Annotated in this window: 50 protein-coding genes and 1 riboswitch (2 of these 51 running past the window's edge); of the genes, 26 read left to right on the plus strand and 24 right to left on the minus strand. The window is 58.2% G+C overall.

All coding sequences use genetic code 11. The features are described 5' to 3' along the window. The 3 genes from mreD to ACOZ42_RS14400 form a co-directional block, all read right to left on the minus strand. On the minus strand, positions 1-179 hold the start of the coding sequence (mreD, locus tag ACOZ42_RS14390) for a rod shape-determining protein MreD (protein ID WP_131070921.1). 403 nt of this gene lie to the left of the window's left edge; 179 of the gene's 582 nt are visible here — the first part of the coding sequence; its start codon is at positions 177-179; its stop codon lies off the left edge, out of view. Beyond that, positions 163-1,044, minus strand: coding sequence for a rod shape-determining protein MreC (gene mreC, locus ACOZ42_RS14395; protein WP_131070922.1), 882 nt, complete (start codon positions 1,042-1,044; stop codon positions 163-165). Before mreC ends, mreD begins: the two co-directional genes overlap by 17 nt. A gap of 62 nt (positions 1,045-1,106) precedes the next feature. Beyond that, a complete protein-coding gene (locus ACOZ42_RS14400; protein ID WP_003801946.1) occupies positions 1,107-2,150 on the minus strand; it encodes a rod shape-determining protein in 1,044 nt (347 codons plus the stop codon). A 272-nt stretch (positions 2,151-2,422) separates the two neighbouring features. Between ACOZ42_RS14400 and gatC the strand changes: the two genes are divergently transcribed. The 3 genes from gatC to gatB are packed head-to-tail and all read left to right on the plus strand — an operon-like array spanning position 2,423 to position 5,718. After that, positions 2,423-2,731 (plus strand): Asp-tRNA(Asn)/Glu-tRNA(Gln) amidotransferase subunit GatC, encoded by a 309-nt coding sequence (gene gatC / locus ACOZ42_RS14405; protein WP_003801948.1) that lies wholly within the window; start codon positions 2,423-2,425, stop codon positions 2,729-2,731. 9 nt (positions 2,732-2,740) lie between these two features. Beyond that, the gene (gatA, locus tag ACOZ42_RS14410; RefSeq protein ID WP_426345294.1) at positions 2,741-4,261 is read left to right on the plus strand and encodes an Asp-tRNA(Asn)/Glu-tRNA(Gln) amidotransferase subunit GatA; all 1,521 of its coding nucleotides are present in this window, start codon (positions 2,741-2,743) and stop codon (positions 4,259-4,261) included. Next, a complete protein-coding gene (gene gatB, locus ACOZ42_RS14415) occupies positions 4,261-5,718 on the plus strand; it encodes an Asp-tRNA(Asn)/Glu-tRNA(Gln) amidotransferase subunit GatB (protein WP_003801953.1) in 1,458 nt (485 codons plus the stop codon). The genes gatA and gatB overlap by 1 nt, the downstream gene beginning before the upstream one ends. Positions 5,719-5,809: 91 nt before the next feature. Here gatB and pyrE read toward each other — a convergent pair whose 3' ends face one another. Together pyrE and ACOZ42_RS14425 are read right to left on the minus strand one after the other, a co-directional pair. After that, positions 5,810-6,484 (minus strand): orotate phosphoribosyltransferase, encoded by a 675-nt coding sequence (pyrE, locus tag ACOZ42_RS14420; protein ID WP_426345295.1) that lies wholly within the window; start codon positions 6,482-6,484, stop codon positions 5,810-5,812. A 52-nt stretch (positions 6,485-6,536) separates the two neighbouring features. Beyond that, the gene (locus ACOZ42_RS14425; protein ID WP_131070923.1) at positions 6,537-7,427 is read right to left on the minus strand and encodes a LysR family transcriptional regulator; all 891 of its coding nucleotides are present in this window, start codon (positions 7,425-7,427) and stop codon (positions 6,537-6,539) included. Positions 7,428-7,629: 202 nt separating this feature from the next. Here ACOZ42_RS14425 and ACOZ42_RS14430 point away from each other — a divergent pair, with 202 nt between their 5' ends. The 3 genes from ACOZ42_RS14430 (at position 7,630) to ACOZ42_RS14440 (ending at position 9,767) form a co-directional block, all read left to right on the plus strand. Then, positions 7,630-8,031: a DoxX family protein gene (locus tag ACOZ42_RS14430; RefSeq protein WP_003801958.1), complete on the plus strand. Its 402-nt coding sequence runs from the start codon at positions 7,630-7,632 to the stop codon at positions 8,029-8,031. Between the two features lie 59 nt (positions 8,032-8,090). Then, positions 8,091-8,891 (plus strand): DODA-type extradiol aromatic ring-opening family dioxygenase, encoded by an 801-nt coding sequence (locus ACOZ42_RS14435; protein WP_219235133.1) that lies wholly within the window; start codon positions 8,091-8,093, stop codon positions 8,889-8,891. Between the two features lie 81 nt (positions 8,892-8,972). Continuing rightward, complete coding sequence (locus ACOZ42_RS14440) at positions 8,973-9,767, plus strand: exodeoxyribonuclease III (protein ID WP_003801962.1); 795 nt, start codon at positions 8,973-8,975, stop codon at positions 9,765-9,767. A gap of 23 nt (positions 9,768-9,790) precedes the next feature. Here the strand turns inward: ACOZ42_RS14440 and ACOZ42_RS14445 are convergent, their stop codons facing one another. The 3 genes from ACOZ42_RS14445 to ACOZ42_RS14455 all read right to left on the minus strand — a co-directional run bounded on the left by ACOZ42_RS14445 (position 9,791) and on the right by ACOZ42_RS14455 (position 13,953). Next, complete coding sequence (locus ACOZ42_RS14445) at positions 9,791-10,120, minus strand: c-type cytochrome (protein ID WP_003801964.1); 330 nt, start codon at positions 10,118-10,120, stop codon at positions 9,791-9,793. A 198-nt stretch (positions 10,121-10,318) separates the two neighbouring features. Then, positions 10,319-11,464, minus strand: coding sequence for a copper-containing nitrite reductase (gene nirK / locus ACOZ42_RS14450; RefSeq protein ID WP_003801966.1), 1,146 nt, complete (start codon positions 11,462-11,464; stop codon positions 10,319-10,321). A gap of 206 nt (positions 11,465-11,670) precedes the next feature. Beyond that, positions 11,671-13,953: a nitric-oxide reductase large subunit gene (locus tag ACOZ42_RS14455; protein ID WP_003801969.1), complete on the minus strand. Its 2,283-nt coding sequence runs from the start codon at positions 13,951-13,953 to the stop codon at positions 11,671-11,673. Between the two features lie 531 nt (positions 13,954-14,484). Between ACOZ42_RS14455 and norR the strand changes: the two genes are divergently transcribed. Both norR and ACOZ42_RS14465 read left to right on the plus strand, forming a co-directional pair. Then, the gene (gene norR / locus ACOZ42_RS14460; RefSeq protein WP_426345296.1) at positions 14,485-16,026 is read left to right on the plus strand and encodes a nitric oxide reductase transcriptional regulator NorR; all 1,542 of its coding nucleotides are present in this window, start codon (positions 14,485-14,487) and stop codon (positions 16,024-16,026) included. Continuing rightward, positions 16,019-16,717 carry a Crp/Fnr family transcriptional regulator gene (locus ACOZ42_RS14465; protein WP_003801973.1) on the plus strand — a complete coding sequence of 233 codons (699 nt, stop codon included), beginning with the start codon at positions 16,019-16,021 and terminating at the stop codon, positions 16,715-16,717. The genes norR and ACOZ42_RS14465 overlap by 8 nt, the downstream gene beginning before the upstream one ends. 6 nt (positions 16,718-16,723) lie before the next feature. Here the strand turns inward: ACOZ42_RS14465 and ACOZ42_RS14470 are convergent, their stop codons facing one another. Then, the gene (locus ACOZ42_RS14470; RefSeq protein ID WP_426345297.1) at positions 16,724-17,527 is read right to left on the minus strand and encodes a formylglycine-generating enzyme family protein; all 804 of its coding nucleotides are present in this window, start codon (positions 17,525-17,527) and stop codon (positions 16,724-16,726) included. A 174-nt stretch (positions 17,528-17,701) separates the two neighbouring features. Here ACOZ42_RS14470 and ACOZ42_RS14475 point away from each other — a divergent pair, with 174 nt between their 5' ends. Next, on the plus strand, positions 17,702-18,172 hold the full coding sequence (locus ACOZ42_RS14475; RefSeq protein WP_131070925.1) for a nuclear transport factor 2 family protein: 471 nt from the start codon (positions 17,702-17,704) through the stop codon (positions 18,170-18,172). 141 nt (positions 18,173-18,313) lie between these two features. Here ACOZ42_RS14475 and ACOZ42_RS14480 read toward each other — a convergent pair whose 3' ends face one another. Beyond that, complete coding sequence (locus tag ACOZ42_RS14480; RefSeq protein ID WP_039943394.1) at positions 18,314-18,970, minus strand: TetR/AcrR family transcriptional regulator; 657 nt, start codon at positions 18,968-18,970, stop codon at positions 18,314-18,316. A gap of 143 nt (positions 18,971-19,113) precedes the next feature. Here ACOZ42_RS14480 and ACOZ42_RS14485 point away from each other — a divergent pair, with 143 nt between their 5' ends. The 10 genes from ACOZ42_RS14485 to ACOZ42_RS14530 are packed head-to-tail and all read left to right on the plus strand — an operon-like array spanning position 19,114 to position 28,938. Next, the gene (locus ACOZ42_RS14485) at positions 19,114-20,463 is read left to right on the plus strand and encodes an NAD(P)/FAD-dependent oxidoreductase (protein ID WP_415301940.1); all 1,350 of its coding nucleotides are present in this window, start codon (positions 19,114-19,116) and stop codon (positions 20,461-20,463) included. Continuing rightward, positions 20,460-21,212, plus strand: a complete 753-nt coding sequence (locus ACOZ42_RS14490) for a DUF1365 domain-containing protein (protein WP_131070927.1) — start codon at positions 20,460-20,462, stop codon at positions 21,210-21,212. Before ACOZ42_RS14485 ends, ACOZ42_RS14490 begins: the two co-directional genes overlap by 4 nt. Continuing rightward, positions 21,209-22,480, plus strand: a complete 1,272-nt coding sequence (locus ACOZ42_RS14495) for an SAM-dependent methyltransferase (protein ID WP_131070928.1) — start codon at positions 21,209-21,211, stop codon at positions 22,478-22,480. Before ACOZ42_RS14490 ends, ACOZ42_RS14495 begins: the two co-directional genes overlap by 4 nt. Continuing rightward, entirely contained in the window at positions 22,473-23,042 is a 570-nt protein-coding gene (locus tag ACOZ42_RS14500; RefSeq protein ID WP_003801988.1) for a chalcone isomerase family protein, read from the plus strand. The genes ACOZ42_RS14495 and ACOZ42_RS14500 overlap by 8 nt, the downstream gene beginning before the upstream one ends. A gap of 13 nt (positions 23,043-23,055) precedes the next feature. Beyond that, entirely contained in the window at positions 23,056-24,351 is a 1,296-nt protein-coding gene (locus ACOZ42_RS14505) for an MFS transporter (protein WP_003801990.1), read from the plus strand. Next, on the plus strand, positions 24,348-24,908 hold the full coding sequence (locus ACOZ42_RS14510; protein WP_219235139.1) for a DUF3833 domain-containing protein: 561 nt from the start codon (positions 24,348-24,350) through the stop codon (positions 24,906-24,908). Before ACOZ42_RS14505 ends, ACOZ42_RS14510 begins: the two co-directional genes overlap by 4 nt. A gap of 5 nt (positions 24,909-24,913) precedes the next feature. Continuing rightward, positions 24,914-25,705: an SDR family NAD(P)-dependent oxidoreductase gene (locus ACOZ42_RS14515; RefSeq protein WP_131070930.1), complete on the plus strand. Its 792-nt coding sequence runs from the start codon at positions 24,914-24,916 to the stop codon at positions 25,703-25,705. 12 nt (positions 25,706-25,717) lie between these two features. Further along, the gene (locus ACOZ42_RS14520) at positions 25,718-27,277 is read left to right on the plus strand and encodes a cryptochrome/photolyase family protein (protein WP_426345298.1); all 1,560 of its coding nucleotides are present in this window, start codon (positions 25,718-25,720) and stop codon (positions 27,275-27,277) included. 26 nt (positions 27,278-27,303) lie between these two features. Beyond that, positions 27,304-28,002 (plus strand): SDR family NAD(P)-dependent oxidoreductase, encoded by a 699-nt coding sequence (locus ACOZ42_RS14525; protein WP_219235144.1) that lies wholly within the window; start codon positions 27,304-27,306, stop codon positions 28,000-28,002. Positions 28,003-28,035: 33 nt separating this feature from the next. Next, complete coding sequence (locus tag ACOZ42_RS14530; RefSeq protein ID WP_059318230.1) at positions 28,036-28,938, plus strand: TIGR01777 family oxidoreductase; 903 nt, start codon at positions 28,036-28,038, stop codon at positions 28,936-28,938. A gap of 95 nt (positions 28,939-29,033) precedes the next feature. On the opposite strand, the gene gltS is transcribed toward ACOZ42_RS14530, so the two are convergent. Further along, positions 29,034-30,263 (minus strand): sodium/glutamate symporter, encoded by a 1,230-nt coding sequence (gltS, locus tag ACOZ42_RS14535; RefSeq protein ID WP_301606005.1) that lies wholly within the window; start codon positions 30,261-30,263, stop codon positions 29,034-29,036. Positions 30,264-30,516: 253 nt separating this feature from the next. Further along, a complete protein-coding gene (gene ispB / locus ACOZ42_RS14540; RefSeq protein WP_426345299.1) occupies positions 30,517-31,482 on the minus strand; it encodes an octaprenyl diphosphate synthase in 966 nt (321 codons plus the stop codon). A 173-nt stretch (positions 31,483-31,655) separates the two neighbouring features. Here ispB and ACOZ42_RS14545 point away from each other — a divergent pair, with 173 nt between their 5' ends. The 3 genes from ACOZ42_RS14545 to ACOZ42_RS14555 are packed head-to-tail and all read left to right on the plus strand — an operon-like array spanning position 31,656 to position 34,238. Beyond that, entirely contained in the window at positions 31,656-32,522 is an 867-nt protein-coding gene (locus ACOZ42_RS14545) for an ATP-binding protein (protein ID WP_003802018.1), read from the plus strand. After that, positions 32,515-33,516 carry a Nudix family hydrolase gene (locus ACOZ42_RS14550; protein WP_059318229.1) on the plus strand — a complete coding sequence of 334 codons (1,002 nt, stop codon included), beginning with the start codon at positions 32,515-32,517 and terminating at the stop codon, positions 33,514-33,516. Before ACOZ42_RS14545 ends, ACOZ42_RS14550 begins: the two co-directional genes overlap by 8 nt. Beyond that, entirely contained in the window at positions 33,513-34,238 is a 726-nt protein-coding gene (locus ACOZ42_RS14555) for a hypothetical protein (RefSeq protein WP_003802022.1), read from the plus strand. The genes ACOZ42_RS14550 and ACOZ42_RS14555 overlap by 4 nt, the downstream gene beginning before the upstream one ends. 81 nt (positions 34,239-34,319) lie before the next feature. Here the strand turns inward: ACOZ42_RS14555 and ACOZ42_RS14560 are convergent, their stop codons facing one another. From ACOZ42_RS14560 to coaE, 6 genes are all read right to left on the minus strand, one after another. Continuing rightward, on the minus strand, positions 34,320-35,828 hold the full coding sequence (locus tag ACOZ42_RS14560) for an efflux transporter outer membrane subunit (protein ID WP_426345300.1): 1,509 nt from the start codon (positions 35,826-35,828) through the stop codon (positions 34,320-34,322). Positions 35,829-35,834: 6 nt separating this feature from the next. Continuing rightward, positions 35,835-38,939 carry an efflux RND transporter permease subunit gene (locus ACOZ42_RS14565; RefSeq protein ID WP_003802025.1) on the minus strand — a complete coding sequence of 1,035 codons (3,105 nt, stop codon included), beginning with the start codon at positions 38,937-38,939 and terminating at the stop codon, positions 35,835-35,837. Next, positions 38,936-42,022: a multidrug efflux RND transporter permease subunit gene (locus ACOZ42_RS14570; protein ID WP_039943396.1), complete on the minus strand. Its 3,087-nt coding sequence runs from the start codon at positions 42,020-42,022 to the stop codon at positions 38,936-38,938. Before ACOZ42_RS14570 ends, ACOZ42_RS14565 begins: the two co-directional genes overlap by 4 nt. A 3-nt stretch (positions 42,023-42,025) precedes the next feature. Then, complete coding sequence (locus tag ACOZ42_RS14575; protein ID WP_003802031.1) at positions 42,026-43,294, minus strand: efflux RND transporter periplasmic adaptor subunit; 1,269 nt, start codon at positions 43,292-43,294, stop codon at positions 42,026-42,028. Between the two features lie 201 nt (positions 43,295-43,495). After that, a complete protein-coding gene (gene zapD / locus ACOZ42_RS14580; RefSeq protein ID WP_039943397.1) occupies positions 43,496-44,251 on the minus strand; it encodes a cell division protein ZapD in 756 nt (251 codons plus the stop codon). Positions 44,252-44,300: 49 nt separating this feature from the next. Further along, positions 44,301-44,903 (minus strand): dephospho-CoA kinase, encoded by a 603-nt coding sequence (gene coaE / locus ACOZ42_RS14585; RefSeq protein ID WP_003802037.1) that lies wholly within the window; start codon positions 44,901-44,903, stop codon positions 44,301-44,303. Positions 44,904-45,036: 133 nt separating this feature from the next. Between coaE and ACOZ42_RS14590 the strand changes: the two genes are divergently transcribed. After that, the gene (locus tag ACOZ42_RS14590) at positions 45,037-45,678 is read left to right on the plus strand and encodes a hypothetical protein (protein WP_426345301.1); all 642 of its coding nucleotides are present in this window, start codon (positions 45,037-45,039) and stop codon (positions 45,676-45,678) included. 3 nt (positions 45,679-45,681) lie between these two features. On the opposite strand, the gene ACOZ42_RS14595 is transcribed toward ACOZ42_RS14590, so the two are convergent. The 4 genes from ACOZ42_RS14595 to ACOZ42_RS14610 all read right to left on the minus strand — a co-directional run bounded on the left by ACOZ42_RS14595 (position 45,682) and on the right by ACOZ42_RS14610 (position 48,356). Then, positions 45,682-45,957, minus strand: coding sequence for a response regulator transcription factor (locus tag ACOZ42_RS14595; RefSeq protein WP_003802043.1), 276 nt, complete (start codon positions 45,955-45,957; stop codon positions 45,682-45,684). Positions 45,958-46,416: 459 nt separating this feature from the next. Then, on the minus strand, positions 46,417-47,265 hold the full coding sequence (gene panC, locus ACOZ42_RS14600; protein ID WP_003802045.1) for a pantoate--beta-alanine ligase: 849 nt from the start codon (positions 47,263-47,265) through the stop codon (positions 46,417-46,419). 11 nt (positions 47,266-47,276) lie between these two features. Then, entirely contained in the window at positions 47,277-48,119 is an 843-nt protein-coding gene (locus ACOZ42_RS14605) for a segregation and condensation protein A (RefSeq protein ID WP_003802048.1), read from the minus strand. A 45-nt stretch (positions 48,120-48,164) separates the two neighbouring features. After that, entirely contained in the window at positions 48,165-48,356 is a 192-nt protein-coding gene (locus tag ACOZ42_RS14610; RefSeq protein ID WP_003802050.1) for a DUF3460 family protein, read from the minus strand. A gap of 76 nt (positions 48,357-48,432) precedes the next feature. On the opposite strand from ACOZ42_RS14610, the gene ACOZ42_RS14615 reads away from it, so the two are divergent. Next, positions 48,433-49,896 (plus strand): DHA2 family efflux MFS transporter permease subunit, encoded by a 1,464-nt coding sequence (locus ACOZ42_RS14615; RefSeq protein WP_426345302.1) that lies wholly within the window; start codon positions 48,433-48,435, stop codon positions 49,894-49,896. Positions 49,897-49,975: 79 nt separating this feature from the next. Here the strand turns inward: ACOZ42_RS14615 and ACOZ42_RS14620 are convergent, their stop codons facing one another. Beyond that, complete coding sequence (locus tag ACOZ42_RS14620; protein WP_003802055.1) at positions 49,976-50,818, minus strand: helix-turn-helix transcriptional regulator; 843 nt, start codon at positions 50,816-50,818, stop codon at positions 49,976-49,978. Position 50,819: 1 nt separating this feature from the next. Then, positions 50,820-54,593, minus strand: a complete 3,774-nt coding sequence (gene metH / locus ACOZ42_RS14625) for a methionine synthase (protein ID WP_240209285.1) — start codon at positions 54,591-54,593, stop codon at positions 50,820-50,822. A gap of 142 nt (positions 54,594-54,735) precedes the next feature. Continuing rightward, positions 54,736-54,899, plus strand: a riboswitch (cobalamin riboswitch). 69 nt (positions 54,900-54,968) lie between these two features. On the opposite strand from metH, the gene ACOZ42_RS14630 reads away from it, so the two are divergent. After that, positions 54,969-56,813 carry a TonB-dependent receptor domain-containing protein gene (locus ACOZ42_RS14630; RefSeq protein ID WP_240209286.1) on the plus strand — a complete coding sequence of 615 codons (1,845 nt, stop codon included), beginning with the start codon at positions 54,969-54,971 and terminating at the stop codon, positions 56,811-56,813. A 69-nt stretch (positions 56,814-56,882) separates the two neighbouring features. After that, positions 56,883-57,671 carry the 5' portion of an ABC transporter substrate-binding protein gene (locus ACOZ42_RS14635; RefSeq protein WP_426345303.1) on the plus strand. It continues 252 nt past the right edge of the window, so only the first 789 of its 1,041 coding nucleotides appear in the window; the start codon lies at positions 56,883-56,885; its stop codon lies beyond the right edge, outside the window.

Consider the following 57,671-nt stretch of genomic DNA (forward strand, 5'->3'; position numbering starts at 1 on the left):
AACGGCAACAGTCGCCAAGGCAACATGGAGCCCAGCCACATCAAAAGAATCGATCCCCAGACCAGCCAGGGGCTGGACGCGCGCGAGAAGGGGCTGCTGTCGATGGGCTGCAGGCTGCTCAGGTTGGACGCCCGGCTTGTGCGGTTGGATGTGTCGGGGGACTCAACGCGGCGCGTCATGGGCTTCGTCCTGTTCAAGCGGGCGCTCGCTCTCGGGCACCAGCAAAATCAGAAAATGGCGGTAGCGCTCAGGATGCGACAAAGGCGTGACCAAGGCCAGGGCAAAGCCCGAGGCGTCATCGCGCTCAATGCTGCTGACGATACCCACGGGCAAGCCGGCAGGAAACAAGCCCCCGATCCCGCTGGTAATCAGGGTGTCGTTGGGCTCCAGATCCACATCGCTGGTCAGGTACCGCACTTCCACCTTGCCGCCCGGATTGCCCCCAAAAGCGATCAGACGCAGGCCGTTGCGCAGCACCTGCACCGGTACCGACACCTTGTCGTCGGTAATCAAGGCCGCCTCTGAGGTAAAACGCGTGACACGCACCACCTGGCCCACCACCCCGCCCTCATCAATTACCGGCATGCCCGGGCGAATGCCGCTGGAAGAGCCTTTGTTGAAGATCAGATGGCGGGCATACCCGTTGGGCGGCTCATACAGCACTTCCACGGCTACCGACGGTTGCGTCACGGCATCAGCCACCTGCAGTAGACGGCGCAATTGCTCGTTTTCGGCAGACAGCTGGGCGGCATGGGTGGAGAGCTGAGCCAGCTCGATACGCTGGCGTTGCAAGGCTTCTTTTTCGGAACGGGCAGTTGAGGCCGCATCCGTCCAGCTGCTGAAGTAAGTGACCAGATCACGGGGAGCGAGCATGACACGCTGAAAAGGGTACAGAACAGCAGCGACAGCCTGCCGCACCGGTTCGAGCACCGCAAAACGCGCATCCGTAATCAACAAGCCCACCGCCAGCACCAAAAGAGCGGCCAGACGCAGCTCAGCGGATGAGCCGCGCCTAAATAGCCGGATGGAGCCTTGTTCTCGCATTACTCAAACACTCGATCGCTTGCCTTCCACTGGCAGACCACGCCGTGGAGCCCAAGCAAAGATCAATCGTAAATAAATACGGACTCCAGACGCTCCAGATGTTCCAGAGCCTCGCCGCAACCCCGTACCACGCAGGTCAGAGGATCTTCAGCCACCACCACAGGCAGGCCGGTCTCTTCTTGCAACAGACGATCCAGGTCATGAACCAGGGCACCCCCGCCGGTCAGGACAATACCTTTATCGGTAATGTCCGCACCCAGCTCAGGAGGAGTTTGTTCCAGCGCAGTTTTAACCGCAGAGACAATTTGATTCAGGGGGTCGGTCAACGATTCAAGAATCTCGTTGGACGAAACGGTGAAACTACGTGGCACCCCTTCGGACAAATTGCGACCCTTGACTTCAATTTCACGAATTTCGGTGCCGGGGAAAGCAGAGCCAATCTCTTTTTTGATCAGCTCGGCCGTGGGTTCGCCAATCAGCATTCCGTAATTACGGCGGATGTAGTTGATAATCGCTTCGTCGAACTTGTCGCCACCAACGCGCACCGAACCCTTGTAAACCATACCGCCCAGGGAGATGACGGCCACTTCGGTGGTACCACCACCAATATCGACCACCATGGAACCGCTGGCATCAGAGACCGCCAGGCCCGCACCGATTGCGGCGGCCATGGGCTCTTCAATCAGATAGACCTTGCTGGCACCGGCACCCAATGCGGATTCTTTGATGGCACGGCGCTCCACCTGGGTCGAACCACACGGCACACACACGATAATGCGCGGGCTGGGGGCAAACATGCTGCGTGGGTGAACCATGCGGATGAACTGCTTGAGCATCTGCTCGGTGACGGTAAAGTCCGCAATCACGCCATCTTTCATGGGCCGGATGGCTTCAATATTGCCAGGCACCCGACCCAGCATTTGCTTGGCCTCCTGCCCGACGGCCTGAATGATTTTTTTACCATTAGGTCCGCCCTCATGGCGGATGGCTACAACGGACGGTTCATCCAGTACGATACCCTTGCCGCGTACATAAATAAGGGTATTGGCCGTACCGAGGTCGATTGCCATATCGCTGGAAAAGTAACTGCGTAGGAATCCGAACATGGGCGCGCAAAGTGTAAAGTGTTTGGGGAAAAAAGGCAGGTAAATTCGGCGCGGAACTCAAGCGTAGAACGACAGGCACAAGAACCAGGCAACGAATTCAAAAATACCTGGGAAGGAAACGGTCAATGATAACTTATAATTGCTCTACATTAGGACTGTTTTAATGGTCAGTTAAGTTCTGTAACCCCCGCATTTGCTGTAAAAGTGCCAAACTGTCCTTAACTGACAGATTTCCGCTTTTTTTTATTACTCATTTTCCAGTACCCACCCACATGTCTATCACTGAACAGGATGTTGCCCGTATAGCGCAACTGGCGCGCCTTGATCTTTCTGCTGAACAAGCCTCCCAGGTCGAGCACGATTTGACGCGCATCCTGGGCCTGATCCAGACTTTGCAAACCGTTGATACTCAAGGCGTTGAGCCAATGGCCCACCCCTTGTCCGCCCGCCAGCAGATCAGTCTGCGCCTGCGCGAGGACAAGGCTCTGCCGTCCGGCACGGTCGAAAGCCGCCAGGCCATGATGCGCAACGCCCCCGCCGAGCAGGATGGCCTGTTTCTGGTGCCCACGGTCATCGAATAAAGCAAAACCATGTCTTTTACCCCTGAATTCGCGACGATTGCAGCGCTACGCCACGCTCTGCACAACAAAACCGTCAGTGCCCGCGAGCTGGCCCAGCATGCGCTGGACAATAGCGCCCGCCAAAAAGCGCTTAACGCCTTTGTTCAGCAGGACCCTGACCTGACTCTGGCCCAGGCCGATGCCGCAGACGCACTGATTGCCCAGGGCAAGGCCGGCCCACTGACCGGCATCCCCATCGCACACAAGGATCTGTTTGTCACCAAGGACTGGCAGACCACCGCCTGCAGCAAAATGCTGCAAGGCTACCTCAGCCCCTTTGACGCTACGGTCGTCACCAAGCTGCAGGCAGCCGGCACAGTCTCCCTGGGCAAACTGAATTGTGACGAGTTCGCCATGGGCTCTCGCAATGAAAGCTCGGTATTTGGCCCGGTGCGCAACCCCTGGGATCATTCCATGGTTCCCGGCGGCTCCTCAGGCGGCTCTGCTGCCGCAGTGGCCGCAGGCCTGGTCGCCGGGGCAACCGCCACCGATACGGGCGGCTCCATTCGCCAGCCCGCCGCCCTGTGCGGCGTCAGCGGCATCAAACCCACCTATGGCACGATTTCGCGCTTTGGCATCATCGCGTACGGCTCCAGCCTGGATCAGGCCGGCCCCATCGCCCGCAACGCGCGCGATTTGCTGGATTTGCTGGAAACCATGTGTGGTTTTGACCCGCAAGACGCCACCAGCCTGGAATTTTGCGACGATCAGCCCAATACTGGAGCCCGTATTCGTCAGGAATTTGAACAGCACCAGTCGCAGCAAGACGCGCGAGGCAGCCAGCCCCTGAAAGGCGTGCGCATTGGAGTGCCTGCGCAGTTCTTCGGTCCTGGCCTGGACCCGGCCATCGCCGATGCGATCGAGGCCGCGCTGAAAACCTACGAAAGCCTGGGTGCGGAACGCGTCACGGTGCAACTGCCCTTGACCGAACTGTCGGTTCCCACCTATTACGTCATCAGCCCTGCTGAAGCCTCGACCAACCTGTCGCGCTTTGACGGGGTGCGTTTTGGCCACCGCGCCAGCCAGTACACCGACCTGAACAGCATGATCTCGCGTTCCCGCTCGGAAGGCTTTGGCCCTGAAGTCGTGCGCCGCATTCTGGTCGGCACGTATGTGCTCTCGCACGGCTACTACGACGCTTACTATCTGCAAGCTCAACGCGTGCGCCGCATGATTGTGGACGATTTCCAGAAAGTCTTTGAGCAGTGCGACCTGATTCTGGGCCCTGTCACGCCCGCTCTGGGTCGCAAGCTGGGCGCCACCATCGAGGACCCCACCACCGACTGGCTGGGCGACGTCTATACGCTGGGAGTCAGCCTGGCTGGCCTGCCTGCCATGTCCGTTCCCTGCGGCTTCAGTCAGGGCGAACGCCCCTTACCCATCGGCCTGCAGATCATTGGCAACTACTTCCGTGAAGGCCAGTTGCTGGCCTTTGCCGACCGCTTCCAGCAAGTCACCGACTGGCATCAACGTCAACCAGGACAACAATAATGGAATGGGAAATTGTGATCGGGCTGGAAACCCACACCCAGCTCTCGACCGAATCCAAAATCTTCTCCAGCAGCAGCACCCGTTTTGGTGCGTTGCCCAATACACAAGCCAATGAAGTGGACATGGCGTTGCCCGGCGCCTTGCCCGTCTTTAACCGTGGCGCAGCTGAACGGGCGATTCGCCTGGGCCTGGCCGTGGGCGGACGCATTGCGCGACGCTCCGTATTCGAGCGTAAAAACTATTTCTACCCGGATCTGCCCAAGAACTATCAGATCAGCCAGATGGAAATCCCGGTGGTCAGTGGCGGCACCATCAGCTTCATGCTGGACGGCGAAGAAAAGACCATTAATCTGACTCGCGCCCATCTGGAAGAGGACGCCGGCAAATCCCTGCACGAAAACTTCCGGGGCCCCCACGGCGAATCCAGTACCGGGATCGACCTGAACCGCGCCGGGACCCCGCTGCTGGAAATCGTGTCCGAACCCGAAATGCGCTCGGCCGCCGAAGCGGTGGGCTACGCCCGCGCCTTGCACAGCCTGGTGGTCTGGCTGGGCATTTGCGATGGCAATATGCAAGAAGGCTCGTTCCGCGTGGACGCCAACGTGTCAGTCCGTCCCAAAGGCCAGAAAGAATTTGGCACCCGTTGTGAGCTGAAGAACATCAACTCCTTCCGTTTTCTGGAGCGTGCCATTCAATACGAAGCACGCCGCCAGATCGAACTGATCGAGGACGGTGGCAAGGTCATCCAGGAAACCCGCCTGTACGACTCCGACCGCGACGAAACCCGCAGCATGCGCAGCAAGGAAGATGCCCACGATTACCGCTACTTCCCCGACCCGGATCTTCCCCCCCTGTTTATCAGCGAAGAGTGGATCGAGCAGGTTCGTCAGGACATGCCCGAGCTGCCAGCACAAAAACTGGCCCGCTTCGAGCAGGAGTTTGAGCTGAGTCGCTACGACGCCTCGCAACTGACCGTGGACCGTGCAACCGCCGACTTTTTTGAGGCAATTTTGCAAGCAGGCGCCAAGAGCAATGCCAAACTGGCTGCCAACTGGATTCTGGGCGAGCTGTCCGCCGCCTTGAACCGCGAGGAAATTGGCATTGAACAATCCAAAGTCAGCCCGGCCCAACTGGCCCAGTTAATTGCCCGTATTGCCGACGGCACCATCTCCAACAAGATTGCCCGCGACGTGTTTGCCGCGCAATGGGATGGCGAACTCAATGGCGATGTGGATGCCATCATCGAAGCACGCGGCCTCAAGCAGATCAACGATGTGGGCGCTATTGCCGCCATGGTCGATGAGGTGCTGGCCGCCAATCCGAGCATCGTTGAGCAGCACCGTGCCGGCAAACCCAAAGCCTTCAATGCCCTGGTCGGTCAGGTCATGAAAGTGGCCAAGGGCAAAGCTAATCCGCAGCAGATCAATGAAATGCTCAAGCAAAAGCTGGATGCCTGAATCTGGATGCAGTGCTGAGCGGATACAAAAACACCAGGCTTGGGCCTGGTGTTTTTTTTGTGCAGTACCGACACAAACCTGCGTGTGACGATCAGACGCCGTAACGATCCCGGTAGGCCTTGACCTGAGGAGCATGAGCGGCCAGCGTGGTGTCATCTGCCAGCACCGCCATGATGTCCGCCAAAGACGCAATGCTGATGACTGGAATACCGTAGGTCTGCTCTACTTCCTGAACTGCCGAATGAGCGGACAGTTCCTGATCATTGCCCGCCCGCTCCATGCGATCCAGTGCGATCAATACAGCAGCAGGTTGCGCACCAGCCGCCTTGATGATCTGCATGGATTCACGCACCGAGGTGCCGGCAGTAATAACGTCATCAATAATCACCACCTTGCCTTGCAAAGGAGCGCCTACCAGGGTGCCGCCTTCACCGTGATCTTTGGCCTCTTTGCGGTTAAAGGCAAAGGGCACGTCACGCTCACCGATTTTAGGGTGCTCGGCAAGGGCGATGGACGTAGCCGCTGCCAATGGAATGCCTTTGTAGGCGGGGCCAAACAACATGTCAAAGGACACGCCCGAATCGAGCAGGGCCTGGGCATAAAAGCGGGCCAGTTGCCCCACGCTGCGTCCGGTATTGAACAGGCCGGCATTAAAAAAGTAAGGGCTCAAGCGTCCAGACTTGACCTTGAACTCCCCAAAGCGCAGCACTCCCTGTTCCAGGGAAAAGCGCACGAAATTGCGACGATTATCGTTATTGGCCGACATGACAGAGTATGAAAAAGATAGAGACAAAAGCATTTTAGCGTGTTGTGAGCCATCACTTGGCAGGTTCGGCCAGTTCTTCGAGCAAGAAGTCGATAAAACTGCGCACTTTAGGCGTCAAATAGCGCCGGCTGGCATAGACTGCATGCAGTTGTTGCAGCTCTTCACGGTAATCGGGCAAGAGACGAACCAGGCGACCGGACTCCAGGTCGTCCATCACCAGCCATTGCGGCAAGTAAGCCAAACCTGCCCCACCCAAAGCGCAGTAATAGGTCAGATTCGTATTGTCAGAACGCATAAAAGGATTCAGACGTAAGGACTCCGGCCCGTCCGGCCCCAAAAACTCGAAACTGGGCTGCTGCAAGTAACTGGGACTGATGGCAGGCAAACGCATCACGTCCGCGCAGTTACGGGGCATGCCGTATCGGGCCACAAACGCAGGGCTGGCCACTAGATGAAAAGGGGTGGGACAAATCAGGCGGGCGATCTGATGGGGGGCCGGTTCGCGCATGACGCGCAAGGCCAGGTCAAATCCTTCCGCCACCAGATCCACCTTGTGATTGCTCAAGCTCAGCTCCAGCGTCACCTCAGGAAAGCGTGTTTGGTAATCCTGTAGCAATTGCGCCACTTTGCGGTTTGCAAACCACACTGGGGCAGTCAGCCGCAGCACTCCTTGCGGCTGATGCGCGGAGCCCGACAAGGCTTGTTGCCCGCGCTCCAGCGTGTCCAGTGCCTGCAAACAATAATCGAAGTAAGTCTGCCCCAGCTCGGTCAGACTCAAACGACGACTACTGCGATGAAGCAGCCGGGCGCCCAACTGTTTTTCCAGGTTGGCCAGGTGCTTGCTAACCATCGGCGCTGACATGTCCAGACGCTGAGCCGCTGCCGCAAAACTGCCCGCGGCGACGATTTCACGAAACACCCGCAGGCTCTGAATAGTATCCATGCTTTCCTAATAAGAAAGTATCTAATGAAAATAGGGCTGTTTATTTCCTGATAGTAATTGATTAAGCTTGAACGAGCGCTAACCCGATGCCTGTCTGGGCCTTGAATGGGCGGGACCAGCTTCAGGCTGAGATCGAATCTCAGGCACTCCCCGGGCCAGGTGCTTTTTTTACCGCTACCGTCAACTTTCCAAAGGAAAACACATGAACGCCCTTACTTCCAGCTGGACTCCTCGCATCCTTAGCCTGCTGCGCATCGTCACAGGCTATTTACTGCTGACACACGGTACTGCCAAGATCTTGGGCGTCCCCCAAGTGGATATGTTTGCCAACCTGCAAATCGCCTCTCTGTATGGCGTGGCAGGCATCCTGGAGCTGATTCTGGGCGGCTTGCTGGTGCTTGGGCTGTTTTCCCGCTTTGCAGCCTTTGTCGCATCCGGCCTGTGCGCGTTTGCTTACTTCATTGGTCACGCCAGCGCCAGCACCTTTGCCACTCCAATCCTGAACGGCGGTGAAGCAGCGGTTCTGTTCTGCTTTGTCTTTCTGTATCTGGCCTTTGCCGGCCCAGGCCCCTGGAGCATCGACGCAGGTCGCAGCGCCGACTGATTACCCTAACCAAGCCCTTACCCCACCCTGCCCCTCCAGGGCAGGGGTCGGAGATCATCATGACGATGCCTACCTATTTCATTTCGCACGGCGGCGGCCCTTGGCCCTGGATGCCCGAGGCGCAAACCATGTACGCCCCACTGCGTGCTGCCTTGCAGGATATTCCGCGCCAATTGGGACGCAACCCAAAAGCGATCCTGATGGTCTCCGCGCACTGGGAGGCACAGCAGGAAAACCTGCTGGTTGCTGCCGCTCCCCAGCCCAGCATGGTGTACGACTACTACGGTTTTCCATCGCACACTTACGAGATTCACTATCCGGCACCGGGCGATCCGGCGTTGGCTCAGCAAGTCTGTAATTTGCTTGAGGCCGCTGGCCTGCCCACCCGCCTGGACAGGGAGCGTGGCTTTGACCACGGCGCTTTCGTACCCGCGTATATCATCTACCCGCAAGCCAAAGTGCCGATGGTGCAACTGTCCATTCACGCCAACTACGACCCGGCCCTGCACTACGCCATGGGCGAAGCCCTGGCTGCTTTGCGGGACGAAGATGTGCTGATTATCGGCAGCGGCCTGAGCTATCACAACCTGCGCAATATGGGACCAGGCGGGGTCGAACCGTCCGCCCGGTTTGATGCCTGGCTGGACCAGAGCCTGAGCCTGCGTGACCCCGCTGCCCGCCGTCAAGCTTTGATGGACTGGGAGCAGGCGCCTGCAGCCCGTATTGCCCACCCGCGTGAGGATCATCTGGTGCCGCTCATGGTCGCCGTCGGTGCGGCTCAAGGGGATGCGGCTTACCGCTTTCACCATGAGACCCAGGCTTTTGGCGGGCTGACTGTATCCAGCTACCGTTTCGGCTGAACCCGGTAACAAGCTCTGACGGCCACTGACATGCTGACAGTTTACGGGTTAAAGTGCTGACGCTATAAGGAGAATTGCCACGTGTTACGCGTCACCTCGTTAAACGTCAACGGTATTCGGGCTGCTTTTCGTAAAGGGCTGCCCGCCTGGCTGCAAGCCCAGAAGCCCCATATTGTCTGCATGCAGGAAATCAAGATCAGCGAACCGGATCTGACACCCGATCTGACCCATCCCGGGCAGTATCACGGCCACTTTCACCATGCCCAGAAAAAAGGTTACAGCGGCGTCGGTCTGTATTTGAGCCACCAAGCAGAAGCCGTGGCCCAGGGCATGGCCTGCGACGAGTTTGATGCCGAAGGCCGAATCATCCGCGCCGACTGGAACACGCTCAGCGTCATCAGCGCCTATCTGCCCTCAGGCTCATCGGGCGATGAGCGCCAAACGGCCAAGTACCGCTTTCTGGATCATTTTGAACAGTGGATAGCGGGCCTGATGCAAGAGCACCGCGAAACAGGCCGTGAGTTCATTATTTGTGGTGACTGGAATATCGCGCACCACGAAGCCGATTTGAAAAACTGGAAAGGCAATCTGAAAAACAGCGGTTTTCTGCCTGAAGAGCGCGCTTGGATGAGCAAAGTGCTGGGCGAGCTTGCCTGGGTGGATGTCTACCGCAGCCTGCACCCCGATACCACGGACGAATGCTACACCTGGTGGAGCAATCGTGGTCAGGCCTGGGCCAAAAACGTAGGGTGGCGCATTGATTATCAAATTGCCACCCCAGGTATTGCCGCCAAGGCGCGCAGTGCAACGATCTATAAAGAAGAACGTTTCAGCGACCACGCCCCCCTGACGATCGATTACGACTGGAGCTTGTAAATGCCCCAGACAAGGCCGATGCCCTAACTGGCTTTTTCAATCATGTAGCGCACCACACTGCGCAATTGTTCATCAGTGGCTTTAGGAGCCGCACCGCGGGGGGGCATGGCGCCCTTGCCATTGATGACCACCTCCATCAAGGCGTCTTCACCTTTGGCGATCAAGGGCTCCCAACGAGCCTTGTCACCCAGACGGGGGGCATTGGCCATACCGGATGCGTGACAGACCATACACGAGGACTTGTACAGTTTCAGAGCCTCGTCGGAGTCGGCGTGGGCTGCAGGCGCGGCAGCCAGCAAAAGCAAAGCGGCCATGGCGGAGTACATCATGGTGGCGGGGCTATCGGTTCTCATGGGTTTACCCTTTAAACAGTCGGCATGAACGCATGCCCGGCTGATACGTCGTGTTTTGAACAGGGTAGCTTCGGCCCTTGGCCTGCCACCCTGCTGCCTGCTTGATTACTGCACTAGCTGTTGACTACCAAAAATCCCGAGCGAAATTGCTTTGTACACCAGAATCTCAATTCCGCACATCGGGCCCGCCTGCCTGTCTTAGGCTTTGATCGGGCCAGGAGGGCTGACTTGCTTCATCAAGTCATCGTTCCACTCGCCTTCGACCAGCACGTGACCGGCTGCGCCCAGCTCCATCGCCTCGATCAGGTTGTGGTTCACATAGGCGTACACACCGGGCTGCTTGAAGGTGTAGAGTGCCACACCAGCAGAACCACCACGAATGAACCAGGTCTCCAGGTTCTTGGCAGGAGGGTCATCAAACTTGCCCAACTCCCAGACCCAGTCGCCGTGACCGCCAATCAGGTGAGGACGGGTGTCGCGGTTGGCTTGCGAGTGGATGAACAGCACGGTTTCACCGACCTTGGCTTTCATGGCGCCGTCGCCCATCAGGGCACCCACCTTGCCGTTGAACACCACATGGCTGGGGATCAAGCCGCGCATGGTTTCCAGCGTATCGCCGTAGCTTTCAGCCGAGGAACCATATTTTTTGAAATTGCCCTTTTCGTCGCGGGGAATGTAGAGGTCAAATTCACCAATCGTGTAAACACGGTCGTAATGCAAGGCGTTGCCTGCCGGGTCCTTCAGGCCGTCGCGTGGCAATACCATGACCGTGCCATGCATGCCCTGGACCACGTGCCAGGCTACCGAGCCCTCGGGAGCGCAGTGGTACACAAAGGTACCGGTGCGATCCGCCTTGAAGCGCAAGGTGGCTTGTTCGCCAGGGTTCACGTTGGTCAGCTTGGCACCGCCCAGCGCACCAGTCGAGGCGTGAAAGTCGATGTTGTGCGGCATGGTGTTGGTGGCCGGATTCACCAGCGTGAGTTCCAGGTAGTCGCCTTCATGAACCACCATGGTAGGACCGGGCATGGAGTCATCGAACATCATGGCGTGCATGGTGGTCCCATCCCGATCGACCTCGATCTCGCGCTCGGAAATGGTCATGCGAAATTCCACGACACGTGGCTCGGGGCCGACTTTTTGCTCGTGCTTGTGGACCATGGGAGGCGCAACCAGATCCACCTTGACCCGTTCCAGCTTGGCGATCTGATCTTCCGTACGCGCTGCCAGCCAAGGCGCATTCTTTTTGGGGGCGGCTGTTTCGCGGGCTTGTACTTGCGCCGCCAACAAAGTGGTTCCTGCGGCGACACCTAGGCCAGCACTTTTCAAGAAATGACGACGTTCCATACTACCTCCGGTTTGATCCAGGCGTAATGCCTGCTGATTAAATGTTTTTCAGATCTAACAGTTACTGAATGTATTGGACCGCAAACAGACTTCGCACTCTTTGCTGCAGCGCAAGCATCTCGTAGAAGCAACAAAAAAACCGCCCGAAGGCGGTTTTTTTCTTAGACGGAATCTCACAGAAGAACAGAGTCCATCCTGGCAAGGGATCAGGATGCCTTTACTGCGCCTGCAGCATGCGCTGCGGCACTGCGACGGCCAGCCATGATACGTACCAGAACTTGCTGGAATACGAGCAGAGCACCGGCAATGAACACAACGTCACCCAAGGTGCGCCACCAGCGCAGGGACTGCAAAATCGGCTGCTGCATGAACGCTTCGCTACGTGCGTACCACATGCCCTCGGAGATGCTGGCCCAGGCCTGGATAATCCCGGCAGGCAGCAAGCTTACGAACATCATCAGAACCAGCCCCCCGTTCAATGTCCAGAACCCCCAACTCATCAGACGATCGTTGTAGCGAACCTCTGGCGAGATATAGCGCACCACCAGCAGGACAAAGCCCAGCGACAGGAAACCATACACCCCGAACAAGGCAGCATGGGCATGCAACGGTGTGGTGTTCAGACCCTGAATGTAGTAGAGCGAGATCGGCGGATTGATCAGGAAGCCAAATACACCGGCACCGAGCATGTTCCAAAATGCCACGGCCACAAAGAACATGACGGGCCAACGCAGATCGTTCATCCAGCTTGCCTGCTTTTGCATCTTCCAGTTGTGGAAGGCCTCATAACCCAGCATGATCAAAGGCACCACTTCCAACGCGCTAAAGGATGCGCCAATCGCCATAATGGGCGTGGTCGTGCCGGAGAAATACAGGTGATGCAAGGTTCCGGGCACACCGCCTACCAGAAACAAGGATGCAGCAGCCAGTCCGGCAATCGTGGCACTACGTTTGGAGACCAGGCCCAGGGTCAAGAAGATAAAGCCCATGGCAACGGTGGCAAAGACTTCAAAGAAACCCTCTACCCACAGGTGGACCACCCACCAGCGCCAGTACTCCATGATGGTGATGTTGGTATGTTCACCGTAGAACAGGCCCGTACCGTAAAAGAGGCCAATTGCCACGGTGGAAATGGTCAAGAGCACCAGCAGATGATTGTCGCCCTTGTCACGGCGCAGCGCTGGCCACATGCCACGCAACATCAGCAAGAGCCAGAAAGCCAGACCGATGAACTTGATGATTTGCCAGAAACGACCCAGGTCCAGGTACTCGTAGCCCTGGTGGCCGAACCAGAAGTTCAGTTCAGGAGGCAGGATATTCTTGATGGCAAGGAAGTTGCCGGCAAACGAGCCAATGAAAAGCACGACCAGGGCACCGAACAGCACATCTACGCCCAGGCGTTGATACTTGGGGTCCTCGCCACCGTTAATCAACGGCACCAGAAACAGACCGGCGGTTAAAAAGCCGCTGGCAATCCACAGCAGCGCAGCTTGAATATGCCAGGTGCGGGTCAAGGAGTAAGGGAACCACTGCGATACGTCTATGCCGTAAAACATCTGGCCTTCAACGGTGTAGTGTGCGGTAAACCCACCTAGAAACACCTGAATGACAAACAGGGCGACGGTCAAAAAGGCGTATTTTTTCAGCGCACGCTGCGAAGGCGTCAGACGAAACGCCAGCACCGGGTCTGTCGCGGGTGCAACCGGCGCGGCCTCCTCTTTGTGGGTGAAGGCCCAGATCCAGACCAGCAGGCCGATGCCGGCCAGCAGTAAAACAATACTGACAATGGACCAGACGATATTGGCCGTGGATGGATGGTTGTCCACCAAGGGCTCGTGCGGCCAGTTATTGGTATAGCTGACGGTCGTGCCGGGACGCTCGGTAACCGTCGCCCAGGACAGCCAGAAGAAAAAGCGGGTCATGTCCTGACGGCGCTGCAGCTCCGGCAAGGTGTTGTCCTTCATGGCAAAGCTTTCACGACTGGACTTGAGCTCAGGGGCGTCGCCAAACAGATCAATATAGTACTGAGCCGTCGTGTCGATGGCCTTGGCACGCCGCTCGCTGATCTGCAGCACACCCGTGGCCTCATCAATGCGGTTGGGACGATATTCGTCCTGCAATTCCTGACGCAAGGTAGCCTGCTGACTGCTGGTGAGCTGGTCGTAATTGAGCGAATAGGTTTGCTGCGCGGCCAGATCCAGCCAGGCCAGCGCTTCGCGGTGCAACCAGTCTGCGCTCCAGTCCGGAGCCTGGTAGGCTCCGTGACCCCAGATTGATCCCAATTGCATTCCGCCCGTGCTCTGCCAGGCAGACTGGCCGCGATGTATCTGTTCCTGTGATGTAAATTCACGTCCATCCGGGGTAAGGACCTTGACGGGCATCGGAGGTGCTTGACGATACACCTCCACCCCAGTCCAACCGAGAATGGCAAAGGTCACCATGGTGACTGCCACCAGGGACCACCATAGTTTCTTGTAGCTACTACGCATGTTGTTCTCCGTCTCGCTGATGTGTCAAACGACCTGTTCTCCCCCGGTCCTGGCCGGACCTGGGCAGGGGGTCATAAGCGGAGTGGGCACTGCCCCATCGCGATGAGTGACTGCCTGAAAAAGAATCCAGCCCGGTCTCCCGTTGCGCCATGGGCACTGCCGGGGTGCGGAACTGTTTAAGAAGACTGGCCACGGAGGCGCTGCCTGGCTGTTGCAAGCGAGCCAGAACGGCAGCATCTCCTACTGAATCCGGCGTCTCTAAGGACCCGCCAAGGAATCGATGTCTAAAAAAAACCGGCCTGTTTGCATCGTCCGGGCCGCCAAGCGGTGGACGAACCGGAGCACAAGCCGTGTAGCGATGTTCTGCTAAGTCGGGGGTCATGTCATCGTCCTTAAAAATGTATGACAAAACACTTAAAGCAAAGACCGTGCCAACTTAAAAACGATATGGATCAATGGTTCGCTTCCAAACCAGGTATAAACTACCCTAAGAAAACCGGGTATTTTTCACCATAAGGGTATTTTTCACCCATGCTAGATCTCATGATTGCCGATTTGGCCACTGAAATTCCAGGGCCGCTACGCCTGCAGCGCATGGTTCATCTGCTGGCGCGACATTTCGGCTGTGATGCCGCCGGTTTGCTGAAGCTGGACGACACCGTATTACGCATTGTGGCGGCCAGCGGTCTGGGTCATGACACCTTGGGCCGGCATTTTGTCATTGCCGATCATCCCCGGCTGACACGCATTTTGCATACCCCTGGCCTGACGCGCTTTGAGCCCAACTGCGGTCTGCCCGACCCCTACGATGGCCTGCTGGATGACAAGCTGGGTCAGCCGCTGCCGGTCCATGATTGCGTGGGAATCCCCCTGCAGATCCAAGGTGCGGCCTGGGGGATTCTGACCCTGGATGCCTTGCGCCCCGGAACCTTTTCTGCCTCCACGCTGGTGGAACTAAAACACTGGTGCATGGTGCTGGAAAGCGCCATCCGCATCAGCGAACTGGAAGAGGAAAATCGCAGTCTGCGCATGCTCTCTACCCTGCCCCCTGATTATTTGTCGCGCCACAACTCGACTTCCATCATTGGCAACAGCAAGGCGCTTTTGGAGGTCATCCAGCTGCTGGACACGGTTGCCACCTCCGAACTGCCGGTTCTCTTGCTAGGCGAGACGGGCGTGGGCAAAGAGCTGTTTGCACAGCGCCTGCATCAACGCTCGGCTCGCCACCACTCCCCACTGATTTACGTGAACTGCGCCGCTCTGCCCGATTCGTTGGCGGAGAGCGAACTTTTCGGCCATGTCAAAGGCGCTTTCTCGGGGGCGCACGAACATCGCGCCGGACGCTTCGAGGCCGCGCAGGGCGGCACCCTGTTTCTGGACGAAATCGGAGAGTTGTCTTTGACGATTCAGGCCAAGTTGCTGCGTACGTTGCAAAATGGCGAAATCCAGCGCCTGGGGGCCGACCACCCCATTAAACTGAATGTGCGGCTTGTTGCAGCCACTAACCGGGACCTGAGTCAGCAGATTGCACAAGGCGGTTTCCGGGCCGACCTGTACCACCGCCTGTCGGTTTTTCCCCTGACAATTCCGGCCTTGCGCGAACGCCATCAAGACATTCTGCTGCTGGCCGGTCATTTTCTGGAAATGAATCGCTCCCGACTGGGCTTGCGCGGCATTCGCCTCTCGCCCGACGCGGAAGCCGCTTTACTGGCTTATCATTGGCCAGGCAATGTTCGCGAATTGGAACATCTGATCAGCCGTGCCACCATCCGCCTGCTGGTCGATACGCCAGACCGTAACCAAATATTTACGCTTAGCGCCGATAATCTCAATTTGTTACCTTCTACCCTGGAGCCTGTGGCAGCGGCCACGCAATCTCTGGGAGTGCCACGCCCCTCCTTGCGTCAGTCCGTTGAACAATTGCAAGGACGCTTGATCCGGCAGGCTCTGCAGGACAACGACGGTAACTGGAGCCAGGCTGCCCGACAGCTTGGCATGGACCCCAGCAATCTGCATAAGCTGGCCAGCAAACTAGGGCTTAAAACCCGCTCAGAAAGCTTAAGTGATGACTGACATTTCCTACCCCTCCTTGTTAGCCAGCCTGCCCCTGTTCTCTGACCTGGACGCGGCCAGCATCGACCAGCTCTGGCAAGAAGGACGGCTGATTCACTATGACAAGGACAGCCAGGTCTTTCGCCAGGAGCAAAGCAGCGATCATTTTTTTGTGCTGCTGCAGGGCTTGATCAAGGTCGTACGCACCATGCCCAATGGCTCCCAGTTACTGGTCCGTTTCGCCCTGCCCGGCGATGTGATTGGCATTGCCCCCGCCCTGCGGCGACGCAACTACCCGGCCACTGCCATCAGCGTCACGAGCAGCGCCGCCCTGGCCTGGCCAGAAAAGTCCTGGGACAGCCTGACCCAACGCTTTCCTTGCCTGCTCAGCTCGGCGCAGGACACAGTTGCCCAACGTCTGAGTGACGCGGACGACCGCCTACTGGAAATTCACAGTCTGGAAGTGGAGCAGCGACTGGCCCACAGTTTGCTGCGCCTGATTCGCCAGGTGGGCCAAAGCGGTGCGCAGGGGACATCCCTGAGCATTCCCGTGACCCGACAGGACCTGGCCGATCTGGCTGGGACCACCCTGTATACGGCCAGCCGTGTCGTCAGTAGCTGGGATCATCAGGGCTTGATCCTGGCAGGGCGCAAGCAGATAACGATTGCCGACCTGGACAAATTTGCCCGAGCCGTTCTGGAACGCGGCTAAGCGCCCTTAGTCCTTCGTGACAAGACGCAGACCCAGATAGCGCGGGGGCACGCCGACCGAACATGCCCCGGTTTTGGGGTCACGGATGAAGTCGGGCATCACCGCGATATGCTCTCCTCCCAAGGTGCGGACGCCGCAGTTTTCCAGACGGGATTCCGCGCGGGGCATGCTGATGCGGTGAACGCGCACATGACAGGTATTGGTCCATTCGGCCACCTGTCCCCCGGCATCAAACACGCCATAGGCATTGGCAGTTCCCTGGCCCAGGGGCGCCAACGGCACCTCCTGCTCCTGCTTGCGCTTATAGCTGTCCTGATATTCCTGGAGCCACAAGGCGGCCTGCTCGTTCTCATCCAGCCCGCCCTGGGCCGATTCAGGCACTTTCTGGTCTGCGAAGTAACTCCATTCCAGATAATCCGGCAAGCGGAACTGCTTGCCGGTGCGCTCGCTGAGCCAAGCCGCATAATCCTGCCCGTCCTGCCAGCTCACCCCCACAACCGGCCGATCTTTGGCCTGTCCCCGGCCCACCGCATCCGCGGCCTTGCACCGCTCGGCACGAACACATTGATCATAGTCGTACTGGCTGACTTGATACTTCATGACTTTCAAGCTGGGAGCCGGGGCATACATCACGGTATCGGACGCAATCAGGCGCCCATCGAGCAAGTACTCACCAGCCTGCATGACTTCGCGCGCCGGACCGGCCACTTCCACCAACTCTGGCAAGGCGGCTGAATTGTTGGGCTCGCCAGCCGAGCATCCGGCCAAGATGGCCGCTAACAGCACGGTTCCCACTACACGGCTTTGCATTGTGAACTCCCAAAAGACAGCCACCATTGAAACGTAGCCAGGGGTTCATGTCCTTGCGCCAAGGCAAACAGCGTCCTTAAGGCATCAAAATTCTCCGCTCACCCGTTCCTGCCCCTTCCTTGAGCCTTATACTGCTGGTCTCCCATCGGCTCCTTGAACCCTCAGGCCAAAAAAATGAATGCTGACTTGACCACAGGTTCCGAAGATATGGCGGCGGCAGTGCGCCGTCTTGTCCATCTTTATCAAGGGCTGACGCCAGACCGGCTATCCGAGCTGGAGGTCTGTTATGCGCCTGACGCCCATTTCAAGGACCCCTTCAATGAGGTAGAGGGCGTTGCGGCCATCCGCGGCATCTTCGAGCACATGTTTACGGCGTTGCACTCGCCACGCTTTGTCATTACGCAGCAGATCGTCCAGGACCAACGAGCCTTTCTGGAATGGGAGTTCCGCTTCCGCATCAAACGTTGGAAGCCGGATCTTGAACACTGCATCAGGGGAGCGTCAGCGCTGTCCTTTGACGGACAAGGTCGGGTGACCCATCATCGCGATTATTGGGATGCGGCAGAGGAGCTTTATGAAAAGCTGCCCTTGCTGGGTTTATTGATGCGCTGGCTGCGACGCACGATGTCCACATCGGAAAAGTAGCCCCCCTCACACTCCGTCCCCAACACCGGCAGGGTGCGCAGCCTCGGCGCACCGTGTAGTCAGGCATCCACCAATGAAACAAGAGCAGCGTCGAGGCCACGGGGTCCGGCAGGGGGTGCCGGACGGATTCCGGAGACTGTCTTACTGTGCCAAGGACGTACGGCCCGCGCCTGCCAGACCATCAAAGGTGGTGCTGCTCACCCATTCAATGATCTGCTCGTGGGTGTACTGCCCCGACTCTTTAAGAAGGCTCACCACAGGGTCACATGCACGCGCAAACAAGGTGTAGAGCACCAGCTCGACTGGCAGACCCGATTGCAGGCTGCCTGCCGTCTGCGCCTCGATAATCCAGGTGCTCAGACGATTACTCAAGGCAATCAGGCGATCCATGTACTCATCATTTGACTGGAGCGAGGCGCTAAGGCTTGAGTTCTGCGCGGGCAGCGACGGCATTTCCCCTTGCAATTGGGTATCCATCGTCCAGCGCACCACGGATTTGAGCTGATCAATCGCCGTAATGGCTTGGCCTGCTTCAGCAGCATCCTGAGCCTGTTTGCGCAGCTCATCCACAAAAGCCAGGGCGCGATCGAGCACGCCCACCATCGCCGCAGCAGCCAATTCCTCCTTGGATGTAAACAGCTTATATAAGCTGGCCTTGGCCATGCCTGCCTCGGCGGCGACTTGGTCGACCGTCATGGCATCGTAGCCTTTGGTCGCCAAAAGACGGTTAACAGCGGTCACGATGGCTTCTACGCGTACGCGCTGGATTTGTTCTTTGATTGAGGATCGAGCGTTCATGAGATCTATTTTAGGACGAATGAGATCATCTTGCATACCAAATAGTGCAAAAATATTATTTAAGGTTTATAGTTTGAACTAATGAGTTCACTGTTTGATCTTTCCGGTTCATAACCCCCTGCGCAACACCCCAAGGAGCTGCCATGCGTCGTATCGCTGTCATCGGTTCGGGCATATCCGGCTTGGCCGCTGCCTATCGTCTTGCTCACTCTCAAGACACGCATCGCGTCTGTCTGATTGAAGCCAACTCTTATTTCGGCGGACATGCCAATACGGTCGAGCTCAGCCTGGATGGTATTAGCCACGGGGTCGATACCGGTTTTTTGGTGTTCAACCACCGCACCTATCCCCTGCTCACAAAGCTGTTCAAGGAGCTGGAGGTAGAAACCGCTCCCTCGGAGATGTCCTTCTCCGTGCAGATTCCCCACCCTGATGGCAGACCGGGACTGGAATGGAGCGGTAGCTCTTTAGGCAGTGTGTTTGCACAGCGCAGAAACTTGATCAGCCCACGCTTTATTGGCATGTTGCTGGAAATTTTGCGCTTCAATCGTCTGACAACGGATATCGCCCAGCGCCAGCTTGAGTCACAACTCAATACGCCCATAGAAACCTTTCTGGATCTGCATGGCTTTGGCAGCACATTTCGCAACAACTACCTGTTGCCCATGATTGGCAGCATCTGGTCTTGTCCGACCGATCAAATGCTCCGCTTCCCCGTCGCTACCCTGATTCGCTTTTGTCACAATCACGGGCTGATCCAGATCACCAACCGTCCCCAGTGGCACACCGTTCGAGGCGGCTCTCAACGCTACGTAAGCCGCATCATTGAGCGACTGCAAGAGGACGGCCGCCACGAAATCCGATTGAACACCCCTGTGTTCAGCCTTAAACGTGAAGCACAAGGCGTCATGGTAGAAATGCCTCACGGTACCGAGCAGTTCGATGCTGTCGTGCTGGCCTGCCATAGTGATCAGGCATTGCGCCTGCTGGGCCAGGACGCAACCCAGACAGAGCGTGCCGTGCTGGGCAGCATTCGTTATCAAGCCAATGAAGCCGTATTGCACACCGACACTGCCGTCTTGCCACAGCGCCAGGCCGCCTGGGCGGCCTGGAATTATGAACGCGCCAGCTCGGCGGCTTCCGAGGAAACCGGAGTGTGCCTGCATTACCTCATCAACCGCCTGCAGCCACTGCCTTGGCAGCAAGCCGTCGTGGTCTCGCTCAATCCGGCCCGTCCCATAGCAGCGGACAAGGTACATGCGCGCATTACGTACAGCCACCCAGTCTTTGACCATGCCGCCATCCTGGCACAACAACAGCTTGAAAAGTTGCAGGGCCAACGCCGGACCTGGTTCTGCGGTGCCTGGTGCGGCTACGGATTTCACGAGGACGGTTTGCGTTCGGGTCTGAGCGCCGCTGACCAGGTTTTGCTGTCCCTGAACCGTGCGGCGCAGGCGGCCCACACTGAGCTCAGGCAGGAGGAAACCGTATGAGCGCCTCCGCTCTCATTGGCTTTGGTCATATCTGGCATCGGCGGCTGCGGCCAGTCGAGCACGCCTTTCATTACCCTGGTTATTTCCTGCTGCTTCCCATGCGTAGCCTGCGGGAACACCCAGTCCCCGTCCTGCGCCGCAACCAACGCGGCTGGATCAGCTTTCATGACAGCGATCATGGCAATGGCGGTAATGACGCTCTGGCCTGGTTTGAATCTCTGTTAGAGCAGGAAGGTATTGAGGATGCGGATGGCGAGATCTGGCTGCATACCTTTCCGCGCGTCCTGGGCTATGTCTTCAAGCCCGTGAGCTTCTGGTACGCCCATCGGGCCGACGGTTCGCTGGCGGCGATTCTGGCCGAAGTCAACAACACCTTCGGTGAGCGTCATGCCTATCTCCTGGCAGGGCCGCATCTGGGCTGGGATTGCGAACAAGTTGCCAGCAAGCAATTTCATGTGTCCCCGTTTTGCGAAACCCACGGCGAATATCGCTTTCGATTCTCGCGCAATGAAACTACCAACCTGGCGCTTGTCGATCTGTACGACGACGCAGGCCCCCTGTTACGCACAGGTGTTCAAGGAACGCTACACCCCCTGAATGCGGCTACCGTACGCAGGGCATTTTTTGGCACGCCGCTGATGACCCTGGGGGTCATTGTTCGCATCCATTGGCAAGCACTGCGCCTGTGGGCGAAGCGGCTTCCCTTCCATCGCAAACCACCAGCGCCCAAGCGCTCTGTCACACGATGAATACAAGCACCGCCACTCTCTTGAGCAAGTCCGCAAAAGCAAGCAGCGACTTGTCACCTCACGCGAACCGCGTCCTGAAGCTCTTGACGCACCTGCCTCATGGCCAGTTGGAGCTTCAGTTGCCCGATGGGCAAGTGCGGCATTTTCCCAAGCAAAATGCAGTGGAACCCGACGCCCGCTGCGCAATCGGGCAGTGGGAGGCGCTGGACCGCATCCTGAGCTCGGGCGACATTGGCTTTGCCGAAGGCTATATAGAAGGTCAATGGGACACCGATGACCTAAGCGGCTTGCTGCGTCTGTGCATCCGCAACCGCGATCACCTGGAACAACTGGTGTACGGTCACTGGTGGGCTCGACTGGGCTTCAGACTGCGCCATATGCTTCACCGCAACACGCGGGCGGGCAGCGCTAAAAACATTCATGCTCACTACGATCTGGGCAACGACTTTTATCGACTCTGGCTGGACCCAAGCATGAGCTACAGCGCTGCCTGGTTCGAAGGTCTTGACGGCTCGGCCTTGCACAAGGCTGATCTGGAGCAGGCTCAACGCGCAAAAACCAGACGGGCGCTGCGTGAGACAGGACTGCAGCCGGGGCAACGACTGCTGGAAATTGGCTGTGGCTGGGGAGCGCTTGCCCAGACAGCGGCCACGGAGTTCGGCGCGCAGGTGACAGGTGTCACCTTGTCACGCGAACAGCTTGACTGGGGCATGCAGCGCATAAACGAAGCCGGCCTGCAGGAACAGGTTGATCTGCGTTATCAGGACTACCGGGATCTGGCGAAAGAACACGCGGCGCAGCCCTTTGACGCCATTGTGTCCATTGAAATGTTCGAAGCTGTCGGGCACGAATACTGGCGCACCTACTTCAAGACTTTGCATGATTGCCTCAAACCGGGCGGCTATGCCTGCGTGCAGTCCATCACCCTGCGCGAAGACCTTTTTGCCCGTTATTTGCACTCCTCCGACTTTATCCAGCAATTCATTTTTCCCGGAGGGCTGCTGCCCAGTGTCACGGCCTTCGAACGTGAAGCCCAGCGAGCCGGCCTGACCGTGGTCCGAACAATGAGCTTTGGCAAGGATTACGCCGAAACACTCCGACGCTGGCGTCAGGCTTTTGAGCAAAAGCTCGATGCGGTCCGCAGCCAGGGCTTTGACGAGCGCTTTGTGCGCATCTGGCGATTTTATCTGGCCTATTGCGAGGCTGCCTTTGATATGGGCAACACCGATGTAGTCCAGTTCACCTTGAGAAGGCCTGACCATGACTGATATTCGACGACGCCAAGCCCTGATCGTGGGCATCAGCCTTCTCGCCCCTACCCTTATTGCCATGACCCCTAATCTCTCGGCGGCCGCAGCGGCTGCCCCCCAGGAGCTGCGCTCCACCCTGCCCTCTGCCCATCTTGTTGGCAGTGGTCCCATGCGCTTTTTTGGACTGCGGGTTTACGAGGCGCGACTGTGGGCCATGCCGGACTTCGAGCCCAAAGAGTATGCACGCCAGCCCTTCGCCCTGGAGCTGATCTATGACCGCAAACTGGAAGGCGAAGCCATTGCCGAGCGTTCAGTTGCCGAAATGCGGCGTGTGGGCAGCTTCTCCGAGCAGCAGGCTCGCCAATGGCTGCTCCTGATGAAAAAGGCTTTTCCGGATGTCCTGGCACAAGATCGCCTGCTGGGCGTGACGGACGGAACCGGCGATGTCCGCTTTTTCCACAATGGACGTGAAACCGCCCGTATTCAGGACGCCGAGTACGCGCGCCTGTTTTTTGGAATCTGGCTGTCTGAGCAGACTTCAGCACCGGGCTTGCGAACGGCCCTGTTAGGCAAACGCTGATAAAGGCACAACCATGCGCCCCCCAGGCTCCCGCCCCTTAAAGCCGCTGCATTGGCGTACGGGACTCTCCTATGGAAGTCTTGGCCTGCCGCTGGCATTCGTGTCGCTCCCCTTATATGTGAACCTGCCGCATTACTACGCGGCGGTGGCCGGGGTGCCGCTGGCGGGCCTGGGCGCCGTGCTGCTGGCTACCCGAGCCGTTGACGCGGTGCTCGACCCTGCACTGGGAAGGCTGGCCGATCGTCTTTTGCATCGAGGCCTGGGCCAGGCCTGGCTGGCCGCTTTGTTGGGCAGCCTGATCATGGGCTTGGGTTTTGCCGCACTGTGGCATCCTCCCGAGGGTGGCCCCCAAGAGGTGCTGATCTGGCTGGCGCTCAGCCTGCTGGTATGCACCTTGGCCTATAGCGCCGTCAGCATCTTGCATCAGGCCTGGGGGACCCGCTGGGGTGGTGATCCCAATTGGCGTGCGCGTGTCACCGCGTGGCGTGAAGGCGCCACGCTTCTGGGTGTCTTGCTGGCCAGCATATTGCCCACCTGGTTAGGCTTTGATGCGACCAGTGTCGTGCTTTTTCTAGCCTTGGCCATAGGCCTGTTCGGGCTGCATCGCCTGCCGCCCGCTATCGCTCAACCCATGGGTTATGCGCGGGGGCACAGCAGTCCTGCATCAACCGCCTCGCCCTGGGCTGATGCCAGTTTCCGCAGGCTGTTATTCGTCTTCATGCTCAACGGCGTAGCCGCCGCCATACCCGCTACCTTGTTGCCCTTTTTCGTGGCGGACCGCCTGCAGGCCCCGGAGATGCAGCCGCTCTTTCTTCTGTGCTATTTCGGCGCCGCCGCGGCAGGGCTACCTTTATGGGTACGGGCTGTCTCGCGCTGGGGACTGGCACCCAGTTGGCGGGCCGGCATGCTGACAAGCGTTGTCGCCTTTTCCCTGACACCCTGGCTTGATGCCGGCGACGGTGGCGCCTTCCTCGTTATCTGCCTGGCAAGTGGGCTGGCTCTGGGCGCGGATCTGGCCCTGCCGGGCGCCCTGCTAACCGGTGTCATCCATGAATCCGGTCAGGGCGGCTCGGGCGAAGGACGATATCTGGGCTGGTGGACTTGTGCTGCCAAGCTCAACCTGGCCCTGGCAGCCGGTCTGTGCCTGCCCCTTCTTTCCGCCCTGGGTTACCAGAGCGGCACAAGCGACCCGGCTGGCCTGCAGGCGTTGGCCTGGGCTTATGGCGGCCTTCCCTGCCTGTTCAAACTATTGGCGTGGGCTGGCCTGTGGCGCGCCGAGCATCTGCACTCATCCTGGAGACTGATATGAAACTGACAAACAGCCTTGTCTCAACCCTGCCCTGGCGGCGCGTCGCCCTGGGACTGACACTTATGGGCACCCTGGCCGGATGCGTGGGACCCACGGTGCAGGACTATGCCCAGGAACGCCCCGAACTGGACCTGCGTCAATATTTCAACGGCCCCCTGACGGCCCACGGCCTGTTCACAGACCGTTCCGGCAAAGTGGTCAAGCGCTTTACCGTGCGCATGACGGGCACCTGGAAGGGCGATGAAGGCGTGCTCGACGAGCATTTTGTCTACAGCGATGGCACCACTCAGCAACGGATCTGGCATTTGAAGCATCTGGGTGATGGCCGCTACAGCGGACGCGCTGACGATGTGGTCGGCCAGGCCCAGGGCCAGACCGCGGGCAACGCCTTTCATTGGAATTACGTGCTGGCACTGCCGGTGGACGGCAAGGTCTGGAACGTGAACATGGATGACTGGATGTACTTGATGGATGGCCGCACCATGCTCAACCGCGCCGCCATGAGCAAATTCGGCATTCATCTGGGGGATGTGACACTGTCCTTCATGAAGGAGTAAGTGTGATGACACTGCTACACGCAAAACTCAATCCGCCGCTCAGTCACTGGCAAGGAAAATACGCCTGGATTGTCGGTGCCTCATCAGGCATAGGCAGAGCCACCGCGGAGGCGCTTCATGCGCAAGGCGCGCAGGTCATTGTCTCGGCCAGAGACGCCGATGCACTGCACGAGCTGGCCAAAGGCCGAAACGGGTTTGTCGTCGTCCCGCTGGATGTCACCGAACCTGAAACGCTGGCTGCGGCCAAGCTGAAAGTTCAAGCCTGCGTCGATATTGCTCCCGATCTGGTGCTGTATTGCGCAGGCAGGTACCTGCCACAACGGGCGACCGAGTTCAATCTTCTGGAGATGCAGAAACATCTGGCAGTCAATTATGTGGGTGCGCTGCATCTGCTCGATGCGGTCATCCCGATGCTGCTTGAGGCCGGACGCGGCCACCTGGCCCTGGTGGGTAGCGTGGCGGGCTACCGCGGGCTGCCAATGTCCCTGGCCTATGGGCCCACCAAAGCCGCACTGAATAATCTGGCGGAGAACCTCTATTTGGATCTGCACCCGTTGGGACTGGGCATTTCCATTATCAACCCCGGCTTTGTAGACACCCCGCTGACCGCCCAAAACAGCTTCAAAATGCCCGCGCTCATCACCCCTGAAGAAGCCGCCCGTCATATCTTGCACGGCTGGAAACAGGGGCAGTTTGAAATGAACTTCCCCCGTCGTTTTACCCGCTGGGTAAAGCTCATGCGATGCCTGCCCGATAGCTGGTACTTTTCGGCGGTACGTCGTGTCACTGGAATGTAAACGCAGCCGCACATGGAGACAGCACGCCACGCGCACTACCGCGCCCACACTCTGCGCCTGATACTGGGCGACCAGCTCAACCCACAGCACAGTTGGTTCCAGCAGGTGGACAGGCAGGTGGTTTATGTACTGATGGAGGTGCGTCAGGAAACCGATTACGTCTTGCATCATGCACAGAAAATTCTGGCCATTTTCGCTGCAATGCGCGACTTTGCGCAGCAGTTGCGAGCCGCTGGCCATCGGGTGCGTTATGTGACATTTGAAGACCCCAGCAACCGTCACTCCATCCCCGACAATCTGACGGCACTCGCGGCGCATTACGGTGTGCGCCAGGTGCAATGGCAACACGCTGACGAATGGCGACTGGATACTCAATTGCAACAGTGGGCAGACACGCAGGCCCTGACTTGCTCAGCGGTGGATAGTGAACACTTTCTGACCAGTCGTAATGAACTGGCCACTCAGATGCGCGGTCGTCGTCAATGGCTGATGGAGCATTTCTATCGCCGTATGCGCCGCCGATACCGGTTACTGCTGGATAATCATGAACAGCCGGTCGGTGGCAAGTGGAACTTTGACCATGAGAACCGCAAACCCTGGCGTGGCACACCGGCTGAACCCACTGACTGGCGGCCCTGCCACGACCACCGTGTGCTTTGGGAAAAGCTGCAGCGTTGTGATGTGCCCAGCTTCGGCGACCCCCAGGCCAACGCCTTTCGCTGGCCACTGAATCGCCAGGAAGCGCTGAGCTGTCTGGAAGCCTTCATCACCCATGCACTGCCGCATTTTGGCGACTACGAAGATGCCATGTCCAGCCAGGCACCACGGCTGTTTCACTCCCTGCTCTCGTTTTCCCTGAACGTCAAAATGCTCCACCCGCTTGAGGTGCTGGAACGGGCCGAACGGGCCTGGCGGGAAGGTCAGGCTCCTTTGGCTGCCGTGGAAGGCTTTACACGTCAAATACTGGGTTGGCGCGAATACGTGCGCGGCATCTACTGGGCCCACATGCCGGGCTACGAAAACCTCAATGCATTCGGGCACGACTTGCCGCTGCCGCACTGGTTCTGGACAGGGAACACCCGCATGCGCTGCCTGCAACAGTGCATTCAGCAGTCCTTGCAAAGCGCTCATGCTCACCATATCCAGCGCCTGATGGTGATCGGCAACTTTGCTCTGCTGGCTGGGCTCGACCCGGCTGCTGTCCACCGCTGGTACCTGGGCATCTACATTGACGCTTTCGAATGGGTGGAACTGCCCAATACCCTGGGCATGAGTCAGCATGCCGACGGTGGCCTGATTGCCACCAAGCCCTATATCAGCAGCGCCGCCTATTTACACCGCATGAGCGACTACTGTCAGGGGTGTGTCTACAAGCCCACGCAGAAGACAGGGCCACACGCCTGCCCCTTCAATGCCTTGTACTGGGACTTCCTTGCCCGCAATGCCCAAGAGCTGGGTGACAAGGGACGGATGACATTGATGTATCGCCAATGGCAGAAAATGCCTCCCGAACAACAAGCTGCTCTGCGCACCCACGCAGAGCAGCTGCGCCAGAACCTGGGCACTCTGTAAGCCCCCCACATTGACCGAGGCCTGACATGCAATCCCTGCCCACCGCTTACCGTGCTCTTATTCTGGGCGGCTCTGGCGCCATTGGCGGTGCCATGGCCGCCCAGTTGGCCGCCGACCCTCGCTGCAGCGAGCTTGTTAGCCTGCACCGGCGCAGCACACCCGCCCTGGACTTCGATCAGCCACAGACGATCGCCGCAGCGGCCCGAACCTTGAGCACACAAGGCCCCTGGCATCTCATCGTGCTTGCGACCGGCATGCTCAGTGGTCCTACCGGGGGCCCTGAAAAGCGCTTGGCCGATCTGAATGCCGATCACCTGATGGCCAGCTTTAACACCAACGCGATAGGCCCGGCCCTGGTATTGGCCCATTTTGCACCGTTGCTGCCCAAGCACGAGCGCGGCATCCTGGCTGTGCTGTCGGCAAAGGTAGGCAGCATTGGCGATAACCGCCTGGGCGGCTGGTACAGCTACCGGGCCTCCAAGGCGGCGCTGAACATGCTGCTCAAAACCGCATCGATCGAGCTGGCACGCACCCATCCTCAAGCCGTGCTGGCCGCGCTGCACCCGGGCACTGTTACCTCAGCCTTGTCGGCTCCCTTTCGGGGCGCTCAAATCGGCCGCCCGCCTGCCGATGCGGCGCACGCGTTGCTGGCCACGCTAGACACACTCAGCCCAAAGGACAGTGGTGGTTTCTGGGCCTACAATGGTCAGGGACTGCCTTGGTAAGTTCTTTGCTCACCTTCACACACGGAGAATTCCATGCGCATCCTTCTGACAGGAGGCACGGGCCTCATTGGACAGGCCCTTTGCCGACACTGGCAACAACACGGCCACGAACTCTGGGTGTGGAGCCGAAAGCCCCAGCAAGTCCCCCAACTGTGCCCAGGCGCAACGGGCATCGCCGTGCTGGACGAGCTCAATGGCAGCGCGCCATTTGACGCGGTCATCAACCTGGCCGGAGCCCCAATTGCCAATCAACGCTGGACTGAGGCACGGCGCCAGCTTCTATGGCAAAGTCGGGTCGATCTGACACGCCGTCTGGTGGACTGGATGGGGCGACAAGCGTCGGTGCCCCCCGTCTTGATCTCGGGCTCAGCGGTAGGCTGGTACGGCGATGGCGGAGAGCAGCAACTGACCGAGGCCAGCGCACCGGGCAACAAGGACTTTGGCAGCCAGCTTTGCGTGGCCTGGGAGCAAGAGGCCGAACAAGCTCGCCAATGGGGGGTACGCGTGGTCTTGCTGCGTACCGCGCCCGTCTTGGCCAAAAACGCCGGGATGTTGGCTCGGCTGCTCCCCTCGTTCAGGCTGGGACTGGGTGCCAGACTGGGCGATGGGCAACAATGGATGCCGTGGATACACCTTGAAGACCAGGTCGCGCTTATCGACTACCTATTGCACAACCAGAGCTGTGAGGGCCCTTATAACGCGTGTGCGCCTCAGCCGGTGCGCAATGCAGAGTTCACCCGCGTCCTGGCTCAGGAGCTGGGCAAGCCAGCACTGTTTCATGCCCCGGCCTGGGCGCTGCGTCTGGCCTTGGGAGAGATGTCCGTTCTGCTGCTCGGCGGGCAACATCTGATTCCGCTGCGGGCCCAGCAAGCAGGTTTCAGCTGGCGCTACCCTGATCTGTCCGAGGCCTTGAGGGATCTGCTTCACAAAGCCTGAAAGCACGGTGTACAAGGACAGCGCCGCGATTTTGCCCCACGACCCTGCCCTATGAAACGGCCGCGCCCAATAGGCGCGGCCGTCGTCTTGTCTGCTTAAGTCAGGAAGTTCACAAAGCCAGTGATGATGACGGCGTTGAAAAAATCGATGAACAAGGAGCCGACCAGGGGAATCACAAAAAAGGCCTTGCGCGAAGGGCCATTATCTTCGGTGAAAGCCTGCATATTGGCCATGGCATTAGGCGTGGCACCCATGCCGAAACCACAATGCCCGGCCGACATCACTACCGCGTCATAATCCTTGCCCATGACCTTGAACGTCACATATCTGGCAAAGAAGAACATCAACACCGTTTGCGCAATCAGGATGACCAGCAGCGGCCCGGCCACCTCAGCCAGTTCCCACAATTTCATCACCATCAAGGCCATGACCAGGAAAAAGGCCAGGGACACATTGCCGATAATCTCAAACTCTTTTTCAGGCAGACGATAGCGACGCCAGTCAATCACGTTGCGGATGATGGCAGCCACCAGCATGGCTCCCAGATAGGCGGGCAACACAATCCCGCGGTCGCTCAGCCATTCGATAATGACACTGCCCACACCAATCGCGATGGAGAGCAGCACCACAGCATAAACAGGCATCTCAAAACCGCCCTCGTCGGTCTGAACAACTTCTTTAACCGTGGTTTCTGTAGGGTGAGCGGCATCCGCACCTTCGTGCTGGCGACGGTGGCGACGGTGTGGAGCGGGACCGTCGATCTTGTATTTCTTCATCAAGCGCTTGCCCAACGGACCACCAATGACGCAGCCCATCACCAGCCCCCAGGTGGAAGCGGCAATGGCGGCAGGCAAGGCGCCTACGGCGCCGGCACGCTCCAGCAAGGGGCCAAAGGCAGCCGAAGTACCGTGGCCGCCCGTCATGGAGATGGACCCGGCCGCCAGACCCAGGAGAGGATTGGCGTTCATCAAAGCAGCCAGGCTCACGCCCATCACGTTCTGCAGAATAATCAAGGCAACGGCACAGCCCAAAAACAAGCCGACCGCCACGCCCCCTTTTTTCAGCAGCTCGAAACTGGCTGAAAAGCCGATGGTGGTAAAAAAGGCCATCAGCAAGAAGTTGCGTATATCGTCGTTGAACGCAAAGCTAAACGAACCGGTCTGGTGGCCAACCAAGGCGATCAAAGCAAAAATCAAACCGCCAATAATGGGGCTGGGAATAAAATATCGGGCCAGCACAGCAACACGATTCTTTATATATTCTCCCAGCACGAGAAAAACAGCCGCCAAACCTACCGTTTGCGCTATATCGAGCTGAATGTTCATCTATCAGTTCCTTACATCTTTGGGATAAGGGGCCTGTACCTATGTGTCTGACAGAGGCTTCAAACCAATTTGTTCAAATAGGCATGTCCATCGTCGCTACTTCGTCCTTGTGGGGCAAAGGCATGACCACCAACAGCGTAGTAAAACCGAGAAAAATAACACGAACAGGTGCCTAATGCCGCCAATTCCCACGAATAAGACCGCTCTATTACAAAAAAACCCGCCACAAGGCGGGTTGGAGAAAGAAGCGGGCTTAGCGGTCGCGCTCTACCGAAAACGAGCACAAACTTAACAAAACCTGTTTGAATTCGCTCTCGGGCACATCCGCCAGCGCCTGAACCGCCAGTTGTGCTTCGGCCTTGGCCGCTTCACGGGTGTAAGTGAGCGCATCAGTCTGTTCGATGGCGCGGGCCACTGCGGCAAAATCGGCATCGCCGGTTTCAATCGCCGACTTGATGAGTTGAACCTGCTCGGCCGTACCGACTTCCATGACACGGATCAGAGGCATGGTCGGCTTGCCCTCACGCAGATCGTCGCCTACGTTCTTGCCCAGGGCCTGGGCGTCGCCGGTGTAATCGAGCACATCGTCCACCAGTTGGAAGGCCGTACCCAAATGACGACCGTAAGCGGCCATGGCCGCTTCCATGTCGGGCGAGGCGCCCGCAACAATCGCACCTACCTGTGCAGCCGCCTCAAAGAGCTTGGCCGTCTTGTAACGCACCACCTGCAGGTAACGCTCCAGCGAGACGTCGGGATCATGTACGTTCAGCAGCTGCAAAACCTCGCCTTCAGCGATCACGGTAGTGGCTGCCGAGAGCACGGCCATGGCAGGCATGGAATTGGACTGCACCATCATCTCGAACGAGCGCGAGTACAGATAGTCGCCTACCAGTACGCTGGCTGCATTGCCATACACCGCATTGGCGGTATGACGACCGCGACGCATATCGGACTCGTCAACCACATCGTCGTGAAGCAGGGTGGCCGTGTGGATAAACTCCACCACGCCCGCCAATAAATGGTGTGTGCTCCCCTGATAGGCCAGCGCGCGGGCTACCAGCAACAGCAGCGCAGGACGCATGCGCTTGCCGCCTGCACTAACGATGTATTCACCAATTGTGCGTATTAGCACCACATCCGAATTCAAGCGTTCACGAATGACGACATCAAGAGCCTTCATGTCGTCGGCAATAGGTTCAATCAGGGTGGACAGGTTCAAAACAGAATTCCGGACGAGTAAGGGAGGGGGCCGCTGTCGGCCAATCGTAACTTGGTGATTATACGATTTTGAATCGCTTTGGGCCCATTGTTACGCCTCAAGCACAACAGTGATCGCAGAAAAAGGTGCCAAATTAGCGATAATAAGCGTTTCAACCTGAATCGGAGACCGTCTTGAGCTCGCAAGACCTGAGTACCCTGATCAGCCGGGCCGAGCGGGTTCTCGCTCAACTGGAAGCCTGGTTGCCGCCTGCTCCCCCCCCTATCGACTGGGACTGCACGGCGTTTCGCTGGCGCAACAATGGTTCGCGTGGCTGGCTGGAGGGCGTGCAGCACGTCGCCACCATTCGCACCGACGATTTGCATCATATTGAACGTCAAAAGAGCATTATTGAGCGCAACACCCGTCATTTTCTGGACGGCAAACCGGCCAATAATGTATTGATGACAGGGGCTCGCGGCACCGGCAAAAGCTCGCTGGTCAAAGCCATGCTGGCCAAGTTTGCCGATCAGGGCCTGCGTCTGATCGAAGTGGACAAATCCGATCTGGCGGACCTGGGGACCATTATCGACCTGATCAGCTCCCGCCCCGAACACTTCATCATCTTCAGCGATGACCTGTCGTTCGAAGAAGGTGAAGCGGGTTACAAAGCGCTCAAATCCGTTCTGGACGGCTCCGTGGCCTCGCCCGGCGACAATGTTCTGATCTACGCCACCTCCAACCGACGCCATCTGATGCCCGAGTACATGAAAGAGAACCTGGGGGTCTCCACATCGGCAGACGGTGAGATCCACCCCGGCGAGGCAGTAGAAGAAAAGGTATCCCTGTCCGAGCGCTTTGGACTATGGTTGTCGTTTCACCCCTTTAAACAAGATGACTACCTGGACATTGTGTACTACTGGCTGGGCGCATTGGGCTGCCCGGCAGAACACATCGAAAGCTCGCGCATGGAAGCCCTGCAATGGGCGCTGGAGCGCGGCTCGCGCTCGGGCCGGGTAGCACGTCAATTTGCTAGAGATTGGACCGCTAGACATGTCTAAACCCACGCTGGAAGTGGCCGTTGGCGTTTTATTGAACCCCGACGGCCGGGTGTTGCTGGGAAAACGCCCGGCCGATAAACCGTGGCCGGGCTGGTGGGAACTGCCGGGCGGCAAGATTGAGGCGGGCGAGAGCGTTCTCGAAGCGCTGGTACGGGAACTGCGCGAAGAGCTCGGAATTGAAACCACGCTTGCGCATCCTTGGGTCACCTACACCCACGAATACCCAAAAAATTTCGTCAAACTCTCTTTTTGTCTGGTGCGGGAATGGGAGGGCGAGCCCCAATGCCTGGAAGGACAGGAGCTTGCCTGGGTCAACCCCCAGGGGCCGCTGGAGGTAGGGCCTGTGCTGCCGGCCACGGAGCCACCCATGAAGTGGCTGCAGCTGCCCGAACGCTACCTGATTACCCACATTGAAGAACCAGGCCGCCTGCCCGCCTACCTGGAACAGCTCGAGCAGGCCCTGCAACAGGGACCGGCCCTGGTCCAGTTTCGCGAACCGGCCTGGGCTGCCCGCCCCGATGCCGAATTTCATCTTCATCAGGCGTTCCTGCAGGTCGTCACGCTGTGCCAACGGTATCAGGCCCGCTGCCTGGTCAACAGCCTGCATCCAGAAAGTTGGTGGGATCACGCCGATGGCGTGCACTTGCGCGCCAGCGACGCCCAAGCCTTGTCCGCCAAATGCCACGATACCCTGACAAGCGTTCCCGCGATCAGCAAGGGCCTGATCGGCATGTCCACGCACAATGAAAGCGATATTGAAATCGCCCGCAAAATCCAGGCGGATTTCCTCGTGCTGGGTCATGTGCTGGACACCGCTTCGCATCCCGACGAACCCGGCATGGGCTGGGCCCGCTTTGCCCGTCTGGCAGAACAGGCTGGCCTTCCCGTCTTTGCCATAGGCGGACAATCGGCGCATACCCTGGCCGACGCACGCACGCATGGCGCACACGGTATTGCCGGCATGCGTCACATGCTGGACAACAACCCGGCATGACGCCCCACGTCACCATTTCGGAGCACGAAGGTGTCCGTTACCTGCACCTGGGTTCAGCCTGGGTGCAGGGGGCCATGCGCCTGGCCGCCCCCGATCAGCTTGAGCTGCACTACATCCGACAGATGATGATCTGGACGCTGTTTCAGCATGCCCCTCAACGCATTGCCCAGCTCGGGCTAGGCGCAGGCAGTCTGACACGTTTTTGCTACCAGCATTTTCCACAAGCGCGTATCGACGCGGTGGAAATCAACCCGGAAGTGGTGCGAGCCAATCGCCTGTTGTTCCATCTGCCGCCCGATGACGAGCGTTTGAGCGTGCATACGGTCGACGCACTGGACTACCTGGATGCCCTACATGGCGAACTGGATGTGCTGCAGGTGGATGTGTACTCCGATCAGGCCGAACATCCCGCCCTGGAAAGCCAGGACTTTTACCTAGCCTGTCGGCGAGCCTTGGGTCCGCAGGGTTTGTTGACGGTCAACCTGCTGGGCTCTGAGCTGGTTCATGCTCGCAATCTGCATGCGCTGCAAAAAAGCTTTGCCGCCGTAGTCTGGTTACCAGAAACACACGACGGCAACCTGGTCGCGCTGGCGTTTGTTGACCCGCCACAAATTGATTTTGATGATTTATACAAGCGTGCCGATCAGATTCAAGCCACCTTGGGCTTGGCTGACGGCGAAGAATGGGTAGAGGGACTCTACGCCTGGATGGACCAGGAATAAATCCCCACTTCGCAAGCACGCCAAGGCATCCGCAAGCTGGAAGAATGATCCCGTGTCAGCGGGCAGGCCCCCCGCACGTCCTCACTGGGCGGCGGCACCTGATGCGCTTGCAGCCGGCTGCGCGGCGACTGCTTTCTTCATACCCGCTTTTGCCACTTCTTCAGCTGTCAACCCGGTTTGTGCGTCCCAGCCCCCTCCAAGGGCCACCATCAGCTTGACCGCTGCCCGCAGGCGCTGGGACTCCAGATCCAGCGCCTGCCGCTCTGCCGACAAGGCCGTTGCCTGAGTTTGTGCCAGACTCAGAAAATCCACCAGGCCAGCATCAAACTGATTGCGCGTCAAACGCAGGGACTCCCGTGCAGCGGCCAGGGACCGTGCCTGACTGGCCTGCTCCCGCTCCAGCCCATAAAGCTCGGACAAGGCATCTTCCACTTCTTTGAGCGCATCCAGAACAGTCTGGCGATAGCCCGCCAATTGCTCGTCATAGCTGGCTTGCGCCTGCTCGACCTGAGCGCGTCGCGCGCCAAAATCCAGCAACGTCAAGGCAAAGGCCGGTCCTAGTGACCAGACACGCGCTGGCGCGGTCAGCCATTCACTCAGATCACTACTACTGAAACCGCCACTGGCTTTCAGGTTCAAACTGGGAAACCAGGCGGCCTTGGCCACCCCGATCTGCGCATTGGCCTGCGCCATGCGACGCTCGGCGCGCGCGACATCCGGACGGCGCTCCAGCAAACTGGAAGGCAGGCCCACCGGAATATCCGGGGCCACCGGCCAAGGCGCATTAGGCACCACGTCAAACTGCGAGGGCGGGCGTCCGACCAGAACCGCCATCGCATGCTGATAGCTGGCCTTCTGGCGATCCAGGGCCAGACGCTGGGTCCGTGCCCCTTCAAGCTGACTCAAGGCAGCGGCTACATCCGCGGGTGTCGAAAAACCAGCCTCCAGGCGATTCTGATTGATTTGCAAGGAACGCTCATACGCCGCCACGGTTTCATCCAACACCCGCGCACTGGACTCCGCACTGCGGTACTGCAAATAGGTCTGCGCCAATTGGGATTGCAAACTCAGCCGCGTTGCCGCCAGGTCCGCCGCACTGGCCTGCAGGCTCGCATCGCCCGCTTCCACCTGACGGCTGATCCGCCCCCACAAGTCCACTTCCCAATTCACTGTGACGCTAGCGTCATACGCACTGCTGCTTTGGCTGGTAGCACCCGAGCCGCTGCCACGTCGTGTCGTACCGACCGAACTGCCCACCTGCGGAAACTGTGTCGCCCGGGTACCTGACACCGTGGCCTGGGCCTGACGCACCCGTGCCTGAGCCTGCTGCAAGGTGAAATTCTGCTCGTTCAGACTTTGCATCAAGGCATTCAGCACCCCGTCATTGAGACTTTCCCACCAAGGGCCACGGTCATTCAGATCTGCCGGCTCAGCCGGCTTCCAGGCCGTCGCGCGTACTGCTTCCCGAAAATGCTCACCGACTGGCGCCTGCGGCCGCTGATAGTCAGGGCCGACAGCGCACGCAGACAGGGCCATCACCATGGCTGCCAATGCAAAACGCGGAAAAATCAGGACGTTGGAAATAGGCATATCAGCTTATAGAGTCGAAGTTGTCTGGTTCTTGCGGCGCATGAAACGATGACGCAGACGATCCAGATAAAGATAAACGACCGGAGTGGTATAAAGCGTCAGAATCTGACTGAGCACCAGCCCGCCCACAATCGTGACCCCCAAAGGCTGGCGCATCTCGACACCGGGCCCAGAGGCCACAATCAGGGGGATAGCGCCAAAAATGGCAGACAAGGTCGTCATCATGATGGGGCGAAAACGTACCAGGCAGGCCTCATAAATCGCCTCACGCGAGCCCATGCCGCGCTCACGCTCCATTTGCAAGGCATAGTCCACCATCATGATGGCGTTTTTCTTGACGATACCAATCAGCAAAAACACCCCGATCATGGCAATCAGGTTGAACTCGCCACTGGTCATCATCAGGGCCAGCAACGCGCCGATTCCGGCCGAAGGCAAGGTCGACAAGATAGTCAGCGGATGCATATAGCTCTCATAGAGCATCCCCAACACAATATACAAAGCCACCAGAGCCGCCAAAAACATCAAGGGCTGCTTGGCCAGGGCATCGAGCATCTGGGCCGTGTTGCCTTCAAATCCGGCCTGAATCTCGCGGGTGGGCAATTGAATGCGCGCCATGGCCTGCTCGATTGCTGCTGTCGCCTCGCTCAGGGTGACTCCTTCGGCCAAATCGAAAGAGACAGACTCGGCCACCAACAGTCCCGTGTGGTTGATGCTGCGCGGCGCAGTTCCCGCACTAAAGCGGGTAAAGGCAGACAAGGGAACCCGGGTTCCATCCTTGGCCACCACTTCGATTTCCTTAAGCGATTCCAGGTCCTGGGCAAAACGCGGCTCCACTTCCATCACCACGTAATACTGGTTCAAGCGACCATAAATTGTCGAGACCTGGCGCTGGGAAAAAGAGTTATTCAGCGTTCCAGCCACCATGGCCATGTCAATGCCCAGACGGGACGCCATATCACGATCGATCTCCAGCTGAACCAGGCCCGCCTTATCGTCCGTACCGGTATCCACGTCCACCAGTTCAGGCAGTTCGGCCATGGCCTGCTGCACCTTGGGCAACCAGGTTTTCAACAGCTCCAGATCGCTGCCCATCAAGGAGTAATCATAGGAGCCGCTACGCCCCCCTCCTCCGCTGCCTACCGGGATATCCTGTTGCGGCACCATGAACATGCGTGCACCCGGCGTAGTCGACAAAGGCTCGCGCAGGCGATTGACGATGTCCGTCGTGCTGGCCTTGCGCTCATCCATGGGCTTGAGTTCCACCAGAATAAAGGACGAGGTACTGCCGCCCCGGCCCCCGGCAAACACCGCAACCGAGCGAATGTCCGGGTCCTGATTCAGGATGGAGCGAAAGTGCTCCAGCTTGGGCACCATGGACTGAAACGAGGTACCCCTGTCCACCCGGAAAAAACCCATCAACTGTCCGGTATCTTGCTGAGGGAACAGGCCCTTGGGCACCACGGTATACAGATACACATTCAGACCGATGGTGGCAAACAAGGAAAACAGCATCAGACGATGATGTTTGAGGGCCCACTGCAACGAGCGGCGATACGCCCGCCAGCTGACATTGCCAATCCAGCCCAAAAAGCGGCTGATTGGATGCGAACCCTCCGACTCCTGCGGCCCGGGGCGCAGCAAGCGGGCCGACATCATCGGAGTGAGCATCAGAGAGATCACCAACGACACCAGAACGGCCGTACACAGCGTGACTGCAAACTCCATGAACAGCCGCCCTGCCAGCCCCCCGATCAACCACAAGGGGATGAACACCGCCACCAGCGACAAGCTCATGGCCGTTACGGTAAAGCCCACTTCACGAGTCCCGCGCAAGGCCGCCCGCATCGGTGACAGACCTTTTTCCAAATAACGCATGATGCTCTCGAGCACCACAATCGCATCATCCACCACAAAACCCGTCGCCACGATCAAGGCCATCAGGGAAATGGTATTGAGCGTAAAGCCGAACAGATGCATAAACGCAAAGGTACTGATCAGGGAGGCCGGGACCGCAATGGCGGGAATCAGGGCGGCCCGCCAATTTCGCAGAAACACCAACACCACCAGCACCACCAGGGCTACCGCGATAATCAGGGTAAGCTGAGCCTCTTCCAAGGTGGCCCGGATACTGGGCGTGCGGTCCTGTGCGACCGTCAACTGCGCCTGACTGGGCAGCATTTCCTCGATATCGGGCAACCGTTCGCGAATGGTGTTGACGGTCTCGATAATATTGGCGCCCGCCTGACGACGCACAATCAACAACACCGCTTCCTGGTTGTTCAAATAGCCCAGGCTGTGAATGTTCTCCACAGAATCCTCAACCTTGGCGACATCGCCCAAACGGATCACCTGTCCGTCCTGGTTTTTCAGCACCAGAGGCTCAAAAAATCGTGCCTGGTTGTACTGCTTGCCCGAGTTGATCTGCCATTGACCCTGCTCGCTTTCCAGATACCCGTTGGGACGCAAACTATTGGCGTTATTGATGACTGCACGCACATCATCCAAGGCAATGCCAGCCGAGGCCAGGGCTTTGGGATTCAAGCCAACCCGCACCGCCGGCAAGGAACCGCCCCCCACATCCACCGAACCCACACCCGGAATCTGCGCCAGCTTTTGCTGCACAATGCCGCTGGCCATATCAAAAAGCTGGGCCTTGCTGGCCGTTTGCGACGTCAGCGCCAGCACCATGATGGGCATGGAGGAGGGGTTGACCTTCTCGTAGGTCGGGACGCTGGACATGCCCGAGGGCAGCATGGGCCGTGCCTGATTGATGGCAGCCTGCACATCGCGGGCGGCCCCCTCAATATCTCGATCCAGATCAAAAATCAGCATGATCTGGGTGGAGCCTTCGCTGCTGCGCGAACTCATCTCTGAGATCCCGGCAATGGAACCGAGGGCCTGCTCCAGCGGCGTTGCCACACTGGAGGCCATCGTCTCAGGGCTGGCGCCTGGCAAGTTGGCTGAAATCGCGATCACCGGAAAATCCATTTCCGGCAAGGAGGATACCGGCAAGAGGCGCAATGCCAATGCGCCCACCAGCACCATCGCCAGCGCCAGCAGGCTGGAGCCCACTGGACGAAAAATGAACAAACCTAGCAAACGTTTCATGTCGACTCGCGCACCGACTTGGCACCACGGCGGGTAAAGCGATCAAAAAACAGATAGATCACGGGAGTCGTAAACAAGGTCAGCACCTGACTGACCAGCAGCCCCCCCACCATGACCAGGCCCAGGGGCTGGCGCAGCTCTGCGCCAGAGCCGGTTGCCAGCATCAGGGGGATGGCGCTGAACAAGGCCGCCAGGGTGGTCATCAAAATAGGGCGAAAACGCAGTAAAGCCGCCTGATGAATCGCCTCCTGAGGACTGACCCCCTGCTCGCGCTGAGCCTCCAGCGCAAAGTCGATCATCATGATGGCGTTCTTTTTCACGATGCCAATCAACAGGATGATCCCGATCACCCCGACCATATCCAGATCCCGCCCGGCCAGCAGCAACGCCAGCAAGGCCCCGATCGCGGCAGAGGGCAAGGTAGACAGAATCGTGATGGGGTGTATGTAGCTTTCATACAAAATCCCCAGCACGATATACATGGTCAGCACCGCAGCGAGCATCAGCCACAGCGTGCTGGACAAGGACGCATGAAAGGCTTTGGCCGCACCCAGATAGCGGGTGTCCACCGAGGATGGCATGCCGATCTCGTCAGGGACGGTTTCAATCGCTTCAATCGCGTCGGACAAGGAGTAGCCGTCCGCCACATCAAAGGACACATTCACGGCGGGAAATTGACCCAGCCGCTCCACCGACAAGGTGCTTGGCACCAGCTCGATACGCGCCAGGGAGGTAATGGGCACCGGCGTACCTGCCGTGGTCATCACGTAAATATTTTCCAGGTCCTGCGGGTCCTGGCGATACTGGTCCTTGACCTCCAGCACCACCCGATATTGCGCAGACTGCGTGTAGATCGTGGAGATCAAACGCTGACCAAAAGCGTCATACAGGGCATCGTCGATATTGGCCTTGGTCACACCCACGCGGGCTGCGGCATCCCGGTCGATATCGAGCAGCACCTGCAAGCCCTTGTCCTGCAGGCTCATGGAAGCATCTTTAATCTGCGGCAAGGCTTTGACCGCCTCCAGCCAACGCGGCATCCAGCGAGTCAGCACCGCCGTTTCCGGATCGGACAAAGCCATCTGATACACATTACGGCTGATCTGGTCATCCACCGTCAGTTCCTGAATGGACTGCTGGTAAACCGTCAAACCCGGAATATCCTTCAGGCGCGCATCGAGTCGGGCCATGATTTCGTCGGCCGTGGCACGGCCCGAGCCGATCGGCTTGAGGGCAATTTGCAGGCGACCATTATTCAAGGTGGCATTGGTGCCATCCACGCCGATAAAGGAGGTCACGGCCTGCACATCCGGGTCTTCAAGGACGATGGCAACCGCTTGCTGCTGCAAGTCCCCCATGGCACGGAACGACGCGGTTTGAGGCCCCTGCGTAATCGCCTGGATCAGGCCGGTGTCCTGTTGCGGAAAAAATCCTTTGGGAACCACCAGGTACAACAGCCCTGTCATCAGCACCGTGCCCAACGCCACCCATAGAGTCAAGGTCTGGTGACGCAACACGACCCGCAGGCCACGATCGTACGCGGCAATGATGCGATCCATCTGTTCGCCCAGCCAGGTCGTGAAGCGGCCATACTGACGCTCATCCTCGGGCTTGAGCATGCGCGCGCACATCATGGGCGTGAGCGTGAGCGAAATGAACAGGGACAACAGGATGGCCACCGCCAGCGTAATGGCAAATTCACGAAACAGACGGCCGATCACATCACTCATAAAGAGCAAGGGAATCAACACGGCAATCAGGGAAATGGTCAAGGACAGCAGCGTAAAGCCAATCTGCGCAGCCCCCTTCAAAGCGGCCTGCAACGCGGATTCACCTTTTTCAATGTAGCGGGCAATGTTCTCGATCATCACGATCGCATCATCAACCACGAAGCCGGTGGCCACAGTCAGCGCCATGAGGGTCAGATTGTTAACGCTGAAGCCCCACATCAACATGATGGCAAAGGTGGCGATCAGGGAGATAGGCACCACGACGCTCGGTATCAAGGTGGCCGTCCAGGTGCGCAGAAAAACAAAGGTCACCAACACCACCAGCACGATGGCCAGCATCATTTCCTTTTGCACATGGTCAACCGAATCGCGAATGGTCTGCGTGCGGTCCGTGGCCACCTCAACGTCCACGCCCACCGGCAAGGAACGGCGGATCTCGGGCAACAGACTCTGAATCTGATCCACGACATCAATGACATTGGCCCCGGGCTGACGCTGAATATTCAGCAAGATCGCCGGGACTGTGCCCATCCAGGCCGCCTGACGCACATCCTGGGCATCCCGCAGCACCGTGGCCAATTCCCCCAGGCGTACGGCTGCGCCGTCCTTGTAGCTGACAATCAGGTTTTCATAGTCCCGCACCGTCTTCAACTGCTCGTTGGCGCCGATGCTGGTCGAGCGCTGGGGACCGTCCAGATTCCCTTTGGGTTGATTCACGTTGGCGGCAACGACTGCCTGCCGGATGTGGCTGAGAGTCAGATTGCGTGCAGCCAGGGCATTGGGATCTGCCTGAATACGTACGGCAGGCTCCTGCCCCCCGGCAATACTGACCAGGCCCACGCCTGTGACCTGTGACAGTTTCTGCGCAACACGCACGTCAATAAGATCACGCACCTCGTGCAACGGCATATTCGGGGAGGTCACCGCCAGAGAAATGACCGGGGTATCAGCCGGATTGACCTTGTTGTAGATGGGGGGGGCCGGCAAATCATTGGGCAACATATTTGAGGCGGCATTAATGGCCGCCTGCACTTCTTGCTCAGCCACATCCAGGGGCAAGCCCAAATCAAACTGCAAGGTAATGCGCGATGCGCCGCCTGAGCTGGACGAAATCATCTGCGACAGGCCCGACATGCTGCCAAACCGCCGCTCAAGGGGGGAGGTAATTAAAGACGCTACCACATCCGGACTGGCGCCCGGATACAAGGTAACCACCTGAATCGTGGGATAGTCCACCTGCGGCAAGGCGGCTACAGGCAGCATACGATAGGCCAGCAAACCCGATACCAGCAGGGCTACCATCGCCAGGGTGGTAGCCACCGGGCGCAGGATAAAAATACGCGACATGCTCACGGCTTACTCGCTTGCTGGACGTGGACGGCGACCCTCACCCGTACGCGGATTCTGCGCTGTGCCGGCGGCATCAGCCTGAACAGGCTTTTCAACGGCCTGACCATCCTGGTTCATCACCTCGACCTGCGAGCCTTCACGCAGACGATCGGTGCCTTCTACCACAACGCGATCGCCTTCTTTCAGACCGCTTGTCACCAGGGTTTGCTCCAAGGTGGCTGTCCCTAGCTCCACCACTTGAATATGAACCTTGTCCTCGGCATCCAGGGTATAGACATAGGTTCCCACCGCCCCCCGCTGCACCGCATGAGAAGGAATGAGCAATCCCTGGTCCTGCCCCAGAAACACTCGAGCATTGACAAACTGATTGGCAAACAGGGTTTCATCGGCATTTTCAAACTCGGCCTTCACCTTCAAGGTGCCGGTATTGATGTCGATCTGGTTGTCCAGTGCCTGCAAGCGGCCTTTATCCGACAAAATCTGTCCCTTGCTGTCGATCAGGGTCACGCGCAAGGGGGACTCACTTTGTCTCATGGCCTCCAGCAAGCGACTTAGCTGGTTTTGAGGCAAGGAAAATTCCACACCGATGGGGTCAATCTGGGTAATCAGAACAATGCCATCGGTATTGCCGGCTGACACCAGATTGCCCTGGTCCAGCTTGCGCAAACCCAGGCGGCCCTCCAGGGGCGCGGTAATGCGCGTGCGGTCCAATTGAACCTGGGCACGCGCCACCTCAGCCTGATTGGATTTGATCTGCGCCTGCAGTTGCTGAACCGCCGTTTCCTTGGTCTCCAAAGATTGACGGGAAATCGAATTTTGTTGAAATAGGATGCGGTGGCGTTGCAGCTCTTGTTGCGCCCCTTTTAACTGGGCCTGATTTTGCGCCAATTGTCCGCGAGCCTGATCCAGCTGCACCTGATAGGTGCGCGGGTCAATCTCGGCCAGCAGCTCGCCTGCTTTCACACGCTGGCCATCGTTGAAATAGATGCGTTCGAGCACGCCGTCGACCTGCCCACGCACAGCCACCGTTTGTAAGGGCTTGACGGTGGCAATCGCATTAACGGTTTGATCGATCAAACCTTGCTGCACGGTCGACACATGAACCGGAACTTTCGTGGCCCCCATCATGCCGCGCGGCCCCCGCAAAGGGCCGGCGGTATCAGAAGAGGAAGACAGGGCGTAATAAACAAGGCCTGCCGTGACCAGCAGCCCTACCACCACCCAGACATAGAAAGATCGGGACCGCCGACCCCTGCCTGCGTTCAACTCCGACATGAATACTCCCCGGCTAAAACTCAATTGTCTCTACGCACAGTCTAAAGAAGCGTTTAAACGTCTCCATCGCTGTAACGACAGGCATTATGCCGCCAAATATTGGCAGCCCGACCGGTCAAACGACAAAGCGTCCCTCACGCCAGACCGCGCTGGCACAGCAAGTATAAAAGCGGCTGTCTGAACCTTATATGAACAGCGTTTTCAGCCGAAGTTGCAACGAGCCAGCCGAAAGGGAATATCCACGGTCACGGCCTGCGGTTTTAATTGATTGTCTTGCTGTACAAAGCGTATCCAGATGACATACCGGTTCGCGCTCATTTCGGGATAGATGCACGCCCCCGCATCCACCCAGACGCGCAGCAGCTGGAAGGTTTTGCCAGCCAGCATCTCCTGATAGGAGCCATCGCGGGCAATCTGGTCGGCCGAGTCGCCGGACTGACGCAGCAGACGCAAGATCAAGGCCAGGCCTTGATAAAGCGGTAAAAAAGACTCGGACCAGCGGCGCAAATCCTGAACGCGATCCTTGTCCGGCCGCTGTTGCCAGGAATAATAAGAAGGCATATCCACCGGGGAGGTGCCGCCGGGCACGGCGACCCGGCCGCGCAAGCTGGTCAGCCATTCATTCTCACGCAAACCTTGTCCCACCCGCCCTTGGGCAGACAGGTCGGCGGCCGCGCGCACGATCTGCTCGATCATCTTGTCCAGTGCCTGCAACTGCACCCCAGGGTGCTCGCGCAGTGCGGCCAGCGCCACGCGCTGACGTTCCAGATCCTGCAAAACGGCCGAACGCAAGTCGGTTCGATCTGCAATGTCCAGCAAATCAAATAAAGTCGCTACTGCGATCTGGTGCGAGTACGCATCCTGGTTGGCCGAAAAATGAAACAGCCTATCGAACAAGTATTCGACTCTCAGTAAAGCCCGGACACGCTCATTGCATGGGTATTCGTATAGAGTCACGCGTTTAAAAACCTTTATTTGTCGGCTGGGGGTCAGACACGGTGTGGTGTCAGGCAGTCAAGGCACACCAGCGTTGGTGGACAGCCCGCGCCCGCTCTTCCAACACGGGCAACGTCGTCTGCCCATCGTTCAGAACCACATCATCAGCCACCGCCAGGCGTTGCTGACGTTGCGCTTGTGCGGCCATGATACGTTCAATTGTGGCCACTGCCAGCCCGCTGCGCTTTTGCACGCGCGCGATCTGGGTCGCCTCATCACAATCGACAACGCAAATCCGGTCCACACGGTCGCTCCATCGTCCTGACTCCACCAGCAAGGGTACAACCACAACAAGATAACATCCCTGCGCCTTCAAGGTCTGTGCTTTTGTTACGTTCCAAATCAGAGGATGAATGATCGCCTCCAGGCGATGACGGGCGGCCGGATCAGCAAACACGCAGGCTCGCATCCAGTCCCGATCCATCGAGCCGTCAGCGGCCAGGGCTTCGGCACCAAAAGTATCGCGGATAGGCCCAATGGCCAAGCCACCGGGCGCGGTCAGCTCATGGGCGATCACATCCGTATCCACCACCGCCGCCCCCCAGGAAGCAAAAAAATTGGCCACCTGGCTTTTGCCCGATCCAATTCCACCAGTCAGCCCAATTGTCAGCATGTGCAATCCACGGATAAAAAACAAAACTGTAACGTACCCGCGCCAATCCTCCTACCCTCGATAGGTCTGATACTGTCCCGCCAGGCCAGGTCTAGCGTAGAATTCAGCTATCACCAGTCCACGGAAGCCCGCCATGTCTTTCCTCAAGATTTCTCCTCTGCGTTCACTGCCCCTGCTCTCGCTTGTTTTGCTGGCAGCCTGCGCCCAGGCACCCGTTCAGCCCACCCCTAACGAAGGCCGTGACTCTACCCAGAAAGACGCCCTGCGCCAGGCACAAGGCAGCAGCACCGCCCGTGCCCCCTCGCAAATCAATCTGGGTTTTGGCAATCAGGAAGGTCTGCGCGCCATTACCCCGGCCAGCGCCGAGCAAGCCCCGGCCGCCCAGGCCGATCACAGTGTTGCCGAACTGGCCGAGCCCAAAACATTTCTAGGCACCCTGTCCTGCCCGCCCCAAGGTGGCATTTGCGAACCTTACAAAATCAGCGTGACCCTGGCGCCAGCCGGTCAATGGCGTTTAAGAGCCACCCCGCTGGGTGCTGGTCAGTCTTACCACAAGGGCGGTTGCTGGGTCCCCATCGGCACACAGCCCACCCGCATCGCCTTGTTGGCGGACAATGACTCGACCCTGGCAGATCTGAGCTTTGTAAACAACAATGTCTTGCGCGTTAACACCTTCAACCAGCAACGTCCCACGCTGGAGAGCCACTTGACCCGACAAGCGGATCTGGACCCGGTCAGTGAGCTGGACAGCCAGCCAATCCCCGCCTGCCACTAAGTGCTATGGTGCAGACTGCCCGCCCATCAAACAGGGCGGCAGCACATCGCGCAGCGCCGGCTCACTAAAGACAAAACGAGTCAGCTCAACCGCATTGCGCACGCGTAACTTCTGAAAAACGCGTGCCCGATGCGCTTCGACCGTGCGCTGGGAAATCTCCAATTCGGCCGCAATCACTTTATTCGCCTTACCCGTCGCGATATAGGACAGGACATCGCGCTCACGCGGGGTCAGGCTTTCAAAAAGCACAGAAGCGGGAAGGTGGCTATTCAATACCATATCAGTCTCGTATATCTGTACCAGGCGGCCAGGCCACCTGTAATGTGAAGAATTAACCATAGACAGAGTTTGTCATTTTAGGCAGGGACTACACGACTGTTAACTTGTGCAGGATGTTTTTGTCATAGGACTAATATAAATAGCCACGTTTCAGTAACCCAAAAAACAGCTATTTACCAGCCCATATCGGTGCTTGAAATCTGCGACGGCGAGTGCGCTCCCCCAACCAGACTCCGGCAGCAGCCCTAAAGAGACACCCACCCTGTACAGGCCCGACGCTTGCACTGGGTCCAGGGGCTAGGTACCGCGCCAACTGAGTCCAGCCTGCCCCTGCCCTTCTCGCTTTGGTATGCCCCTGCCCCACGGTCAATAAGACAAAAAGACAAACAGACCAAAAGCACGCAGATATGAAAAAAGCACAGTAAAAACTGTGCTTTTCTAACCAAATAACACAAGAAATCAGGCTTTAGTCATTTCCAGATTATCGATCAAACGCGTTGCGCCCAGTTTGGCCGCGGCCAACGCCACCAAAGGCTCGCCTGCCTGTATCTGCTCCTCGCTCGGTTCGAGCAAGTCCGACTGACGACGCAAAGCCATGTAATCCACTTTCCATCCCAGATCGGTCAATTTGCCGGTCGCATACGCCTCAATCTCCTGACGGCTTTGACCTTGTTGCAAGCGTTCCTTCATCTCTTGCAGCGTCTGGTAAATCTGCGGGGCCTGGGCGCGCTCTTCCGGACTCAAATAGCGATTGCGCGAGGACATGGCCAAACCATCCTCTTCTCTGACCGTCTCGTGCGCCAGAATCTCCACCGGCAACTGAAATTGACGCACCATCTGACGCACCACCATCAACTGCTGGTAGTCCTTTTTGCCAAAGACGGCGACACGCGGCTGTACACAGGAGAACAGCTTCAGAACAACCGTACACACGCCTTCGAAAAAGTCGGGACGGAAATGACCTTCCAGAATCCGCCCCAGATGATCGGGCGGGCTGACGCGGAAACTCTGCGGCTCGGGGTACATTTCGCGTTCCGAGGGCGCAAACAAGACATACACATCGCGCTCTTGTTCCATCTTCTGCGCATCTTCCTGCAAGGTGCGGGGGTAACGATCAAAATCCTCGTTAGGACCAAATTGCAGGCGATTGACAAAAATACTGGCCACCACCGGGTCGCCATGCTGGCGCGCCATCTTCATCAGGTCCAGGTGAGCCCGATGCAAATTCCCCATGGTTGGAACAAATGCCACGCGTGTCTGGCCCTGAAGCTGATCGCGCAGTTCTTGGATGTTATGAACGACTTTCAAAAAATTCTCCGCTACGGAATAAGATCAGGCCCATCGGCCTGCGCTCGAATATACGTCAGGCGCAAATAAATAGGAGCGTAGGGCTCGGCCTGCGTGATTTCAAGCAGTGACTCTCGTGCCAATTCCAGCATTGCCAGAAAATGCACGACAAGCACCGCTGTCGGATCACCCTGATCCAGACGTTCATTGAACAGCTCACTAAACTCCATAAAGCGAACATGCTGCAAACGTCGCAGAATCTGGCTCATGTGATCCCGCACCGACAACTGCTCACGGGTAATCTTGTGACTGGCGTTGAGCTTGGCCCGCTTTAAAATCCCCAGCCAAGCCTCGCGCAAATCCTCTGCACTCACCTCCGGCGGGATCGCCTCAATAACCAGTTCGGCCTGGGCATTGGCCAGCAGAAAATCGCGCCCCGCCAGGGGCAACTGGTCCAGACGGCGCGCCCCTTCCTTCATGCGTTCGTATTCCAGCAAACGGCGCACCAGCTCCGCACGCGGATCATCCACTTCTTCACCCGTGTCCGCACGTCGCACCGGCAGCAGCATGCGGGACTTGATCTCGATCAGCAGCGCAGCCATCAGCAGGTACTCACCCGCCAACTCCAGATTGCTGGCGCGAATCTGCTCCACATACGCCAGATACTGCCCGGTGACCTGGGCCATCGGAATATCGAGCACATTGAAGTTCTGCTTGCGGATCAGATACAGCAATAAATCCAACGGGCCTTCGAACGCATCCAGAAACACTTCCAGCGCATCGGGCGGAATGTACAGATCCTGGGGAATCGCAAACAGCGGCTCACCATAAAGACGCGCCAGCACATCCTCGGGCTGAGGAGCTGGCGTGTCCACAACAGTCTGCTGTGCAATCTCGGTCACAGGCGCCGGCGCAAGGATTTAGTTGTTTTCGTAGTACACGTAAGGTTTCTGGGGCGTGCGGGCCGCCTTGTAACCATCTTGCAGTTCCTGATCAATCTGCTTGTCCCACAGACGATAACGCCCCTCACGCTGACGCGCTTCGGTATCGGGATTCTGAGCTTTATATTGTTTGAGAAACTGGGTAATTTCGGATTCGAAATTCTTTGCCATAATACCTGTACGCCTAAATAAATTGGATAACAGAAAAGTTTGAGTTTACTGCACCGCACACCAGAGAGTTCGCCGCATGGCATCTGAACAGACCGAAGCTGCCCCAGCACCGGCAACCCTGTCCCCTCAAGAGCGTCGGGCCATACGCATTATTCCCTACATTGTGGGATGTGCCTTGTTCATGCAAATGCTGGACTCGACCGTAGTGGCCACAGCCCTGCCCACCATGGCCTTGTCGCTGGATACCAGCGTCATCCGCATGAATACCATCATTACCAGCTACCTGCTGGCAGTGGCTGTGTTCGTGCCTATCAGCGGGTGGGCTGCGGACCGCTTTGGAGCGCGCAAGGTGTTCCTGGCCGCCATTCTACTCTTTACCGCCAGTTCTGTTGCATGCGCCCTGTCCCAGACCCTGACCCAACTGATCATTTCCCGGGTGGTCCAGGGCATGGCGGGGGCCATGATGGTACCGGTAGGACGCATTATCTTACTGCGGCGCGTCCCTAAAGATCAGCTTTTAAGCGCCATGGCCGTGCTGACTTTACCCGCCTTGCTCGGCCCTATCATCGGCCCGCCCGTGGGTGGTTTTTTAGTCACGTATGCCAGCTGGCACTGGATTTTCCTGATCAACATCCCCGTCGGAGCCTTGGGTATTGCCCTGGTACTACGCTATATCCGCGAGGACTATCCCACCGGCCGGCCTCCCCTGGACTGGCTGGGCTTTATCTTGAGCGCCATCTGCCTGGCCACCCTGGTAACCAGCTTTGAGAACGTCGGCCACGGCACCCTGAACTGGTCCACCCTGGGCTGGCTGACCCTGGCCGGACTGATCGCCGGCCTGTGGTATGTCTGGCACGCCCGCCAGGTAGCCTATCCCATCATTGACCTGTCCTTGCTGCGCACCAAAACCTTTGCCATATCGGTACTGGGCGGCAACCTGTGCCGCTTCTCGCTCGGAGCTTCCCCCTTTCTACTGGCAATCATGTTGCAAACCAACTTTGGCATGAGCGCGCTGGCAGCAGGTCTGATCACCTTTACCGGTGCGATTGGTGCACTGGGCATGAAGCTGGTGGCCCCACCCATCATCCGGCGCTTTGGCTTTCGCAATGTACTGATCATCAATGCCTGGCTGACCGGCCTGTTCATCGCCTTGTGCGCCCTGTTCCAGGCCACGACCCCAATGTGGCTGATGATTGCCGTGCTGACGGCAGGTGGTTTCTTCCGCTCCCTGCAGTTCACCGCAGTCAACACCCTGACCTACGCCGACCTGGAATCCGAGGCCATGAGTCAGGCCAGCAGCTTTGCAGCCATGGCGCAGCAGTTGGCCATCAGTCTGGGCGTGGCTTGCGCGGCCGTCACCTTGAACATCAGCATGGCCCTGCGTGGTGCCAGCAGTGTGCAGACGCAGGATACGATTTGGGCTTTCCTGATTCTGGGTGCGATTACCGCCTTATCCAGCCTGTCTTTTGCCCGACTATCCCCCACTGATGGCGATTCGTTGCAACAGGCGCCACGCACGACCAGAAAAACGAAAGCATAGGGCTCAGTCCGAAGGTATGCCGCCTGCTTTGGCAAGTCTTGCCCAACGTCTCCTGGCGCACCGATCTGCTGTGTCTGCCTTAGTCCGGCTCCGCTGCCCGCGAAGCCTGATCAGTGAGCAGCATCACCAACTTGCAGTCCGGCCGGATAGCCAGCCGGAACGTAAACTGCTGAAAACGCCTGACACCTTTTTTGGGATGGCGGAAATCCCGCAATCCCCCCTCCCGCTCCACCACGGTCTGGCGTCCCCACCAGAACGCGAATACCTGGCTTTGCTGCCCCAGTTCCTGAATAAGCGCCTGTATATCGGCCTCATCCGCATGTGCGCCGACATCGGCGCGAAACTCGGCCACGACACGGCTGGCACGCTGCTCCCAGTCCACCACCAAATCGCGTGCGGCCGGGTCCAGAAAGATGTAACGCAGCAGATTGGGCTGCTCGCTGCGATCGGGCCAGCCATCAAACAAGTCCAGCAAGGCCTCGTTACGCGCGAGAACATTCCAGCTGCGGTCCAGAATATAAGCAGGCGCGGAGATACTGTCGACACAGGCGCTCAAGCCCTGCGGCAAAGGCTGAATATCACCTTGCCAATGCTCAGGATCGGCGCAATCGGCCAGCTCAAACAGGTAATGACGTTCCGCTCTGGCCAACTTCAACACGGTGGCCAGCCGGGCACAGACAGTCGGGGACACGGTCACATCGCGGCCCTGCTCGATCCAGGTGTACCAGGTGGTGCTGATATCGCACAGCTGGGCCACCTCTTCGCGGCGCAAACCAGGAGTACGACGACGCACTCCCGGGGCCAGACCGACGTCGAGCGGCCGGATACGTTCTCGCGCATGACGCAAAAACCGCCCCAAAGCCTGACGTCGGGTTTGGGAGGTGCTCTCGGCGCCTCCCGTACCAGGCCCCGTCGTTCCCATATCAGCCCAGCACGCCCGACAAGGTGCGGCGCACATCTTCTTCCGTACGGCCACTGCGCTTGATGTAGTCCTGCAACTGATCCTCACCAATATTGCCCACGTTAAAATACTTGGACTGCGGGTGGCTGAAGTAAAAGCCCGACACACTGGAAGCCGGAATCATGGCGTAACTGTCGGTGATGAACATCTCGATGTCTTCGCACTGCAGAACACGGAACATGTCGTGTTTGACCACGTGCTCCGGACACGCCGGGTAACCCGGTGCGGGACGAATACCCTGGTATTTCTCGTCGATCAGTTCTTCGTTGGACAGACGTTCGTCCGTCACATACCCCCACAAATCCGTGCGGACACGAGCGTGCAGACATTCTGCAAAGCCTTCTGCAAAACGGTCCCCCAGTGCTTTGATCATCAGATCTGAGTAATCGTCCCCTGCGGCCTGGAAACGCTCGGACAGCTTGTCCACGCCAATCCCGCCGGTGACTGCAAACATGCCGATGTAATCGGCCACGCCGCTTTCTTTGGGAGCAATGTAGTCGGCCAGACACTTGCTATCTACGCCTTCACGCTTGACGCCTTGCTGGCGCAGATTACGCCAGGTAAACAGGACTTCGCTGCGCGATTCGTCCGAATAGACCTCGATGTCCTCGCCATTGACCGTATTGGCGGGGTAAAAGGCAATGACGCCATTGGCGGTCAGCCAACGGCCCTCAATGATCTTTTTCAACATGGCCTGTCCTTCGGCAAACAAGGTCTTGGCCTGCTCGCCCACCACCTTGTCCTCCAGAATGGCCGGGTACTTGCCAAACAAGCTCCAGGTCTGGAAGAACGGCGTCCAGTCGATGAACTGGGCAATATCGGCCAGATCATAATTCTTGAAGGTGCGGCGTCCAATGAACTTGGGGCGTGGCGGGACATAGGTCGACCAGTCAATCGCAGGCTTGTCCTGGCGCGCTTTTTCCAGCGAAATCAAAGGGGTGGCTTTACGATTGGCATGGCGCTGGCGCACTTGTTCATATTCCTCGCGCACTTCGGCCAGAAACTCTTCCACATTATCCGAGACAAGCTGCGTGGCCACACCGACGCAGCGGCTGGCGTCCGGTGTGTAGATGACCGGGCCGTCGTAATGCGGCGCAATCTTCACCGCCGTGTGGACCCGGCTGGTGGTCGCGCCACCAATCATCAGAGGGATATTGCGTTCACGGAAGTAAGGGTCACGCTGCATCTCGGACGCAACATAGGCCATTTCTTCCAGACTGGGGGTGATCAGGCCGGACAGCCCCACGATATCGGCTTCCACTTCTTTGGCCTTGGCGAGAATCTCGGCGCAAGGCACCATCACCCCCATATTGACCACTTCGAAGTTATTGCACTGCATCACGACGGACACAATGTTCTTGCCAATGTCGTGTACGTCGCCTTTCACCGTGGCAATCACCATGCGGCCCTTGGAGCGCACATCCCCACCTGCCGCTTCAATCTGGCGCTTTTCTTCCTCAATGAAAGGGACCAAGTGGGCGACGGCCTGCTTCATCACACGCGCAGACTTCACCACCTGCGGCAGGAACATCTTGCCTTGACCAAACAGGTCACCGACCACGTTCATGCCGTCCATCAACGGCCCTTCAATGACGCTGATGGGACGACCGCCCTGAGCAGCAATCTTCTGACGCACCTCTTCCGTGTCTTCCACGATGAAGGTGGTAATGCCATGCACCAGCGAGTGGATCAAGCGCTGCTCGACCGTGGTTTCACGCCAGCTCAGATCTTCCTCTTTTTTGGCGCCCGAGCCTTTGACGCTCTCGGCCATTTCCACCAGACGCTCGGTGGGGGTGCGCTCATCAGCCGGATCGGTTTTGCCCTTAGGTTCGGCCCGGTTCAGAATCACGTCTTCAATCAGATCGCGCAGATGCGGTTCGATATCGGCATACACACCCAGTTGGCCCGCATTCACAATCCCCATGGTCAGGCCTTCCTGAATGGCGTAGTACAGGAAAACGGTGTGGATGGCCTCGCGCATGGCTTCGTTGCCACGGAAGGAGAAGCTGACGTTGGAAATACCGCCGGACAAGCGGGCGTGCGGCAGATTTTTGTGAATCCAGCCTACACCCCGAATAAAGTCCAGCCCATAGTTGGCGTGCTCATCCATGCCGGTTGCCACGGCAAACACGTTGGGGTCGAAGATGATGTCCTCAGGCGGAAAGCCCACCTCATCCACCAGCAAACGGTAAGCACGTTCGCAAATCTCTACCCGACGCTCGTAACTATCGGCCTGACCCTGCTCGTCAAAGGCCATCACCACAATGGCGGCGCCATACTTGCGGCACAAACGAGCGTGCTCCAGGAAAGGCTCAACGCCCTCTTTCATGGAGATCGAGTTCACGATGGCCTTGCCTTGCACGCAGCGCAAACCAGTTTCAATGACGTCCCATTTGGAGCTGTCGATCATGATGGGCACGCGCGCAATGTCCGGCTCGGAGGCGATCATGTTCAGGAAGCGATGCATGCAGGCTGCTGAGTCCAGCATGCCCTCATCCATATTGATATCGATAATCTGCGCACCGTTTTCCACCTGCTGCCGCGCCACCGACAAGGCTTCTTCGTAGTTTTCCTGCTGAATCAGGCGCAAGAAAGCCTTGCTGCCCGTGACGTTGGTACGTTCACCCACGTTCACAAACAGGGTGTCTTCATCAATGTTCAAAGGCTCCAGACCCGACAGGCGGGTTTTAACGGGCACCTCAGGAACAACTCGTGGAGGCAGCTTACGGCACAGCTCGGCAATGGCGGCAATGTGCTCGGGCGTCGTGCCACAGCACCCACCCACCATATTGACCAGACCCGCTTGCGTAAATTCCTGCAGCAGGCTGGAGGTATCGGCGGGGGTTTCATCAAAGCCGGTTTCGGCCATGGGGTTGGGCAAGCCGGCGTTCGGGTAGACACAAACGTAGGTATCGCAAATCTTGGACAGCTCGGCCACATAGGGGCGCATCAAGGCGGCACCCAGCGCACAGTTCAGGCCAATCGTAATCGGACGGGCATGACGCATGGAGTTCCAGAAGGCTTCCACCGTCTGGCCGGACAGAATGCGGCCCGAAGCGTCCGTGACCGTGCCCGACACCATGACAGGAACGCGCTCACCACGTTCGTCAAAGACCGTTTCCAGGGCAAAGACAGCCGCTTTGGCATTGAGCGTGTCAAAAACGGTTTCGATCAGCAGGATATCCACGCCGCCATCGAGCAAGGCACGCACCTGCTCGGTGTAGGCCACCCTCAGTTGCTCAAAGGTGACGTTGCGGGCGGCGGGGTCATTCACATCGGGAGAGATGGAAGCCGTTTTAGGTTGTGGGCCCAGCGCACCAGCCACAAAACGCGGCCACTCGGGCGTGCTGAAGGCATCACGCGCCTGACAGGCCAGTTGCGCCGACGCCAGGTTCAGGTCATAGCTGATGCCCTGCAAATCGTAATCACCCTGGGCTATATCCGTCGCACCAAAGGTGTTGGTGCTGATGACATCGGCCCCGGCCGCCAGGTACTGGTCGTGAATCTCGCGAATAATGTCGGGACGCACCAGCGACAGCAATTCGTTATTGCCCTTCACATCCTTGTGGTGATCCGCAAAGCGTTCGCCACGGAAATCGGCCTCGCCCAATTTGTACCGCTGAATCATGGTGCCCATTGCACCGTCCAGAATCAGGATTTGCTGCCCCAGACGTCGGGCAAACTCCGCACCACGGGTGTAGGCAGAGATCGGGTAAGGCAAAGCGGGATAGGACACTAAAAACTCCGTAACACGAAACGGGATGTTGACAGCCTCTGGCAGCAAGAAGCACAAGAATGGTGGATTGGCGCCACAATTGTAGCGCTTTGTACGGGAAATCCGACCTAAACACTTAACCTTTGCCCCCACGGCATGTAACATTTTCGGCTCGGAAAGAGGTGCTTTCCGGCCCACACTCCGCTGGGCCTGGGAAAGTCAAATGGGAAACGTGAGCGGTTCATACTGAAACTGCCAAACGTGCTGCCCCCGCAACGGTACCTGCTACGCGCAAAGCCCGACACCAGCCTGCTTCTGACCCTGACTTTACGGCCGTCCTCCCGTGGACAGCTTCGCTTATCGATGTGCGGGGACGCACATCTCACAGGAATCTCCATGACTCTACTGTCCATCAGACCCTTGATGGTCGCCCTGGCGGGCGCCCTGCCCTTGATCGCCACGGCCCAAACCACTTCTGTCACCAAGCTGGATCACATTGTGGTTACGCCAAGCCGCCTGGCACAGCCACTGAAAAACGTGGTGGGTGACGTCACTGTCATTGATCAGGAAACCTTGCAAAAAGCAGGCCAGAGCAGCGTCGCCGATATTTTGCAGCGTCAGCCCGGAGTAGAAATCTACAGCAGCGGTGGCCCACAAACCACAACCGGCGTCTACCTGCGCGGCACCAACCCGCAACATACCCGCGTGATGATCGACGGCATGCGCATCAACAGCTCTGCCAGTGGTTCGGTGAACTGGCAGGCAATTGATCCAGCCCTGATCGAGCGCATTGAAATTGTGCGTGGCGCCGGCAGCAGCCTGTATGGCTCGGATGCCATCGGAGGGGTGGTGAACATCATCACCAAAAAAGGCGGCGGCGAACGTGCCTTGAGCGCCTGGGGAAATATGGGCCTGGGCTCGCAAGATACCTTCAAGGCCAGCGCCGGTTTTTCTGGTGCGGCCCAAGGCTGGGATTACAGCCTGGCCTCCAGCTACGGTAGCAGCGACGGCTTCAATGCCACCAATCCCCTGTCCTTTAGTTACAACCCCGACAAAAACGGCTACACCCAGCACGGGCTGAACGGCTCGTTGGGATATGAGTGGTCAAAAGGCCAGCATTTGGGGCTGACCGCTATCAACAGCTACATGGATGGTCAGTTCGACAACGGTCTGTTCGAGCGCCGTACCCCCAGCACACAGACCCGCCAGCAAGCCTATGGTTTGACCAGCACCAACCAGTTGTCCGAAAAGTGGACCAGCCGCCTGAACGCCTCATTGAGCAAAGAAACCGTAGAGAACCGGGCTTTTGCCGCTCGATACGCTACCTTGCAGCGCCAATACAGTTGGCAAAACGACCTGACTGTCGCCCAGGGTCAAACCGTCTCCCTGCTGGCCGAACGTCTGGAAGAACGGATGAGCCACAGCACCGTGCACAAGGACGACAAGCGCAACACCAATGCCTTTGCCCTGATTTACCGTGGCGATATTAATCAACACCACCTGCAAGCCAGCGTGCGTAATGACAATATAAGTGGCTATGGCAACAAGGTGACGGGCGGCCTGGGCTATGACCTAGACATCACCAGCAACTGGACAGTAGGTGTCGCCGCCAACACGGGCTTTCGTGCACCTACGTTCGCGGACTTGTACTCGCCCTACAATTGGGGCTTTCAGGGCAATCCGGACCTGAAACCGGAGAAATCACGCAATGTGGAAGGCCATATCCGCTATACCGACGACACGACCCAACTGGGGATGGTGGTCTACCAGAACCGCATCCGCGACATGATCAACCCCTATGTGTGTGATGCCAATTTCGAATGCACAACCAGCAATACGGAAAAAGCACGGATCACGGGCCTGACCTTGACAGCCGTCAAGCAACTGGGCGACACCACCTTGAGTGCCAGCGCCGACTTTGCCGACCCCAAGGATAGAAATACGGACAAGCAACTGATCCGCCGTGCCAAGCAAAACTACAAAGTGGCCGTGGAACACACGTTCGGGGATCTGAAAACCGGCGCTGAATACCTGTTCGCTTCCCACCGTTATGACGATGCGAAAAACGAACAACGTCTGGGCAGCTATGGTCTGCTTAACCTGACCGCCAGCTACCCGCTGACCTCCAGCCTGGAAGCCCAGCTGCGCTGGAACAACGTGTTCGACAAGGACTACACCCTGGCTCGCGGTTATAACAACGCTGGCTCCAGCGTGTTCCTGAACTTTGCCTGGCGTATGTAAGCTGTTCACTTGGCCTTGGTCAATTCTGGCACGGCCCCGTTCAGGGGCCGTGCCATTTACGGAGGCTGCATGATGCCCTCTTTGCCTGCGACTTGTCGTCTACAGCCCGCCAAGCGCTCTGTCTGGAGCGGACTGCGGCGGTGGAGCTTGCGTTGCCTGTTCGTGCTGCCTTTGGCATTGCCCGTCCCGGCCCCAGCACAGGTGCAGACTCAAGTACAGCCCGAGATACAGACCAGCACGGAACACAGCACGCCAGAAATACAGAACAAGCAAGAAGATACAGAAACACAAAACGCCACGACCGATCAGGAAACCCAATCCTCACCAACCGTCGCTACAGCCCGCGCACGCGCAATTAGTCTGGCCCCTCACATCACTGAGATCCTGTTTGCGGCTGGAGCACAAGACAGCCTGATCGCCGTCGACAGTTCCAGCGACTACCCGCCTGCTGCCAAGGATCTGCCCAGCATTGGGGACGCCTTGCGGGTCAACCCCGAACGACTGCTGGCGCTTAAACCCGACCAGGTCTGGGCCTGGCAGCCCAACCAGATCGGACCTGAATTGCAAGGACAATTGCAACAAGCCTCGATCCGCCTGATCTTTGCCGCCCCCAAGACACTGGACGATATTCCCGCCTTCATCCGTCTGGCTGGCGACCGTCTGGACACCGCCGAGGCCGCTGTGCCTGCCGCCGCTTTGCTGGACCAGCAAATCGCAGCCCTGCGCCAGAATAGCCGTCTGGGCCACACCGTCAGCGTATTTCTGGAAATAGGCTCCGAACCCTTGTACACCTTGGCCCGCGACCCCTTGATCCAGGATGTGCTCAGCATTTGCAAAGCGCAGAACATCTACGCCCGC

It is taken from the genome of Alcaligenes sp. HNGD-HTN06 (genome assembly GCF_049932565.1).
GTDB classification, from domain to species: Bacteria; Pseudomonadota; Gammaproteobacteria; order Burkholderiales; family Burkholderiaceae_B; genus Alcaligenes; species Alcaligenes ammonioxydans.

Bases quoted from the DNA above. Each gene is read 5' to 3' on its own strand.
- mreC (WP_131070922.1), bottom strand. From the start codon at position 1,044: ATGCGAGAACAAGGCTCCATCCGGCTATTTAGGCGCGGCTCATCCGCT.
- ACOZ42_RS14400 (WP_003801946.1), bottom strand. From the start codon at position 2,150: ATGTTCGGATTCCTACGCAGTTACTTTTCCAGCGATATGGCAATCGAC.
- gatC (WP_003801948.1), top strand. From the start codon at position 2,423: ATGTCTATCACTGAACAGGATGTTGCCCGTATAGCGCAACTGGCGCGC.
- gatA (WP_426345294.1), top strand. From the start codon at position 2,741: ATGTCTTTTACCCCTGAATTCGCGACGATTGCAGCGCTACGCCACGCT.
- gatB (WP_003801953.1), top strand. From the start codon at position 4,261: ATGGAATGGGAAATTGTGATCGGGCTGGAAACCCACACCCAGCTCTCG.
- pyrE (WP_426345295.1), bottom strand. From the start codon at position 6,484: ATGTCGGCCAATAACGATAATCGTCGCAATTTCGTGCGCTTTTCCCTG.
- ACOZ42_RS14425 (WP_131070923.1), bottom strand. From the start codon at position 7,427: ATGGATACTATTCAGAGCCTGCGGGTGTTTCGTGAAATCGTCGCCGCG.
- ACOZ42_RS14430 (WP_003801958.1), top strand. From the start codon at position 7,630: ATGAACGCCCTTACTTCCAGCTGGACTCCTCGCATCCTTAGCCTGCTG.
- ACOZ42_RS14435 (WP_219235133.1), top strand. From the start codon at position 8,091: ATGACGATGCCTACCTATTTCATTTCGCACGGCGGCGGCCCTTGGCCC.
- ACOZ42_RS14445 (WP_003801964.1), bottom strand. From the start codon at position 10,120: ATGAGAACCGATAGCCCCGCCACCATGATGTACTCCGCCATGGCCGCT.
- nirK (WP_003801966.1), bottom strand. From the start codon at position 11,464: ATGGAACGTCGTCATTTCTTGAAAAGTGCTGGCCTAGGTGTCGCCGCA.
- ACOZ42_RS14455 (WP_003801969.1), bottom strand. From the start codon at position 13,953: ATGCGTAGTAGCTACAAGAAACTATGGTGGTCCCTGGTGGCAGTCACC.
- norR (WP_426345296.1), top strand. From the start codon at position 14,485: ATGCTAGATCTCATGATTGCCGATTTGGCCACTGAAATTCCAGGGCCG.
- ACOZ42_RS14465 (WP_003801973.1), top strand. From the start codon at position 16,019: ATGACTGACATTTCCTACCCCTCCTTGTTAGCCAGCCTGCCCCTGTTC.
- ACOZ42_RS14470 (WP_426345297.1), bottom strand. From the start codon at position 17,527: ATGCAAAGCCGTGTAGTGGGAACCGTGCTGTTAGCGGCCATCTTGGCC.
- ACOZ42_RS14475 (WP_131070925.1), top strand. From the start codon at position 17,702: ATGAATGCTGACTTGACCACAGGTTCCGAAGATATGGCGGCGGCAGTG.
- ACOZ42_RS14480 (WP_039943394.1), bottom strand. From the start codon at position 18,970: ATGAACGCTCGATCCTCAATCAAAGAACAAATCCAGCGCGTACGCGTA.
- ACOZ42_RS14485 (WP_415301940.1), top strand. From the start codon at position 19,114: ATGCGTCGTATCGCTGTCATCGGTTCGGGCATATCCGGCTTGGCCGCT.
- ACOZ42_RS14490 (WP_131070927.1), top strand. From the start codon at position 20,460: ATGAGCGCCTCCGCTCTCATTGGCTTTGGTCATATCTGGCATCGGCGG.
- ACOZ42_RS14495 (WP_131070928.1), top strand. From the start codon at position 21,209: ATGAATACAAGCACCGCCACTCTCTTGAGCAAGTCCGCAAAAGCAAGC.
- ACOZ42_RS14500 (WP_003801988.1), top strand. From the start codon at position 22,473: ATGACTGATATTCGACGACGCCAAGCCCTGATCGTGGGCATCAGCCTT.
- ACOZ42_RS14505 (WP_003801990.1), top strand. From the start codon at position 23,056: ATGCGCCCCCCAGGCTCCCGCCCCTTAAAGCCGCTGCATTGGCGTACG.
- ACOZ42_RS14510 (WP_219235139.1), top strand. From the start codon at position 24,348: ATGAAACTGACAAACAGCCTTGTCTCAACCCTGCCCTGGCGGCGCGTC.
- ACOZ42_RS14515 (WP_131070930.1), top strand. From the start codon at position 24,914: ATGACACTGCTACACGCAAAACTCAATCCGCCGCTCAGTCACTGGCAA.
- ACOZ42_RS14520 (WP_426345298.1), top strand. From the start codon at position 25,718: ATGGAGACAGCACGCCACGCGCACTACCGCGCCCACACTCTGCGCCTG.
- ACOZ42_RS14525 (WP_219235144.1), top strand. From the start codon at position 27,304: ATGCAATCCCTGCCCACCGCTTACCGTGCTCTTATTCTGGGCGGCTCT.
- ACOZ42_RS14530 (WP_059318230.1), top strand. From the start codon at position 28,036: ATGCGCATCCTTCTGACAGGAGGCACGGGCCTCATTGGACAGGCCCTT.
- gltS (WP_301606005.1), bottom strand. From the start codon at position 30,263: ATGAACATTCAGCTCGATATAGCGCAAACGGTAGGTTTGGCGGCTGTT.
- ACOZ42_RS14550 (WP_059318229.1), top strand. From the start codon at position 32,515: ATGTCTAAACCCACGCTGGAAGTGGCCGTTGGCGTTTTATTGAACCCC.
- ACOZ42_RS14555 (WP_003802022.1), top strand. From the start codon at position 33,513: ATGACGCCCCACGTCACCATTTCGGAGCACGAAGGTGTCCGTTACCTG.
- ACOZ42_RS14560 (WP_426345300.1), bottom strand. From the start codon at position 35,828: ATGCCTATTTCCAACGTCCTGATTTTTCCGCGTTTTGCATTGGCAGCC.
- ACOZ42_RS14565 (WP_003802025.1), bottom strand. From the start codon at position 38,939: ATGAAACGTTTGCTAGGTTTGTTCATTTTTCGTCCAGTGGGCTCCAGC.
- ACOZ42_RS14575 (WP_003802031.1), bottom strand. From the start codon at position 43,294: ATGTCGGAGTTGAACGCAGGCAGGGGTCGGCGGTCCCGATCTTTCTAT.
- coaE (WP_003802037.1), bottom strand. From the start codon at position 44,903: ATGCTGACAATTGGGCTGACTGGTGGAATTGGATCGGGCAAAAGCCAG.
- ACOZ42_RS14590 (WP_426345301.1), top strand. From the start codon at position 45,037: ATGTCTTTCCTCAAGATTTCTCCTCTGCGTTCACTGCCCCTGCTCTCG.
- ACOZ42_RS14595 (WP_003802043.1), bottom strand. From the start codon at position 45,957: ATGGTATTGAATAGCCACCTTCCCGCTTCTGTGCTTTTTGAAAGCCTG.
- ACOZ42_RS14610 (WP_003802050.1), bottom strand. From the start codon at position 48,356: ATGGCAAAGAATTTCGAATCCGAAATTACCCAGTTTCTCAAACAATAT.
- ACOZ42_RS14615 (WP_426345302.1), top strand. From the start codon at position 48,433: ATGGCATCTGAACAGACCGAAGCTGCCCCAGCACCGGCAACCCTGTCC.
- ACOZ42_RS14620 (WP_003802055.1), bottom strand. From the start codon at position 50,818: ATGGGAACGACGGGGCCTGGTACGGGAGGCGCCGAGAGCACCTCCCAA.
- ACOZ42_RS14630 (WP_240209286.1), top strand. From the start codon at position 54,969: ATGACTCTACTGTCCATCAGACCCTTGATGGTCGCCCTGGCGGGCGCC.